The 53455-nt window shown below is 69.1% G+C and carries 48 protein-coding genes; 20 read left to right on the top strand and 28 right to left on the bottom strand.

Annotated features, from left to right (window positions below; genetic code table 11):
* Positions 1-84 precede the first annotated feature (84 nt).
* On the top strand, positions 85-1077 hold the full coding sequence (locus tag ON23_RS12100; RefSeq protein ID WP_039778204.1) for an RNA polymerase subunit sigma-70: 993 nt from the start codon (positions 85-87) through the stop codon (positions 1075-1077).
* Positions 1078-1084: 7 nt separating this feature from the next.
* Here the strand turns inward: ON23_RS12100 and ON23_RS12105 are convergent, their stop codons facing one another.
* From ON23_RS12105 to ON23_RS12125, 4 genes are all read right to left on the bottom strand, one after another.
* Complete coding sequence (locus ON23_RS12105) at positions 1085-1942, bottom strand: heme ABC transporter ATP-binding protein (RefSeq protein ID WP_039778205.1); 858 nt, start codon at positions 1940-1942, stop codon at positions 1085-1087.
* Complete coding sequence (locus ON23_RS12110; RefSeq protein ID WP_051042550.1) at positions 1939-2961, bottom strand: FecCD family ABC transporter permease; 1023 nt, start codon at positions 2959-2961, stop codon at positions 1939-1941. Before ON23_RS12110 ends, ON23_RS12105 begins: the two co-directional genes overlap by 4 nt.
* Before the next feature lie 398 nt (positions 2962-3359).
* Positions 3360-4346, bottom strand: coding sequence for a heme/hemin ABC transporter substrate-binding protein (locus tag ON23_RS12120; RefSeq protein WP_051042552.1), 987 nt, complete (start codon positions 4344-4346; stop codon positions 3360-3362).
* 217 nt (positions 4347-4563) lie between these two features.
* A complete protein-coding gene (locus tag ON23_RS12125) occupies positions 4564-5526 on the bottom strand; it encodes an aldo/keto reductase (protein WP_039778207.1) in 963 nt (320 codons plus the stop codon).
* Between the two features lie 269 nt (positions 5527-5795).
* Here ON23_RS12125 and ON23_RS12130 point away from each other — a divergent pair, with 269 nt between their 5' ends.
* The 4 genes from ON23_RS12130 to mshC all read left to right on the top strand — a co-directional run bounded on the left by ON23_RS12130 (position 5796) and on the right by mshC (position 9431).
* Positions 5796-6545 carry a histidine phosphatase family protein gene (locus ON23_RS12130; RefSeq protein WP_039778208.1) on the top strand — a complete coding sequence of 250 codons (750 nt, stop codon included), beginning with the start codon at positions 5796-5798 and terminating at the stop codon, positions 6543-6545.
* Between the two features lie 24 nt (positions 6546-6569).
* Complete coding sequence (locus ON23_RS12135) at positions 6570-7154, top strand: DUF3090 domain-containing protein (RefSeq protein ID WP_036505610.1); 585 nt, start codon at positions 6570-6572, stop codon at positions 7152-7154.
* Between the two features lie 6 nt (positions 7155-7160).
* The gene (locus ON23_RS12140; RefSeq protein WP_039778209.1) at positions 7161-8003 is read left to right on the top strand and encodes an SCO1664 family protein; all 843 of its coding nucleotides are present in this window, start codon (positions 7161-7163) and stop codon (positions 8001-8003) included.
* 189 nt (positions 8004-8192) lie between these two features.
* Complete coding sequence (mshC, locus tag ON23_RS12145; protein WP_039778210.1) at positions 8193-9431, top strand: cysteine--1-D-myo-inosityl 2-amino-2-deoxy-alpha-D-glucopyranoside ligase; 1239 nt, start codon at positions 8193-8195, stop codon at positions 9429-9431.
* 208 nt (positions 9432-9639) lie between these two features.
* Here mshC and ON23_RS12150 read toward each other — a convergent pair whose 3' ends face one another.
* Positions 9640-9951: a hypothetical protein gene (locus tag ON23_RS12150; protein WP_210743209.1), complete on the bottom strand. Its 312-nt coding sequence runs from the start codon at positions 9949-9951 to the stop codon at positions 9640-9642.
* A gap of 143 nt (positions 9952-10094) precedes the next feature.
* Positions 10095-10514, bottom strand: coding sequence for a DUF2000 domain-containing protein (locus tag ON23_RS12155; RefSeq protein ID WP_039778211.1), 420 nt, complete (start codon positions 10512-10514; stop codon positions 10095-10097).
* 137 nt (positions 10515-10651) lie between these two features.
* Between ON23_RS12155 and ON23_RS12160 the strand changes: the two genes are divergently transcribed.
* Positions 10652-11137, top strand: a complete 486-nt coding sequence (locus tag ON23_RS12160; protein WP_210743210.1) for an Lrp/AsnC family transcriptional regulator — start codon at positions 10652-10654, stop codon at positions 11135-11137.
* Between the two features lie 19 nt (positions 11138-11156).
* On the opposite strand, the gene ON23_RS12165 is transcribed toward ON23_RS12160, so the two are convergent.
* Positions 11157-11639: an SRPBCC family protein gene (locus ON23_RS12165; RefSeq protein WP_039778213.1), complete on the bottom strand. Its 483-nt coding sequence runs from the start codon at positions 11637-11639 to the stop codon at positions 11157-11159.
* Complete coding sequence (locus ON23_RS12170; RefSeq protein WP_083903868.1) at positions 11636-12007, bottom strand: ArsR/SmtB family transcription factor; 372 nt, start codon at positions 12005-12007, stop codon at positions 11636-11638. Before ON23_RS12170 ends, ON23_RS12165 begins: the two co-directional genes overlap by 4 nt.
* 99 nt (positions 12008-12106) lie before the next feature.
* Here ON23_RS12170 and ON23_RS12175 point away from each other — a divergent pair, with 99 nt between their 5' ends.
* The gene (locus tag ON23_RS12175) at positions 12107-15082 is read left to right on the top strand and encodes a type II toxin-antitoxin system Rv0910 family toxin (protein WP_039778214.1); all 2976 of its coding nucleotides are present in this window, start codon (positions 12107-12109) and stop codon (positions 15080-15082) included.
* Between the two features lie 51 nt (positions 15083-15133).
* Here the strand turns inward: ON23_RS12175 and ON23_RS12180 are convergent, their stop codons facing one another.
* Both ON23_RS12180 and ON23_RS12185 read right to left on the bottom strand, forming a co-directional pair.
* Positions 15134-15787, bottom strand: a complete 654-nt coding sequence (locus tag ON23_RS12180; RefSeq protein WP_039778241.1) for an enoyl-CoA hydratase-related protein — start codon at positions 15785-15787, stop codon at positions 15134-15136.
* Between the two features lie 44 nt (positions 15788-15831).
* A complete protein-coding gene (locus ON23_RS12185; protein ID WP_039778216.1) occupies positions 15832-16452 on the bottom strand; it encodes a TetR/AcrR family transcriptional regulator in 621 nt (206 codons plus the stop codon).
* 155 nt (positions 16453-16607) lie between these two features.
* On the opposite strand from ON23_RS12185, the gene ON23_RS12190 reads away from it, so the two are divergent.
* Complete coding sequence (locus ON23_RS12190; RefSeq protein WP_039778242.1) at positions 16608-17447, top strand: patatin-like phospholipase family protein; 840 nt, start codon at positions 16608-16610, stop codon at positions 17445-17447.
* A gap of 72 nt (positions 17448-17519) precedes the next feature.
* Here the strand turns inward: ON23_RS12190 and ON23_RS12195 are convergent, their stop codons facing one another.
* The 3 genes from ON23_RS12195 to ON23_RS12205 form a co-directional block, all read right to left on the bottom strand.
* On the bottom strand, positions 17520-18878 hold the full coding sequence (locus tag ON23_RS12195; protein ID WP_039778217.1) for a M1 family metallopeptidase: 1359 nt from the start codon (positions 18876-18878) through the stop codon (positions 17520-17522).
* A 13-nt stretch (positions 18879-18891) separates the two neighbouring features.
* A complete protein-coding gene (locus ON23_RS12200) occupies positions 18892-22872 on the bottom strand; it encodes a Pls/PosA family non-ribosomal peptide synthetase (protein WP_083903873.1) in 3981 nt (1326 codons plus the stop codon).
* A gap of 534 nt (positions 22873-23406) precedes the next feature.
* Positions 23407-25278: an APC family permease gene (locus tag ON23_RS12205; protein WP_223273688.1), complete on the bottom strand. Its 1872-nt coding sequence runs from the start codon at positions 25276-25278 to the stop codon at positions 23407-23409.
* Positions 25279-25797: 519 nt separating this feature from the next.
* Here ON23_RS12205 and ON23_RS12210 point away from each other — a divergent pair.
* Together ON23_RS12210 and ON23_RS12215 are read left to right on the top strand one after the other, a co-directional pair.
* Positions 25798-27060 (top strand): MFS transporter, encoded by a 1263-nt coding sequence (locus ON23_RS12210; protein WP_039778245.1) that lies wholly within the window; start codon positions 25798-25800, stop codon positions 27058-27060.
* 96 nt (positions 27061-27156) lie between these two features.
* Entirely contained in the window at positions 27157-28917 is a 1761-nt protein-coding gene (locus ON23_RS12215; RefSeq protein ID WP_039778219.1) for a serine/threonine-protein kinase, read from the top strand.
* 37 nt (positions 28918-28954) lie between these two features.
* Here ON23_RS12215 and ON23_RS12220 read toward each other — a convergent pair whose 3' ends face one another.
* From ON23_RS12220 to ON23_RS12235, 4 genes are all read right to left on the bottom strand, one after another.
* Positions 28955-29950, bottom strand: a complete 996-nt coding sequence (locus ON23_RS12220) for an SMP-30/gluconolactonase/LRE family protein (protein ID WP_244969573.1) — start codon at positions 29948-29950, stop codon at positions 28955-28957.
* A gap of 43 nt (positions 29951-29993) precedes the next feature.
* Entirely contained in the window at positions 29994-31736 is a 1743-nt protein-coding gene (locus ON23_RS12225; protein ID WP_039778220.1) for a DUF3556 domain-containing protein, read from the bottom strand.
* 30 nt (positions 31737-31766) lie between these two features.
* Positions 31767-33290 (bottom strand): acetyl-CoA acetyltransferase, encoded by a 1524-nt coding sequence (locus ON23_RS12230; protein WP_039778221.1) that lies wholly within the window; start codon positions 33288-33290, stop codon positions 31767-31769.
* 91 nt (positions 33291-33381) lie between these two features.
* On the bottom strand, positions 33382-34251 hold the full coding sequence (locus tag ON23_RS12235; protein ID WP_039778223.1) for a class II glutamine amidotransferase: 870 nt from the start codon (positions 34249-34251) through the stop codon (positions 33382-33384).
* Positions 34252-34488: 237 nt separating this feature from the next.
* On the opposite strand from ON23_RS12235, the gene ON23_RS12240 reads away from it, so the two are divergent.
* Entirely contained in the window at positions 34489-34728 is a 240-nt protein-coding gene (locus ON23_RS12240) for a hypothetical protein (protein ID WP_039778224.1), read from the top strand.
* Positions 34729-34734: 6 nt separating this feature from the next.
* On the opposite strand, the gene ON23_RS12245 is transcribed toward ON23_RS12240, so the two are convergent.
* Positions 34735-34983: a hypothetical protein gene (locus ON23_RS12245; protein ID WP_039778225.1), complete on the bottom strand. Its 249-nt coding sequence runs from the start codon at positions 34981-34983 to the stop codon at positions 34735-34737.
* A 45-nt stretch (positions 34984-35028) separates the two neighbouring features.
* The gene (locus ON23_RS12250) at positions 35029-35475 is read right to left on the bottom strand and encodes a GreA/GreB family elongation factor (protein WP_036505644.1); all 447 of its coding nucleotides are present in this window, start codon (positions 35473-35475) and stop codon (positions 35029-35031) included.
* Between the two features lie 199 nt (positions 35476-35674).
* Between ON23_RS12250 and ON23_RS12255 the strand changes: the two genes are divergently transcribed.
* Together ON23_RS12255 and ON23_RS12260 are read left to right on the top strand one after the other, a co-directional pair.
* Positions 35675-37204, top strand: a complete 1530-nt coding sequence (locus ON23_RS12255; protein WP_039778226.1) for a PucR family transcriptional regulator — start codon at positions 35675-35677, stop codon at positions 37202-37204.
* Between the two features lie 58 nt (positions 37205-37262).
* Positions 37263-38090, top strand: coding sequence for a class I SAM-dependent methyltransferase (locus ON23_RS12260; protein WP_083903870.1), 828 nt, complete (start codon positions 37263-37265; stop codon positions 38088-38090).
* A gap of 49 nt (positions 38091-38139) precedes the next feature.
* On the opposite strand, the gene ON23_RS12265 is transcribed toward ON23_RS12260, so the two are convergent.
* The 3 genes from ON23_RS12265 to ON23_RS12275 all read right to left on the bottom strand — a co-directional run bounded on the left by ON23_RS12265 (position 38140) and on the right by ON23_RS12275 (position 40502).
* Complete coding sequence (locus ON23_RS12265; protein WP_039778227.1) at positions 38140-38439, bottom strand: hypothetical protein; 300 nt, start codon at positions 38437-38439, stop codon at positions 38140-38142.
* Positions 38440-38638: 199 nt separating this feature from the next.
* On the bottom strand, positions 38639-39739 hold the full coding sequence (locus ON23_RS12270) for a GGDEF domain-containing protein (protein ID WP_051042544.1): 1101 nt from the start codon (positions 39737-39739) through the stop codon (positions 38639-38641).
* A 175-nt stretch (positions 39740-39914) separates the two neighbouring features.
* Positions 39915-40502 carry a TetR/AcrR family transcriptional regulator gene (locus tag ON23_RS12275; protein WP_039778228.1) on the bottom strand — a complete coding sequence of 196 codons (588 nt, stop codon included), beginning with the start codon at positions 40500-40502 and terminating at the stop codon, positions 39915-39917.
* Positions 40503-40583: 81 nt separating this feature from the next.
* Between ON23_RS12275 and ON23_RS12280 the strand changes: the two genes are divergently transcribed.
* Positions 40584-41486: an alpha/beta fold hydrolase gene (locus ON23_RS12280; RefSeq protein ID WP_051042547.1), complete on the top strand. Its 903-nt coding sequence runs from the start codon at positions 40584-40586 to the stop codon at positions 41484-41486.
* Here the strand turns inward: ON23_RS12280 and ON23_RS12285 are convergent.
* The 3 genes from ON23_RS12285 to ON23_RS12295 form a co-directional block, all read right to left on the bottom strand.
* The gene (locus ON23_RS12285; RefSeq protein ID WP_039778229.1) at positions 41465-42628 is read right to left on the bottom strand and encodes a phosphotransferase family protein; all 1164 of its coding nucleotides are present in this window, start codon (positions 42626-42628) and stop codon (positions 41465-41467) included. The genes ON23_RS12280 and ON23_RS12285 overlap by 22 nt on opposite strands.
* A 48-nt stretch (positions 42629-42676) precedes the next feature.
* Positions 42677-43903, bottom strand: a complete 1227-nt coding sequence (locus tag ON23_RS12290) for a cytochrome P450 (protein ID WP_039778251.1) — start codon at positions 43901-43903, stop codon at positions 42677-42679.
* A gap of 138 nt (positions 43904-44041) precedes the next feature.
* On the bottom strand, positions 44042-44641 hold the full coding sequence (locus ON23_RS12295) for a TetR/AcrR family transcriptional regulator (protein WP_051042557.1): 600 nt from the start codon (positions 44639-44641) through the stop codon (positions 44042-44044).
* Positions 44642-44693: 52 nt separating this feature from the next.
* Between ON23_RS12295 and ON23_RS12300 the strand changes: the two genes are divergently transcribed.
* Entirely contained in the window at positions 44694-45173 is a 480-nt protein-coding gene (locus tag ON23_RS12300) for a cupin domain-containing protein (protein ID WP_039778231.1), read from the top strand.
* Here the strand turns inward: ON23_RS12300 and ON23_RS12305 are convergent.
* Together ON23_RS12305 and ON23_RS12310 are read right to left on the bottom strand one after the other, a co-directional pair.
* Positions 45167-45517 carry a UBP-type zinc finger domain-containing protein gene (locus tag ON23_RS12305; RefSeq protein ID WP_036505631.1) on the bottom strand — a complete coding sequence of 117 codons (351 nt, stop codon included), beginning with the start codon at positions 45515-45517 and terminating at the stop codon, positions 45167-45169. The genes ON23_RS12300 and ON23_RS12305 overlap by 7 nt on opposite strands.
* The gene (locus ON23_RS12310; RefSeq protein WP_218001094.1) at positions 45514-46215 is read right to left on the bottom strand and encodes a type 1 glutamine amidotransferase domain-containing protein; all 702 of its coding nucleotides are present in this window, start codon (positions 46213-46215) and stop codon (positions 45514-45516) included. Before ON23_RS12310 ends, ON23_RS12305 begins: the two co-directional genes overlap by 4 nt.
* A 186-nt stretch (positions 46216-46401) precedes the next feature.
* Between ON23_RS12310 and ON23_RS12315 the strand changes: the two genes are divergently transcribed.
* Genes ON23_RS12315 through ON23_RS12325 form a run of 3 tightly spaced genes read left to right on the top strand, consistent with a single transcriptional unit; the run spans position 46402 to position 48519 of the window.
* Entirely contained in the window at positions 46402-46875 is a 474-nt protein-coding gene (locus ON23_RS12315) for a MarR family winged helix-turn-helix transcriptional regulator (RefSeq protein ID WP_245555936.1), read from the top strand.
* Entirely contained in the window at positions 46872-47717 is an 846-nt protein-coding gene (locus ON23_RS12320) for an ABC transporter ATP-binding protein (protein WP_039778232.1), read from the top strand. Before ON23_RS12315 ends, ON23_RS12320 begins: the two co-directional genes overlap by 4 nt.
* A complete protein-coding gene (locus ON23_RS12325; protein ID WP_039778233.1) occupies positions 47677-48519 on the top strand; it encodes an ABC transporter permease in 843 nt (280 codons plus the stop codon). The genes ON23_RS12320 and ON23_RS12325 overlap by 41 nt, the downstream gene beginning before the upstream one ends.
* A gap of 25 nt (positions 48520-48544) precedes the next feature.
* Here the strand turns inward: ON23_RS12325 and ON23_RS12330 are convergent, their stop codons facing one another.
* Positions 48545-50278 (bottom strand): FAD-dependent oxidoreductase, encoded by a 1734-nt coding sequence (locus ON23_RS12330; RefSeq protein WP_039778235.1) that lies wholly within the window; start codon positions 50276-50278, stop codon positions 48545-48547.
* Positions 50279-51131: 853 nt separating this feature from the next.
* Here ON23_RS12330 and ON23_RS37855 point away from each other — a divergent pair.
* A complete protein-coding gene (locus ON23_RS37855; protein ID WP_143860177.1) occupies positions 51132-51968 on the top strand; it encodes a hypothetical protein in 837 nt (278 codons plus the stop codon).
* Positions 51965-53455 (top strand): hypothetical protein (locus ON23_RS12335; protein ID WP_143860179.1); only part of this gene is annotated, 1491 nt, incomplete at its 3' end. The genes ON23_RS37855 and ON23_RS12335, both read left to right, overlap by 4 nt.

Below are 53455 nucleotides of genomic sequence, written 5' to 3' on the forward strand. Positions count from 1 at the left end.
GAAGGTGCTGGCCGAACTGCAGAACCGCACGACCGTCGGCAAACTGGCACTGCGGCCGTGACCACGACTCCTACACTCGGCGATATGACGGCGCAGCCACGGGCAGCGGACCGGGACCGATTCGCCGCCGACTCCGAGCGCTACCGCCGGGAGCTGCTGGCGCACTGCTACCGCATGGCCGGTTCGGCGCAGGATGCCGAGGATCTGGTGCAGGAAACCTACCTTCGGGCCTGGCGCTCCTACGCCGGATTCGAGGGCCGGGCGTCGATGCGGTCGTGGCTGTACACGATCGCCACCAACGTCTGCCTCACCGCGCGGACGGCGCGCCACACCCGCGTCCTGCCCTCGGGCCTCAACGGCCCGGACGGTGAGCCCGATCGGGGACCGAGAGACACTGCGGCAGGGGAGGTTTCGTGGCTGGAACCAATGCCGGACGGCTGGATCGCGGCGGACACCGACGATCCGGCGGCGGTGGTGGTCGCGCGCGAATCGCTGCGCCTGGCCCTGGTCGCGAGCCTGCAGCACCTGCCCGCCCGCCAGCGCGCCGTCCTTCTGCTGCGCGAGGTGCTGGCCTTCTCCGCGGCCGAGACCGCGGAGATTCTCGGCACCACCACCGCGGCGGTGAAGAGCGGCCTGCAGCGTGCCCGCGCCCGCCTCGACGAACTGGAACCCGCCCCCGAGGCACTGCTGGAGCCGACGGACCGGCGCGCACGCGCGCTGCTCGACGGCTACATCGCGGCCTTCGAGCGATCCGATGCCGCCCTGCTGGAACAGGTGTTGCGCACCGATGCCACGCTGGAGGCGACCCCGTTCCGCGAGTGGCAGGCCGGGCGGGAACGCTGCATCCGGATGCTCGCCACCTCTGTGCTGGGTACACCCGGCGAGTGGCGGATGGTCGCCACCACCGCCAACGGCCAGCCCGCCGCCGTCGTCTACCACCGCGGCCCGGACGCAGTGCTGCGGGCGGACGGGATAGTGGTGCTGGCTGCGACCGGCGCGGGGGTGTCGCGCGTGGTGAAGTTCCACGATCCGGCCCTGGTCGCACTGTTCGGCCATCCGGATTCGATCGCGGGCTGAGCCGAGGTCAGCGGCGCACGGGCAGGATCAGCTGGGCGCCGGTGACGGGGTGGTCGATGACCTCGACGGGATGGCGGTAGACGGTGGTCAGCAGGTCGGTGGTGAGAATGTCGCGGGGGCGGCCGACCGCGGCCAGGCGGCCTCCGTCGAGCACGGCGACGCGGTCGGCGTAGGCGGCGGCCAGACCGAGATCGTGCAGCACGACCACCACGGCCGCACCCTCGGCGGCACGGGCCGCGGCCAGGCGCAGCACCTGTTCCTGATGGCCGAGATCCAGTGCGGCCGTGGGCTCGTCGAGCAGCAACGTCTCGGTGTCCTGGGCCAGCACCCGGGCCAGCGCCGCGCGGGCACGCTCGCCGCCGGACAGCGCCGGGAACGGCCGCGCGGCGAGATGTTCGATATCGGTGGCCGCCAGCGCGGCGGCGATCGCCTGATCGTCGACGTCCTGGCGCGGGGTGCGAGCCCAGGGGGAGCGGCCCATGGCGACGACCTCGCGGACCGTGAACGGGAATCCGACGGTATGGTTCTGCGGCAGCACCGCGCGGCGGCGCGCCATATCGGTGGGGGTCCAGTCGGCGACCGGCCGGCCGTCGAGTTCGACTGTGCCGCTTGCCGGTTCGAGCTCGCCCGACAGCGCGGCCAGCAAGGTGGACTTGCCCGCCCCGTTGGGGCCCACCAGGGCCAGGATCTGCCCGGCGACGACGTCGATGTCGACCGCTTCGAGCACCGCTCGCCCGCCGCGCGCGATATCGATGCCGCGTGCCCGCAGGGTCACAGCGCCGCGCGGTGCCGGCTGCGGGATGCCCTGTGCGGGACGGAGTCTGCGGATCAGCGCGCGCACCCGTGCCGTGCCCGTGCCGCTCATGCCCAGCCTCCCGATCGGGCGCGGGTGCGCCGCAGCAGCCAGAAGAAGAACGGCCCGCCGACCAGCGAGGTCAGCATGCCCAAGGGCAGATCGGCGTTGTGGACCAGGGTCCGGGCGCCGATGTCGGCGGCCAGCAGCACCACCGCGCCGAGAATCGCCGACAGCGGGATCAGCACCCGGTGCGCGGGACCGACGAGCATGCGCACCACGTGCGGGACGATCAACCCGACGAACAGGATGATGCCGGTGAAGGCCACCCCGGCGGTGGCCAGGATCGCGACGACGACGATCACATTGCGCCGCAGTCGTTCCACGTCGACACCGAGGTGCCGCGCCGCCGATTCCCCGAGCGCGAGCAGATCCAGGCGCGGAGCCATCACGATCGCCGCCGCCACGCCCACCGCGGCCAGCGGCGCCACCACGGCCACCGCCTGCCAGGTGGCGCCGTTCAGGCTGCCCATCTGCCAGAACACGATCTGATCGCGAGCGGCGGGGGAGGCGGTGAACAGCAGAAACGACATCAGACCACCGGCGAAGGCGTTGACCGCGACACCGGTCAGCACCAGCGTCACCGTTTCGGTGCGCCCGCCCGAGCGCGACAGCAGATACACCGCCAGCGTGGTCCCGAGTCCGGCGACGAAGGCGCCACCGGCGACCGACCAGGCCGCCGCGAACGCGCCACCGACCACGATCACCACGCCCGCACCGACGGCCGCGCCCGCGGACACACCGATCACGCCGGGTTCGGCGAGGGGATTGGCGAACACCCCCTGCAGCAGCGCACCGGCGGTCGCCAACGCCGCACCGACCAGCATCGCCAGCACCACGCGCGGGAACCGGACCTCCCACAGCGTGACCTCACCGGCGGGGTGGTGCGGCATCGGACCCCAGTCGAGCCCGATCCGGTGCAGCACGCTGCCGGCCACCTCGAGCGGGGTCGTGGGAACCTGTCCGACAGCGGCCGAGATCAGCGCCAGCATCACCAGCAAGGCGATCGATACCGCGAAGACGACGGTGATGCGGGACCAGCGACGCGGTGTGCGCGGGCCGACGACAGCTTCCCCGGTATCGGGACCGTCCGGACCCGGGAGCGCCGAAATCAGCGGCTCCGCAGCGGTATTCGAGCCGGTCGCAGTTCGTGGACCCGCCGAGTGCGCGGCAGTCCGTTCCGCGCTCGACGCCACATCGGCACCGATCCCCGAGCCCCGCGCAGGATCTGGGCCCGATCGTTCGGCATCTCCGCCGCTGTTCGTATCGTGCTCGGCTGCGCCCGCGCGCTCCGGGTCGTGCGCGCCACTCTCACCCGATCCGGTCGAAACCTCTTGCGCCCCGACCGATTCTGTGGGCCGTTCCGGATTCGGCGCCGTGGGACGAAGACCGGAATCGGCGGACTCCTCACCGGGTGAATCGCCGGGGGTCATGCGGGCTGGGCGCCGTAGACGGCCTTGGACAGCGCTTCGAGCACGTGCCCGGTCTCGGGTCCGAAGCTGAGCAGCACCGCATCGGACATGTCGACGATGCGGTGATTGCGCCCGGCCGGCGTCTGTGCCACACCGGGCACCTTCTCCAGACCGTCGACGCCGCCGACCGATTTCAGCCCGTCCGACATCACCAGCAGCACATCCGGCGCGGCGCTGATCATCGCCTCACTGGTGATGGTGGTGAACGGCTCGGTCAGTCCCGCCGCGGTTCCGGCGTCGACGCCGCCCAGCGCGGTCACCAGCGAATCGGCGCCCGAGCCGGGCCCGGCGAGCATGGTGATCGCGGTGCTGCGCAGATACACGAATCCGATTTTCAACGGCGGCTGGTGTTTCGGCACCGCGGCCGTCGCGGCGGTGATTTCGGCGTGGGTGCGGTCGGCCAGTTTCACCCCTTGGTCGTGGACGCCCAGCGCATCGGCGACCGATCGGATCTGCGGGCCGACGCCGTCGATGGTGCGCTGCGGATCGAAGTAGACGACCGTGATGCCCAGCGCACGCAGCTGATCACGCATGGTGGGGGTGGCGCTGGTGGTGTCGGTGAGGAAGACCGTGGGCCGTTGCGCGGCAACGGCTTCGATGTTGATGCTGCCGTTGCCGCCCGCGACGTTGGGCACATCACGCACCGCGGGAAAGGCCGCCGACGTCGACCGGCCCACCAGTTTCGAACCCAGACCCAGCGCCCACACGGTCTGGGCGAGAGTGCCGTAGCGGTCGACGGCCACGATCCGCTCCGCGGAGGTGACGGTAACCTCGGCGCCGTCGAACGAGTGGACCGTGACCGGCAGCGCCGGTGCCGGTGCCGGGCCGATCGGCGTCGGATCCAGATTCGCCAGCGTCGCGGTCGCGGCCCCCTGCCGCCCGCCCGAGGTGGCGCTGCCGCCGCACGCGGTGGCGACTCCGACGACGAGCACGGCCCCGAGCATCGCGAGCAGCCACCGGGTGCCGGGCGTCCGCCGCCACGTACCCGGCTCGGTCGACGCCGAACGGTTCTGCGCGGTCGTCGCAGCCTTCGGCCCCGCCGGTGCGGCGGAGGCGGCGCGGGCCGAACGGACGTCGAGACACCTCATGTAGGCAAGCCTAAGTGGTCGCGCGAACGGGTTGTCATCGCCCTGTGCCCGCACGCTCGCCCGGCTCGGCCGGTCAGATGCCGCTGACGTCGTCGAGAGCGGCCGCGATCGCGCGCGGAAGCTCGAGCGTTTCGGCGGCGAGCACGCCGGTGAGCTGGCCGATATCGCGTGCGCCGACGATCATCGACGCGACACCGGGCCGGTCGCGCAGCCAGGCCGCCGCCACCGCGAGCGGTGAGGTGCCCAGGCCGTCGGCGGCGGTGACCACCGCGTCCACGACCCGGGTGGCGTGTTCGTCGAGACGTTCGCGAATCTCGGCGGCGGTCGCCTCGTCGGCGCCGCGCGAGTCGGCGGGCACGCCGTCGCGATATTTGCCGGTGAGGATGCCACCGGCCAGCGGCGAGGCCGCGATCAATCCGACCCCGTGATGCCCGGCCGCCGGCAGCAGTTCGCTTTCGGCGCCACGTGCCAGCAGCGAATAGGGCGACTGCGCGGCCACGATCGGGGCGGTCGAGGCCAGGGTGGCCAGCTGCCACGCGCTCAGCCCGCGTGCTCCCGCGTAGCGCACCTTGCCCGAACGCACGGCATGGTCGAGGGTGGCCGCGATCTCGTCGAGCGGGGTGTGCCGATCCCAGGCCGCGACACTCCAGATGTCGAGGTAGTCGGTGCCCAGTTCGGCGAGGGTCCGGTCGAGTTGACGCATCAGGGTGCGGCGCGAGGCGTCCACACTCCAGTGGATGCCCGCCGCGGGCCCGCCGTCGGGGTCGGTGACACCGGGCACCGGCACCAGGCCCGCGCATCCGCTGATCACCAGGTCGTCGCGCGGCACCAGCTCACCCACGAGCTCGCCGAGCATGCGTTGGGCGGCCCCGCCCTGATACACGGGCGAGGTGTCGACCAGCGTTCCGCCGGCCTCCACGAAGGCCACCAGCTGCGCCGCCGCGTCCTCGGCATCGGTTTCCCGGCCCCAGGTGTGGGTGGCCAGTCCCATGCGCGATACCCGCAGGCCACTACGACCCACCGCCCGCTGTTCCATCACCACACCGCCCCAGCTCTCGTCACAGTGTCCGAGCCTAGGGCCACAACCGGTCCCGGAAACGGATACCACTCGCGAACCGCCGGAAGATGCGAGGTGCACCACAGCAGCCGCCGGTGCGGGGAGCCCGGCCCGGAACCCGTACGCCGATTCCTCCGACAGCGAAACAGGTTGCACACCAGCGGGTTCCGTATCGCCGGGTGCTGCGTGCGAGGTCGCGGGCCGGTGACGGCGCGAGCACGGCGGCGGTGATCGCCTAGTCTGGTCCCATGACGGTGATCCTGCTGCGGCACGGGGTGTCGACCTCCAACACCGCGCGCACGCTGGCCGGCCGCAGCCCCGGCGTCGAGCTCACCGAGCGCGGCACCGAGCAGGCCCTGGCGGTGGCAGAACGCCTGGCACCGTTACCGATCGAGCACATCGTGCACTCCCCGCTGCTGCGCTGCACGCGCACGGTCTCGCCGCTGGCCGACAAACTCGGCCTCGACCCCGAGCCCGACGAGCGCCTGCTCGAGGTCGATTACGGCGAGTGGACCGGCCGGCTGCTGTCGGAGCTGGTCAAGGAACCGCTGTGGAAGGTCGTGCAGCAGCACGCCTCGGGTGCGGTGTTCCCCGGTGGTGAGGGCCTGGCCCAGGTGCAGTACCGGGCGGTGGCCGCTGTGCGCGCGATCGACGCCGAACTGGCCGAACGTCACGGCCGCGACGCGCTGTGGGTGGCGTGCACGCACGGCGACGTGATCAAGTCGCTGCTGGCCGACGCGTTCGGCATCCATCTCGACGGGTTCCAGCGCATCGTGGTGGAACCGGCCTCGATCAGCGTCGTGCGCTACACCCCGGCCGCCCCCTACGTGTGGCGGGTCAACGACACCGGTTCGGACCTGTCGGCGCTGGCCGCGGTCGCACAACCGTCCGAGCAGCGCGCCGGGCCCGTCCCCGGCGGTGAGGTGGGCGCCGCGTCGCGGGCGGATAATGGGAATATTGCGGATCCCCCCGATTCGGGGAACGAGCGTAATCAGTGATGCAGTCGGTTTCAGGAGGTGCAGATGGCCCGAGCAATCCATGTGTTTCGCACCCCCGACCGTTTCGTCGCCGGAACCGTCGGTGAGCCAGGGGATCGCGCCTTCTATCTACAGGCCGTGCAGGAGCCCCGCGTGGTGAGCGTGCTGCTCGAGAAGCAGCAGGTGAAGGTCCTCGCCGACCGGATGGGCCTGCTCCTGGACGAGGTGGCCCGTCGGTTCGGCGCGACGGTGCCGCCACAGGCCGAGGACGTCAACGACACCGCTCCGCTCCAGATGCCGATCGACACCGAATTCCGGGTCGGGACAATGGGTTTGGGCTGGGACGCCGACGCCGGCGCGGTGGTGGTGGAACTGCTGGCGATCACCGAGACCGAGGTCGACGAATCGGTGGTCCTCGACGACACCGAGGAGGGACCCGACGCGGTGCGGGTGTTCCTGACCCCGGAGCAGGCGCGCGAGTTCGCGTTGCGGTCGGCGAAGGTGATCGCGGCCGGGCGTCCGCCGTGCCCGCTGTGCGGGGAACCGCTCTCCCCCAAGGGCCACATGTGTGTGCGCACCAACGGTTACAAGCGCGGCGACATCTTCGGCGCGACCGATCTGGAGGACTGAGGACCGGTGACCACGCGCGCGGCGGCCGCAGACGAGGGCGCGGCCCGCGACGGCCTCTACAGCGGTGAATTGTCGATCATCGGGCGGGTGACCACTGCCAGCAACCTGACCCTGGTCTGCGAGATCGACGCCCCGGCGGTCGACGGAGGCGGGGAACCGCTGCGGGTGGTGTACAAGCCGGTGCGCGGTGAGCGGCCGCTGTGGGATTTTCCCGACGGCACGCTGGCCGGACGTGAGGTGGCCTCGTATCTGGTGTCGGCGGCGCTGGGCTGGTCGGTGATTCCGGAGACGATCCTGCGGGACGGGCCGCTGGGCCCCGGCATGGTGCAACGCTGGATCGAGACCGTCGACCCGGGTGAGTCGGCTCCGCAGCGCCTGGATCTGGTGGATCTGGTGCCCGCCGGTGCGGTGCCCGCCGGATTCCGTGAGGTGCTGCGGGCGGTGGACGGCACGGGTGCGCGGGTGTCGCTGGTGCATGCCGACGATCCGCGGCTGCGCCGGATGGCGGTGCTGGACGTGTTGCTCAACAACGCCGACCGCAAGGGCGGGCACGCCCTCGAAGGCGTCGACGGCGGCGTCTACGGTGTCGACCACGGCATCTGCCTGCACAGCGAACCGAAATTGCGTACGGTGCTGTGGGGCTGGGCGGGGGAGCCGGTGGGGGAGGAACTGCTCGGCGATATCGCCGGATTCGCCGACCGGCTCTCGGGTCCGATCGGTGCGGCGCTGGCCGAGCACATCACCGACGACGAGATCGAGGCCCTCGAGGCGCGGGCGCGTGAGCTGCTGAACGATCCGGTGCTGCCGCAACCGATCAGCTCCCGTCCCATTCCCTGGCCGGCGTTCTGATCTGCGGCGGCTCCGCTCGCCTCGATCCGCCGACGTGCGGGCCGCATTCGGTGCGCGCGGCGCGCAACGGTTGACTTCGCCGGATCGGCCGCCTCGGCCGAGGTCGGATGTGGTGGCGAACACCCCGCGACGGGCCCGGTAGCCGGGGTCGGCGGGCGAGCTGCCCGCCCGGACCCTTACCCTCGAATCATGCAGTCCTGGTCCGAAATCTCCGTTCCCGCCGTCCCCGGATCCGGACCGCCGTTGCGGTTGTTCGATACCGCCGACCGGCAGGTGCGCCCGGTGTCGCCCGGCGCGACCGCCACCATGTACGTCTGCGGCATCACACCCTACGACGCCACGCATCTCGGGCATGCGGCGACCTACCTGGCCTTCGATCTGATCAACCGGATCCTGCGTGACGGCGGCCACGAGGTGCACTACGTGCAGAACATCACCGACGTCGACGATCCGCTGTTCGAGCGGGCCGAACGCGACGGGGTGGACTGGCGCGAACTCGGCACCGGCGAGATCGAGTTGTTCCGCGAGGATATGGCGCAACTGCGGGTGCTGCCGCCGCGCGATTACATCGGTGCGATCGAATCGGTCGGCGAGGTGGTGGAGCTAGTGGACAAGCTGCTGGCCGCCGGGGCCGCGTATGTGGTCGACGACGCCGAATACCGCGACATCTACTTCCGCCACGACGCCACCGAACAGTTCGGCTACGAATCCGGTTACGACCGCGCCACGATGGAGCGGCTGTTCGCCGAACGCGGCGGCGACCCGGAGCGCCCGGGTAAGCGCGACCCGATCGACGCGCTGCTGTGGCGGGCGGCGCGGCCGGGTGAGCCGTCGTGGCCGGCGCCGTTCGGCGAGGGCCGTCCGGGCTGGCATATCGAGTGTGCGGCGATCGCGTTGAACCGGCTCGGCCCCGAATTCGACATTCAGGGCGGCGGCAGCGATCTGATCTATCCGCATCACGAGTATTCGGCCGCGCACGCCGAGGCGCTGGTGTCGCATCGGCGCTTCGCCCGCCACTACGTGCATGCCGGGCTGATCGGCCTGGACGGCGAGAAGATGTCCAAGTCACGCGGCAATCTGGTGTTCGTGTCGAAGTTGCGGCGCGCCGGCGTGGATCCGTCCGCGATCCGGCTGGGTCTGTTCGCCGACCACTACCGCACCGATCGGCAGTGGTCGGATGCGGTGCTCGAGCAGGCGCAGCAGCGGCTCGCGCGCTGGCGGCAGGCGGCGGCACTGGAATCGGGTCCGGCGGCCGAGGAAACGGTCGCACGGTTGCGTCAGCATCTGGCCGACGATCTGGACACCCCGAAAGCCCTTGCCGCCGTGGACAGCTGGGTGCAGCAGGCCCTGGAGTACGGCGGCCCGGACACCGCCGCGCCGGGGCTGGTCCGCACCGCGGTCGACGCGCTGCTCGGCGTCACTCTCTGAGCCCATGTGACCGTCTGGGCACAGCCTGCGCGATGCACCGGCTGCCTATTCGCAGCGAATGCAGGGTCAGGTGATCGTCGCCGGCCGCCGACGAGCTGATCCGCAGGTGTCGCACCTGCGGATCAGCTGAAAGCACCGGCTGCAGACCGAAGGCAACGGCATCACCTGTGCCCGTCACCGGGCCTGGGGCGGCAGCCGGTTCGGCCGTTCAGGCGCGGCGGTCGGCGAGCACCCACGAGGTGAGCGCCACCGCGCCGGAGACCACCGCGACCGACGGCCAGGCGCCGATCTTCTCGGCCAGCGGATGCGAGGCGCCCATGGCGCCCACCGAGAGCCCGGTCAGCGCGGCCGCTCCGGGAGTGCCGAGCGCCGCGCGCCAGCGCGGGACCGCGGCCGCGGTCGCCGCGGCGAAGACCACCCCACCGAGTTGCCGCTGCCCGGTCGCCTGCGCGAGCGCGAAACCGCCGAGCAGCCCACCGGCGGCCAGCGCCGACGTCGGCACCGAAGAAATTCCGGCCATACTCACAAACCTCCACACACATCAACCCGAATCGGGACAGCGGCCGGACAGGCTGCGCTCCGACGAAGCGCTGACCGGCCGCGCTCCATTGTTCACCCCATGCTCCGAGCGCCGGATGGCAGCCGATGCAACCTGGTGGCGAGTCAACCGAACAGCGGCAGCGACCCGACGAGCTTGTCGACGTGTTTGCGCCGGCCGTGCAGACCCACGCCGACAGGAGACAGGTGCGCGGTCGGTGTGGCCGCCATCTTGTCGATGTACTCGTCGTAGGTTCTGCATCCCTGGGCCAGGGAACTGAAGCCGACGACGAACATCTCGTCTCGTTCGGCCGCGGCCCGCGCGATGACGCCCACCCGGTCGCGCGGCGCTGTCAGGATCGGCAGCGGGAGGGAGATGACGCCCGGGTGGATCACGCCGTCGGCGTCCTTCACGTCCACGCCGACGAGTCCCTCGACGCGCCTGCCCATGGTCGACGAGAGCACGCTCGCCGCGTTGACCGCGAGTCCGGTGGTCAGCTCGTCGCTGACCACGATCGCGCATTTGTATTCCGGCCGGTCTGTCACTGGTTGCCCTTCCGTGTCTGTCGACGCGCCGCAGCGGCGGCACCGCGTCAAGCTAACAACGGATGCGGAATTTCCGATCGGTTTCCGTGATATGTTCGGCCCTCCAGCGAATATTGCGAATATTGCACGGAAGGTCGGTGCTGACGAGGGTGCTCGACGAATTGGATACGGCGTTGCTGACCCTGGTGCAGCAGGACGCCCGGCTGACGAACAAGGAACTCGCCGCGCGGCTGCACGTGGCGCAGTCCACGTGCCTGGAACGCATCCGCAGGCTGACCAAACGCGGCATCCTGCGCGGCGAGCACGCCGATGTGGACCTGAAACAGATCGGCCGCGGCACCCAGGCGATGGTGGCGGTGCAGCTACGGCCACCGGACCGGGCGGTGATCGAATCGTTTCAGGGGTTCGTCGCGAATCTGCCGGAGGTCCTGTCCTACTTCGTGATGGCCGGCGGTGACGATTTCCTGCTGCACGTCGCGGTGGCCGACAACGATCAGCTCAGCGCCTTCATCCTCGACCGGCTGACCCAGCGGCGCGAGATCGTGCACGTGCGGACCTCGGTGATCTTCAGCCACGTCCGGCGCACGGTCGTCCTGCCACTGGAGGGCGCCGCCTCGTCCTGACTCACTCCGGGGCCTGTGGTCAGGCGGCCGCGGCGGCGCGGGCGTAGGTGTCGGCCAGTCCGGGCCAGCCGCCGGGTGAGCCGACCGCATCGCGCATGGATTCCCAGCCCTCGCCGTGGTTGCCGAAGTCGCCGTGGACGAGGGTGACGGCCGTGTGGGTGGCGTCGACGGGGGTGAACGTGACGTCGACGCGGCTGGTCAGCGCCGGATCGGGCTGATATTTCCAATCCAGGGAGATGTCCCAGGAGAAGGCGAAGTGGCCGGGGCGGTCCCAGACGAGGACCCGGCCCCACGGGCATTCGGTGCCGTCGGCCTCGCGGCCGAACAGCCGTCCGCCGACGCGAGGTTCGACCACCACTTCCGCCAGCGGCCCCGCGCCGATGTGGTGTTCACGAGGCCACCAGCTGTCCATGCCGGTGGTGAAGACGTCGAAGGCGGTGTCGATCGGCGCCTCGACGGTGAGCTCGACGCGGACCTGGGTGTCGCTGGTTTGCTGTGTCATGACTTCTCCTCGGATGTGGTTGTGCCGCTGTATGTTTCGGCCGAAATCGGCTGCCCGGCGCGTGCGGCCGCCTCGGCCCGGTCGCGGAACGACGACATCGCCGTGGTCCAGAACCGGGTGAAGTAGCCGCGCAGGGCGTCGATGCCGTTCGGGTCGAGCCGGTAGATCCGGCGGGTGCCGATCGCCTCGTCGACCACCAGCCCCGCCTGCTTGAGCACCTTGAGGTGCTGGGAGACCGCCGGACGGCTGACCGGGAGTTCGGCGGCGAGCTCGCCGACCGCGCAGGGTCCGCGCCCGAGTCGTTCGAAGATCGCTCGCCGGGTCGGATCCCCGAGAGCGTCGAGCGCACCATCTTGGTAAGTCCCCACGAACCGTAAGTCTAAACTTACGTAATGCAGATCACAAGCCTTTGACGCCTCGAAAGAGCGGGTGATTAATTGTCTCGAGACGCAACAAGGAGGTTGTCGGTGTCGCCATTGCCGGGATCGGATCGGATCCGCGCCGCACGCACCAAGCTCGAGGCGGGAAACGCCCTGTTCGCGGCGGTGCGTAAGGATCCGCGCATCGCCCGTGACCTGATCACCGGCCTGGTCGGCGCCGCCCGATCACAATCCGCCCCCGAGGCCGCCCACGCCGAAGAGGCGGACGGTTATCTCACGCCCGCCGGGGTGAGCGACTATGCCAAATCCGCGCACGCCCGCCGCAGCATCGCCGTGGCACCCGATACGGTGGCGGCCTATCTGTCGGATCTGAGCCGGCTGGCCGATTGGTTCACCCTGCACGCCGGCTGGCGCGGCCAGGCGCCCGGCGCCGTCCGGGAGGGGCTGACCTTCACGCAGCAGGCACTGGTGATGGGCATCCCCGCCGAGTTGCGCTGGACGGTCGTCGAGGCCGGTGAGCGCGGTTTCGCGCTGGCCGGGGAGGGGCCGCAGGGCGTGCGGCTGGGATATTGGCTGACCGTGGCCGGTTCCGGCGACCAGGCGACGGTGTATTTCGATGCGGGGCTGGGCGGCCCGCCGGTCGAGGGCCCGCTGGGCGCGTCGGTGGCCCGCAGCCTCGGCGAGGCGATGGAGCAGTCGCTGGCCCGGCTGCCGGAAGCGATCGCCGCGGCCGGGCCGGTGAGAAAGCGTGCGGCGCAGCCCATCCGGCACCGCGCGTCGGGCACCGAGATCGATCCGCGCACCCCGGTGCTGGTGGGCGTCGGGCAGATCACCCAGCGCACACCGGATTCCGGTTACGGGGATCCGGCCGCGCTCGCGGTGACCGCGTTGCGCCGCGCCGCGGCCGACACCGGCGCCGGGGAGGACCTGTTGCGCCGCGCGGACGCGGTGTTCGCGGTGGCGTGCACGTCGTGGCAGTACCGCGATATGGGCGCGGTCATCGCGCAGCGATTGGGCGTGGCCGGCGTCGACACCGCGCAGTCGAGTCCGTTCGGTGGCGACGGTGGGCAGCTGGTGATCAACGAGGCCGCGGCGGCGATCGCGGCCGGTGATTACGACATGGTGCTGGTCACCGGCGCGGAGGCCGGAGCGACGCAGGCCGCCGCGCAGCGCGCCGGTGTCGAGTTGTCCTGGCCGCAGCAGGGTTCCGAGGTCGCGCCGACCCGTTCGATCGGTATCGACAAGCCGGCCAACAATCCGGCCGAGACGGCGGCGGGCCTGATCGCGCCGATCAATATGTATGCCCTGCTGGAGTCGGCGAACCGGCATCGGCTCGGCCGCAGTCCCGGCGATCACGCCGCGGCGGTGGCCGAACTCTGGTCGCGACTGTCGGCGGTGGCGGCGCGCAACGAATATGCCTGGCAGCCCGAGGAATTCGATGCCGATCGGATCGCCACCCCCGGCCCGGACAATCGCATGGTCTCCACGCCCTACACCAAGCTGGAATGCGCGAATCTGACCGTCGACATGGCCAGCGGCATCGTGATGTGCAGTGCCGCGGCCGCCCAGGAGGCCGGAATCGCGCAGGACAAGTGGATTTTCATCCACGCCGGCGCCTCCGGGCACGACGAGTGGTTCACCAGTGAGCGCGCCGAGCTGGCCGCCTCACCGGCGATCGCGACGCTGGGCCGGGCGGTGCTCGAACACAGCGGTATCGGTGTCGACGCGCTGACCCATGTGGATCTCTACGCGTGTTTCCCGGTGGCCGTGCAGATCGCCGCGCGCGAATTGGGACTGGCGATCGACGATCCGGCACGTCCGCTGTCGGTGACCGGCGGGCTGACCTTCGGCGGTGGTCCGGGCAACAACTACGGCGGCCACGCGGTGGCGACGATGGTGTCGCGGTTGCGCGCGGAACCGGGCACCTTCGGCCTTGCGAGTTCGCTGGGCTGGTATGTCACCAAACACGCACTGGGGGTGTATTCTTCGCTGCCGCCCGCCCAGCCCTACCGGCATCTGCGCCCGATCATCGAGAATCCGCCGGCGCGTCCGGCCCGCAGCACCCACGACGGTCCCGCGGTGGTGGAGGCCTACACCGTCGCCTATGCCCGCGACGGACAGCCGGAAGCGGCGATCCTGAGCCTGATCGAACCCGCGGGCGGCCGAATCCTGCTGCGCAACACCGATTCCGAGCTGATCGCCGAACTGGTCGACGGCGATCTGCTGGGCCTGCCGGTGACGGTGTCCGGACACGACATCAGCGTCGAGCGCCGCGAACGGGTGGAATTGCCGGCCCCGCCCGCACCACCGGTGCTGGTGGAGCGGCGCGGCGCGATCACGATCATCACCCTGAACCGCCCGCAGGTGCGCAATGCCGTGAATCTGGCCACCGCCCTCGGACTGGAACGGGCCCTGGACGCCTACGAGGCCGATCCGTCGGCGCAGGTCGCGATCATCACCGGCGCGGGTGGATATTTCTGCGCCGGAATGGATCTCAAGGCCGCCGCGCGCGGTGAGACACCGATGACCGAGAAACGCGGCCCGCTCGGTATCACCGCGCAGCCGCCGGTGAAGCCGTTGATCGCGGCGGTCGAGGGGCCCGCCCTGGCCGGTGGCTGCGAGCTGGCGCTGGCCGCCGATCTCGTTGTGGCAGCCCAGGATTCGACGTTCGGGATCCCGGAGGTCAAACGCGGACTGGTGGCCGTCGGCGGTGGCGTGTTGCGGCTGGCGCAGCGGTTGCCGCGGGCGGTGGCGATGGAGCTGGCGCTGACCGGTGATCCGATCTCCGCCGACCGCGCGGCAGCGCTGGGGCTGGTCAATCAGGTGACCGAATCGGGGAAGGCCCTCGACGCCGCGCTGGAGCTGGCGCAGCGGATCGCGGTGAACGCGCCGTTGAGTCTGGCGGCGAGCAAACGCATCATCGACGAATCACCGGACTGGTCCACCGATGTCGCGTTCACCCGCCAGCTCGAGGTGTCGGGCAGTGCGCTGTCGTCGGAGGATGCGGCCGAGGGCGTGCTGGCGTTCGCGCAGAAGCGCACGCCGGAATGGAAGGGACGCTGAGCAGCGCCGCGCGCACACGCCGCGACCCGACACCGGTTGCGGCCGTGACCTTCACGCGATGAGAGCGGTGTAGGCGTCGGCGTAGAACACCGACTTGATCGAGCCCAGCGTGCCTTGGTCCTTGGCGCCCAGCGGGGCCAGCAGCGCGGTGGCGGTCTCGACCTCCGTGCCCGCGGCGGCGGTGGCGTCGACCAGGCCGTATTCGTGTGCTTCGAGCCCGCCGAATCGGCGGCCGGTGAGTACGGCGGCGGTGACGGCCTCGGCCGACAGCTTGGCCCGCACGAGCGCGGCCAGCGCGGGGGTGAACGGCACGCGGATGTCGACCTCGGGGAAGCAGAAGTAGCCGCGATCGGCGCGCATGACGCGCTGGTCGTGCGCGAGGGCGAGCATGGCGCCGGCGCCGAAGGCGTGGCCGGGCAGAGCCGCCACACTCGGCACCGGCAGCGTGAGCACGCGCGCGAGCAGCCCCTGCACCTGCTCGACGTACCACGGCGTGCGGTCGCCGTTGGCGCTCAACCAGTCCAAATCGAGTCCGTTGGAGTAGAACTTGCCGCTCGCGGTGGTGATCAATCCGGTGGCGCCGTCGGCGAGGACGGTGTCGAGGTGAGCGTCCACGGCGGCGAGGAACTCGGGTGAGAAACGGTTCTCGTCCGCGCCGAGGTCGAGGACGGCGACGCTGTCACGGTAGGTGAGGGTCGGGGACATCGGGACTCCTTCGGTTTTTCGGTGATGGCCGGTGTTGCTGATGGTCAACGTTTCGGTGGGGGCCCGGCGGTGACGGCGGCACGGACGGCCGCCCGCAACCGCATGCGGGTGTCGGGGTCGGCGAGGCGGTCACGCGACAGCAGCAGCGCCGTGGGCAGATCGACGATGCAGGCGGTGATCACCTCGACCGCGCGCCGGTCCTCGCGGTGCCACAGGTGCGCCGACAGCCTCCGCATCACCGCGACGAGCCCGCGCTGTTGTGCCCGCACCTCGGCGGCCACACTGTCGGGCAGCTCCGCGGCCAGCACCTCGTCGTGGCGCAGCACCGACACCAGACGCGAGGAGGCCGGATACCGTTCGGCGAACTCCGCGGGCGCCTCGGCCGCGCGCACGACCGCCTCCACAGCGGCGGCGCTGCCGGAACCGTCGGCCAGCGCCGCGTCGACGAGTTCGTTCTGCACGTCCAGGAACCGGCGCGCGGCGCGAATCCACATGCGCGCCACCAGTTCCGCGCGCGAGCCGAAGCTGTGGTAGATCGCCCCGTTCGACATCCCACTGGCAGCCGCGACCGCGCGGATGGTCACCGCCGGCACACCGGCGGCCACGGCGAGCGCTTCGGCATGGTCGAGAACGACATCGAGATCGTGAATGCGAGGGCGGGGCACGACCTCACCATAACAGAGCGACTGCTCTATTATTCGGTGGTGTGTGCCACACGACCGCCGCCGCGGACCGGCCCCGCGCATCCGGCCGCCGACATCGCGGTCCGGGATGGTCCGAGGCGCTGCGCGACGGTGAGCGCGCCGGTAGTGTCGCGCTCATGTGTGCTGCACTCTCGCCCGATCGATTCCGCACCGCATTGGTACTGGGCGGTGGCGGCCCCGTCGGGATCGCGTGGATGGCCGGAGTGATGGTCGGATTGCGCGGCGCCGGGATCGATCCCGCGCGCGCCGACCGGATCGTGGGCACGTCGGCGGGGTCGGTGGTCGGTGCGGTGCTCGCGGCGGGTGGCGATCTGGAACACCTGGGCGCCGCCCGGTCACCCGGCGGTGAATCGTTCGCGCCGGATCCGCGGCGGCTCGCCGAGATCTTCTCGCTGCGGACCACCAGCGGCGACGCGCGCGAAATCCGCCGCCGCATGGGCGAATTGGCGCTGGCCGCCGATGCCGGCGATCCCGGCGCGCATGTCGAGCGGATCGCCCGGCTGGCCGGTGTCACCGAGTGGCCGGATGCCGACCTGCGCGTCACCACCATCGATATCGGCACCGGTGAACTGCAGGTGTGGACTCGCGATACCGCGGCGACGTTGCCGCAGGCCTTGGCCGCGAGCACCGCGGTGCCCGGTGTCTTCCCGCCGATACCGATCGGCGAATCCCGCTATTTCGACGGCGGCGTGCGCTCGGCCCTCAATGCCGACCTGGCCGCCGGCGCGGAGATCGTGGTGATCATGGAACCGCTCGCGCACATGTTCCCCCGCACCCGCGCCGACAGCACACACGGCGCGGCGACAGAGATCTCGCTCGCCCCCGATGCCGACGCGGTGGCGGTATTCGGCTTCGACGTGTTCAACCCGGCCGCGTTGGCTCCCGCCTACGAAGCCGGATTGCGCCAATCAGCGGATGCGGCAAAGCAATTGGCCGACGTCGGATTCGATGCCTGACAGCGGCACCTGAGACCGATGCCCCGCACCGGGACCGAGAGCGACACCTCGTTCCGGGGCTCGGATATCGGCTCAGCTGCCGACCGCACCCAACCCGTGCTGCGGCAGCTCGGGCAGCGCCGTGCGGTAGAGCCAGCTGTCCCACAGCTCACGCAGGGGTGCGGGACTGTAGTGGCCGGCGAGGTCGGTGAAGTCCTCGGCGGCGACGGTGCCGTAGCGGTGCCGGGCGGTCCAGTCGCGCAGCAGGGTGAAGAAGGCGTCGTCGCCGAGGCGCAGGCGCAGCGCGTGCAGGGTGAGGGCGCCGCGTTTGTAGACCCGGTCGTCGAACATCGATGCCGGTCCGGGGTCGCCGATCACGAGGTCCTGCGCGGCCCGCGCGAGGTTCTGGCGGGCGGCGCGGGCCAGCTGGTCGGCGCTGGGTCCGCCGCCGGCCTGGGACCAGATCCATTCGGCGTAGCAGGCGAATCCCTCGTGCAGCCAGATGTCGCGCCACTGCCGCACGGTGAGGCTGTTGCCGAACCACTGGTGGGCCAGTTCGTGCGCGATGAGCCGTTCCGCACCGCGCTGCCCGTCGCAGTGGTTGGCGCCGAAGATCGACAATCCCTGTGCCTCGATGGGGATTTCGAGGTCGTCGTCGGTGACGACCACGGTGTAGCCGTGGAACGGGTAGGGCCCGAACCGGCGCTCGAATTCGGCCATCATCTGTGGTTGCCGGGCGAAGTCGTGGTCGAAGACGGTGCGCAGCCGCGGCGGCAGCACCGCGGTCATCGGCACCTTCGTGGCGCGTCCGGGGTCGATGCGGTGGGAGCGGTAGGGACCGATCTGAATGGTGGCCAGGTAGGAGGCCATCGGCTCGGACTGCTCGTATACCCAGGTGGTCTGGCTGGATTTGGTGGTACGGGCGGTGAGCACGCCGTTGGCGAGCGCGTGGTACGGGGAGTCGGTGGTGATCGAAATCCGGTAGCTCGCCTTGGAACTGGGGTGATCGTCGCACGGAAACCAGGACGCCGCGCCGTTGGGCTGGCTCGCCACGAGCACACCGTCGGTGAGTTCCTCCCAGCCGACCTCACCCCACGGTCCGCGCACCGGTTTCGGGGTGCCGCCGTAGTGCACCACGATCGACAGTGCCGCTCCCGCGGGCACCTGCCGGGCGGGTGTGATCGTCAGCTTCCCGCGGGTGTGAGTGTATTTGGCGGGTTTGGCGCCGCCGACGAAAACCTTCGCCACACTCAATGTCTGCGACAGATCCAGGGCGAATCGCGGCTGCACCGCGGTGGTCACCGCCGTGATGGTGGCCCGTCCGGTCAGCCGGTTGGCGGCGACCTTGTACACCAGATCCAGTTCGTAGCGCGAGACCCGGTAACCGCGGTTGCCGTTCTGCGGCAGATAGTCGTCGATCGGCGCCTCGGCGCCACCTCTACCCAACTTCATCGACGACCTGCCTTCACTTGCCGCGCCGGGTATCCGGCCACGGCGCAATCGGATTGCCCTGCCACCGGGTCGACGGCGGGACGGTGTCCCCGCGCATCACCAGCGACGCGGGGCCCACCGTCGCACCGGCGCCGATGCGGGCCGCCGGCAGTGCCACACAGTGCGGGCCGAGGGTGGCACCGGCGTCGAGGGTCACGCTGTCCATGGACATGATCCGATCATGGAACAGATGTGTTTGCACGACACAGCCGCGTTCCACGGTCGCCCCGTCGCCGAGGCTGACCAGATCGGCCTCGGGCAGCCAGTACGATTCGCACCACACTCCGCGTCCGATGCGCGCGCCGAGCCCGCGCAGCCAGATGTTCATCACCGCGGTGCCGGTGGCCGCGCGCGCGAACCACGGCGCGGCAACGGTTTCCACGAACGCGTCGCACACCTCGTTACGCCACACGAACGAACTCCACAGCGGATGTTCCACCCGCTGAATGCGGCCGACGATCAGCCATTTCGCCGCCACCGCGCACGCCCCGGCGACCGCACCGGCGATCAGCAGCACCACACCGGAACACAGGGCCGCCAGCCAGTATCCGGGCCCGGATGCCAGCCAGGCCAGCGCGAACAGCACACCCAGGCCGATGCCGAAGCTCAGGATCACCGGGACGAGCCGGCAGGTCTCCACCAGCGCGCGAGCCAGTTTGAGTTTCAGCGGCGGGTCGAAGGTGCGAGCGGTGTCGGAATCACCGGCGGTGCGGCGCAACCGCACCGGCGGGCTGCCCAGCCACGACGAACCCGCTTTCGCCTTCTCCGGAGCCGCCGACAACACCGCCACCAAACCGTTCTTGGGCACCCGCCGTCCGGGCGCGGTCATCCCGGAGTTACCCAGAAAGGCCCGCTTTCCCACCTTGGCGCCGCCGATGTGCATCCAGCCGCCGCCGAGTTCGTAGCCGGCGATCATGGTGTCGTCGGCGAGGAAGGCCCCGTCGGCGACCTTGGTGAATTTCGGCAGCAGCAGCACCGTCGACGCCTCGACGCCCTTGCCGACGTCGGCGCCGAGCAGCCGCAGCCACAGCGGGGTGAGCAGACTGGCATACAGCGGGAACAGGAAGGTGCGCGCGGAGTCGGTGAGCCGTTCGGTGGCCCAGGCCTGCCAGCCGACGCGGCTGCGCACCGGATGGTAACCCTCGGTCAATCCGATCGACAGCACCCGAATCGCGACGACGGTCACGGCGGCGAACACGGCGAGCACGATCAGCGCGGCCACCGGCAGCATCAGCATCGCGTGCGCCAGCGCCCCGGTCAGGGTGGTTTCGTCGCGGATCCACCAGGCCAGCAGCAGTCCGCCCGCGGCGAGGGCGATCACCGGCAGCGCCGACAGCAGCATCGAGGTCACCCCGAAGGCGAGCACCCAGTGCAGCGCGCGCGGCGGTGTGGTGGCGGGCCAGCGGTGTTCGGCGGGACCGACTTTCACCGCGGGCGACCCGGCCCAGCTCTGGCCGGCCTTCACCTTCCCGAATACCGCTGAGCCGGGTTCGATGACGGCGTTCTTGCCGATCACCGCGCCCGGCATCACCGTGGAGCGGGAACCGACCACCGCGCCGGGGCCGATGCGGATCTCACCGATGTGCACGAGGTCGCCGTCGATCCAATATCCGGCCAGATCCACTTCCGGTTCGACACTGCATCCGTCGCCGAGTTCGAGCATCCCGGTGACCGGCGGCAGCGTATGCAGATCGACACCGCGCCCGATGCGGGCCCCGAGCGCGCGGGCGAACGGCACCATCCACGGTGCGCCGGACAGATTTTCCGCGCCCGCCGCCTCGGCCATGCGCACCGCCGTCCACAGGCGCAGGTGGACCGAGCCGCCGCGCGGATAGCTGCCGGGGCGGACGCCGCGCAGCAGCAGCCGGGCGCCGGCCACACAGATCGCCATCCGGCCGGGCGGTGAGATGAACAGGACGAATCCGGCCAGCGCCCACCACCACGACAGTCCCGGCATCCACGGCAACGCGCCGAAGCGGGAGGCGATGTTGGTGACCACGCCCAGCCAGGTCAGCCATTGCAGGCCGGTGAGGGTGGTCAGCGGCACCGACGCCAGCACCTGGATCCATTGCGCGCGCCGCGGTGTCGGGGTGACATGGCGGGTGGGCGCCTGTTCGGAGGGTGCGGCGGCGTCGATGAATTCGGCCAGCGCGCCCAGGCGCGGATGGTCGTAGAGGTCGGCGACGGTGATCTGCGGCAGTCGTTCGCGCAGCGCGGTGACCAGTTGCGCCGCCGACAGCGAACCGCCACCGAGGTCGAAGAAGTCCGAATCCAGGCCGTCGATGTCGGCGCCGAGCACCGAATGCCACAGTCCCGCAAGCCAATACGCGGTGCCGTCCAGGCCCGCGCCGGGTTCGCCGTCGGCGCCGGGCAGTGGCCACGGCAGCGCGTCACGGTCGACCTTTCCCGATGTGCGCGTGGGCAATTCGTCGAGTACGGCCAGTCTGGGCACGAGGGCGGCGGGCAGTCGTTCGGCGAGCAGTTCCCGCGCGCGCGGCAGGTCGATGCCGTCGTCGCCGGTGGACAGGTAGCCGACGAGGATCGGGGTGCCGGTGGCGGTGGTGCGCACGGCGGCCGCGGCGGCGGTGACGCCGGGCAGATGTTGCAGCGCGGCGTCGAGTTCACCGAGTTCGATCCGCCGGCCGCCGACTTTGACCTGGTCGTCGGCGCGGCCGAGGAAGATCAGTCCGGCGGGGTCGTTACGCACCATATCGCCGGAGCGGTAGGCGCGCTGCCATCCGAGGGTCGGCATCGGCGCGTATTTTTCGGCGTCCTTGGCCGGGTCGAGGTAGCGGGCCAGCCCGACGCCGCCGATCACCAGCTCACCGGATTCCCCCTCGGCGACCGGCCTTCCGTCGGGGTCGACGACGGCCAGATCCCAGCCGTCCAACGGTAATCCGATGCGCACCGGCGGGGTGCCGGTCAGCTGCGCCGCGCACGCCACCACGGTAGCCTCGGTGGGCCCATAGGTGTTCCACACCTCGCGGTCGTCGGTGCCGGCGAGCCGTTCGGCCAGTTCCGGGGGGACCGCTTCGCCGCCGAAGATCAGCAGCCGCACCGCGTCGAGCGCCTCGGCCGGCCACATGGCGGCCAGGGTGGGCACGGTGGACACGATGCTGATCTCACGGCGCACCAGCCACGGCCCCAGATCCATCCCGCTGCGCACCAGCGCGCGCGGCGCCGGGACCAGGCATGCGCCGTACCGCCACGCCAGCCACATCTCCTCGCAGGAGGCGTCGAAGGCCACCGACAGTCCGGCCAGCACCCGGTCGCCGGGCCCGATCGGCTCCTGCTGCAGGAACATTCGCGCTTCGGCATCGACGAAGGCGGCGGCGTTGCGATGGGTGACCGCGACACCCTTGGGGGTTCCGGTCGAGCCGGAGGTGAAGATGATCCACGCGTCGTCGTCGACGGTGGGGCCGCTCGCGTCGGGATCGGCTGCCACCCGGTCGTCGTCGCGGCGCGTGGAGTTGCCTTCCGGCCGGGCGCCGGCGTCGTCCGGCCGGGTGGCGGTGATGCCCTCGGCGGTGACGACCGCGGCGACCGCGGCCTCACCGAAGACCAGTTCGGCGCGTTCCTCCGGGTCGTCGGCATCGACGGGCACGTAGGCGGCGCCGGCGTGCAGGACGGCGAGGATGGTCACGTACAGCCGCGCGGTGCCCGACGGGATCCGCACGCCGACCCGGTCGCCGCGCCGGATGCCCGCCGCCCGCAGCTCGGCCACCGACGCGTCGATCGCCGCGAGCAGCTCCTGGTACGTCAGCACCTCGGTCCCGTCGTCGACGGCATCGGCGTCGGGGTACGCGTGTGCTGTATCGGCGAGGATGTCGACCAATGTCCGGGGCTGTGCGGCCGCAGCCCCGCGCAGCAGCGGCGAGACAGGAGCGTGCCCCGTGCGCTGCCCGGAGTCCGGGTCGCGGGCCTCGGGGGCCGATTGCCCGTCGGTGCCGGTCACCGTCGGGCCGGAGGGGCCGGCATCTGTGCCGGTTCGGGAGTCGGTCGTCGTCTGGGAGTCGGCTGCGGTCTCGGAGTCGGTGCGGGGTTCGGAGTCTGTCGCGGCTTCGGAGTGCGTCGCGGCTTCAGGGTCCGTCGCGGCTTCGGAGCCGATCGCGGCTTCGGCGTCCGTCAGAGCTTCGGAGTCTGTCAGGGCTTCGGGGGGCTCACCATTCGTGTCGCTGCCCGAGGGCGCGGTGGGCGGCGCATCGGTAGCGCCCGCACCCGACTGCGAACCGACGATCACGTTTCTGCCTGCCTCTCCCGTTCCGGCTCTCGGACGTCCGGTTGTCTCACATTGGGGTTACCGTTGCGCAAACACCAGCTGTCCGGTTCACGCGCGTGCGGGCCGCCGCAGCCCCCGACAGTCGCACCGTCGGCCCGCCCTATTGTCCCAACACAACCGTGCGTTCGCCTCCGCGGGGGCGACGGGCGTGTTCGCCGGCGATATGCCGGGAACCCCGGTGACCACGAACCGCCCCGGCGGGCCGGATGGTCAGCTGTCGACGTGGACGTGCGGGCGTTGATTGGGGTCGGCGACGGCGCGGCGCAGGATCTCCCGGGTCACCGGCGCCACCTCGCCCTCACCGACGAACAGGAATTTCAGCAGGTTGAGCAGCGGATTGCCTTCGGTCCATTCGAAATACACGTGCGGATTCATGCCGGTGCGGTCGCGTATCGCGAGCAGGATCGCGGCGATCGAGTTGGGCACGGCGGCGGCCTCGACGGAAAGGATCTTGTAGCAGTCGATTTCGACGGCACCGACGTGCAGGTCGGTGGAGAATTCCGAGGCGTCCTTGACGATCACCTCGAGGAACAGGATCGGCGCCTTGGCCGGGATGTGGCTCTCGATCCGCTGTTCGGCTTCCTTCTCCCGGTAGTCGTCGGGCCGGCGGGCGTCGACGTCGTCGAGATCGTGGGTGACGATGCGGATGGTGCCCGAGGCGGCGATCTTGTCGATCAGCCAGGCGGCCTTGTCGTCGAAGTCGACTTCGATGGCCCGGAGTTCGAAGGCGCGCCGCGCCCGTGAGACGAACGACACCACGATGATGGCGATGATGAACAGCGAGGCCAACTGCACGCCCTCGGGTCGTTCCACGATATTGGCGATGGTCGTGTAGACGAACACGGCCGCCACGGCGCCGAATCCGAAAGCCTTGCCGCGCTGATGTTTTCGCGCCGCGGACAGGGTGACCGCGACAGCGGCGGAGGTGATCAGCACCAGCACGCCGGTGGCGTAGGCGCCGCCCTGGGCGTCGACATCGGCGTCGAAGTACCAGGTGATGCCGAAGGCGATCACCGCGAACACCAGCACCAGCGGCCGGGTGGCGCGCGCCCATTCCGGGGCCATGCCGTAGCGCGGCAGATAGCGCGGCACGAGGTTGAGCAGTCCGGCCATGGCCGAGGCGCCGGCGAACCACAGGATGGCGATGGTGGAGATGTCGTAGACGGTGCCGAAGCCGTTGCCCAGATACTGGTGGGCCAGATAGGCGAGCGCGCGGCCGTTGGCGGATCCGCCGGATTCGAATTCGCGTTCCGGGATCAGCACCACAGTGATGAAGCTGGTGACGAGGAGGAATGCGCTCATGATCAGCGCGGCGGTGGTCAGCAGTTTGCGCGCGCCGTGGATGCGGCGTTCCGGGTGCTCCTCGGTGTCGTCGGGGCCGCCCTTGATCTGCGGCATCACCGCCACTCCGGTTTCGAATCCCGACAGTCCGAGCGCGAGTTTGGGGAATACGAGCAGCGAGATGCCCACCATCGCGAAGACGCTGCCGTGCTGGGCGGTCATGGCGTGGCCCCAGTCCACGACCAGATGCGAGGCGGTGGCGACCTTCCACACTCCGACGACCGCGACGACCAGGTTCAAGGCCAGATAGACCCCGACCAGCCCGATCGCGATCCGGATCGCCTCGGCGAACCCCTTCAGGAAGATCGCCGCCAGCAGTGCCAGCAGGGCGAGGGTGATCGCGAGGCCGTGCCCGCGCAGCGCATGCGGCACGAACGGGTTCTCGACGATGTGGGCGGCGCCGTCGGCCGCCGACAGCGTCATCGTGATCACGAAGTCGGTGGCGGCGAATCCGAGCAGGACCAGGATGAACAGTTTGCCGGTCCAGCGGGGCAGGATGTCGGCGAACATGGCCAGCGATCCGCCGCCGTGCGGGGATTCGCGGGCCACCCGCCGATACACCGGCAGCGCGCCCAGCAATGTCAGCGCGACCAGGACCAGCGTCGCCAGCGGGGACAGCACACCGGCGGCCAGGGCCGCGATGCCGGGCTGATAGCCGAGGGTGGAGAAGTAGTCGACGCCGGTCAGGCACATCACCTGCCACCACGACCGTTGGTGCTGTTCTTCGGCCTGCTTCACCATCGGTCCGGGATGGTGGGAGTAGCGGTCCTCGTCGGCGCCCTGCAGCAACCATTCCGTCAAAGCCGAACGCGGTCGTCCGGTGGCGGTGGCGGTCACGTGGTCCCCCTCGGGAGCATCTGTCCGGGCATCCCGGAGTCCAGCGATATCCGGGTCAATGTACGTGGGCCGCCACCGGAGTCACGCGAAGCGGATGCGCTGCCCCGCAGCGCAAAACGGCAAATCAGACACCATATCCGGCAAATCCGGCGCGGTACCGGCCGATGACTCCCGTTCACCGGCCGCGTTGCGCTGTGAGCGGAGTCACCCACCCCGATATCATCGCAGGTGGATCCCACCGCTCGAGCCGGCCGCGCCACCGGCGCCCGGTTTGCCGGACCGCCCACCGGGTACCCGTGTACTTCGTGTCCCCCGTCGCAGTTTCGCGGCCGGGCGCGCAGCAACCGAAACAGGTGAGGAGGAGCGCGCGTGAGCACCAGCCTGCCGCACGCCCAGCAACGACGTTCGGTGGCCGCCGCGGCCATGGGTAACGCCACCGAGTGGTACGACTACGGCGTCTACGCCGCCACGGCCTCCTATCTGACCGACGCGTTCTTCCCCGGTTCGCTGGGCACCTTGGGCACACTGCTCGGTTTCGCCATCTCCTTCGTGCTGCGCCCGATCGGCGGCATGGTGTGGGGTCCGCTCGGCGACCGGGTGGGCCGCAAAGTCGTGCTGGCCACGACGATCCTGCTGATGGCCGCGGCCACGGGCTGCATCGGCATCCTGCCCACCCATTCGGCGGTGGGTATCGCCGCGCCGATCCTGCTGATCCTGTTGCGCGTCGTGCAGGGTTTCTCGACCGGCGGTGAATACGGTGGCGCGGCCACCTACATCGCGGAATCGACCGATGAGCGCCGCCGCGGATTCCTCGGCAGCTTCCTCGAATTCGGCACGCTGTGCGGATTCGTCGGTGGCTCCACGGTGGTCCTGATCCTGCAGGTGCTGCTCTCCGACGACGCGATGCAAACGTGGGGCTGGCGCATCCCGTTCCTGCTGGCGGTGCCGCTGGGCCTGATCGGATGGTATCTGCGCAGCAAGCTCGACGAATCGCCGGTGTTCACCGAGGTCGCCGAGCATCAGAAGGCCCAGGGCGGGCTGCGGATTCTGCTGCGCGACTACCGCCGCGAACTGCTGACCATCGCCGGGCTGGTGGTCGCGCTCAACGTCGTCAACTACACGCTGCTGGCGTATCAGCCGACTTATCTGCACAACACTTTGGGCATGGGCGATTCCGAGACCACGGCGATGGTGCTGATCGGTCAGATCGTGATGGCGCTGGTGCTGCCGATCTCGGGTGCGGTCTCCGACCGGGTGGGGCGGCGGCCGATGTGGCTGGTGTCGCTGGTGGGGCTGGCGGTGCTGGCGATCCCGATGTACTGGCTGATGGGTCAGGGTGCGGCGTGGGCGATCGTCGGCTTCGTCGTGCTCGGCCTGCTCTATGTTCCGCAGCTGTCGACGATTTCGGCGACGTTCCCGGCGATCTTCCCGACGCAGGTTCGGTACGCGGGATTCGCGTTGGGCTACAACATTTCCACCGCCGCGTTCGGTGGTACCGCACCGCTGATCAACGAGTCGGTCATCGACGCCACCGGCTGGCATCTGTTCCCCGCCTATTACATGGTCGGGGCGTGCCTGGTGGGTCTGGTGGCGTGGTTCTTCCTGCGGGAGACCGCAGGGGTTTCGCTGGCCGGTACGGAGGTTCCCGACGCGGCCGACGAGGAACCGGTTCCGCAGCCGACCTGAGTCGTCCGGTCCACGGCTTGCGGCGGATGCCGCGCTCGTGTGTGATCGAGCGAGCCCGCACGCGGCAGGCACGGCCGGAAGGAACGACGAGTCCAGATGCTCCCACTGGAGTCCGGTGATCCGGCGACCATCGGCCCGTATCGTCTGCTCGGGGTGCTCGGCGCCGGTGGGATGGGCCGGGTCTATCTGGGCCGCAACGCCGGTGGCCGCACGGTCGCGGTGAAGGTGGTGCGCCCGGATCTGTCCGATGATCCCGAGTTCCGCACCCGATTCCGGCGGGAGGTGGCCGCGGCGAGACGGGTGACGGGTGCGCACGCGGTCCCGGTGCTGGATGCCGATGTGGAGGCGCAGCGGCCGTGGCTGGCGACCGGGTATGTGGCGGGGTTGTCGTTGCGCGAGGCGGTGGATTCGTTCGGGCCGCTGCCGGAATCGGCGCTGGTGGCGCTGGCGGCGGGTTTGGCGCGGGCGCTGGGCGATGTGCACGCGGCGGGGGTGGTGCACCGCGACCTGAAACCGTCCAACGTGCTGCTGACCCTCGACGGGCCGCGGCTGATCGATTTCGGCATCGCCCGCGCCGTCGACGACGACGCGCTCACCACGACCGGCAAGGTGATCGGTTCGCCGGGATATATGGCGCCGGAACATATTTCGGGCGATGCGCCGGTGGGTCCGGCGGTCGATGTGTTCGCACTCGGCGGGGTGCTGGTGTATGCCGCCAGCGGCAGCGGGCCGTTCGGTTCGGGTGATTCGATTCCGATGCTGTGGCGGGTGATGCAGGAACCGGCTCGGCTCGACGGCCTGCCTGCGGCGTTGCGTCCGCTCGCTGGGGCGTATCTGGACAAACAGCCCGGTAATCGCCCGACGCCCGCCGATATCGAACGACGGTGTGCGGCTTTGGGTGACGCCCGCTCGGGGTGGTTGCCGGGACCGATCCTGGAGGCGATCAGCCGCCAGGCGGTGATGCTGCTGGATCTGGATTCCGGTGCGGCGCCGCACGTTCCGTCACCGCTGGCCGGAACGCCCGAACTTCCCTCGACGCTGATCGGATCGGCGGGCCGGACCGGTGCCACCGGGCCTCCGCCCACGCCCGTTGCGCCGAGCGAGGGTTTCGCGACGACCGTTCGGCGATCACGTCCGGGCGAGACGGGCCGGCCCTTACCCGATAGGTCGGGTCGACCCATGAACACCGGCATGCCCGGGCAGGCGGGTTCATGGCCCGGTCCGCCGTCGCAACCCCCCGCGTCCTGGGCTCCCCACGGTGTCACTCCGGGCGCCGGGCACAGTGAAAACCCTCTTGCACAGCGGGTTTCGTCGCGGCGCCGGGTGGTCGTGCTCGGATGCGTGGCGGTGCTGTTGGTGGCCGCGGCGGTGATCAGTGCCGTACTCGCCTTCCGCGGTGCGTCCTCGGACGGTCCGGGATCGGCAACCGGCACCGACACCGCGGTCGAGACCGGCGCTGCGGAGGAGACGTCGACACCGGAGACGACGGCCGAGACGACGGCCGCGGCGAGCGAGTTGTCGGCGCTGCCCGCCGATTACGCGGGCACGTGGAAGGGCACCGCGACCGACGGGCTGGCTACCTACGACATCGTCGTCACCCTGCGCGCGGGCGCGGTGGGGACGGAACTGGGCAGTGCGAGCAATACCGGCCGGACCAGTGGTGTCACCTGCCGGCGCGCCGAAACCCTCACCTCGGCGAGCGAGTCCGTGATCACGCTGCGCGCCCGCTTGGTGTCGGGGCCGACATGTATGGACGACGGTCAGTCCTCCACCCTCACGCTGAACCCGGATCACACCGTCGCCTATTCGATGACCGGTCCGATCGGCGCCATCTCCGGGACACTACGACGCCAGTAAACACTGTTGCAGGACAATGGCTTTCGCCACACTCGCCTCACGAAGGCAGGCGCACCATCGCGATGGCCGGTTCGCTGAGGCTGCCCAGGTACAGGGTGCCGCCGGATTCGGCGACGCCGGTGACCATCGCGTACCGGTCGGCTTCGCGTTGCAGGTCGTGGACGAGGGTGCTGTGGAAGTCGTAGGCCTGCACCCAGACGGTGCGGGCAGGTTTCGGCTGCAGCGCGGGCGGTATCGCGCGCACGATCCGGCGCAGCACGCCGGGTAACGGAAGCAGCCTGTCCAGGATCGGGTTTCGCGGTGTGACGAGCGCGGCCCAGATGTGGCCGTCGCTGCCGAGTCCGAGGTTGTCGGGGCAGCCGGGCAGGTTCTCCACGAGGGAGTCGGTGTGCCCGGCGCGGGGTCCGGTGAGGTGGTGGCGGGCGATGCGGTACCCGCCCGTTTCGGCGACCAGTACGCAGGAGCGGTCGGGGGCCAGGACGATGCCGTTGGCGAATTGCAGTCCGTCGACGAGGGTGTCGACGCGGCCGTCGGGAGTGCGGCGCAGCAGCCGGCCGGTGCCGGAGTGTTCGAGGATATCGCCCATGTAGTCGTCGAGCGGGTAGCGGCGGGTGGATTCGGAGAAGTACACGGTGCCGTCGGTGTCGGCGACGACGTTGCTGGCGAAATTCAGCGGCACGCCGTCGACCCGGTCGCAGAGGGTTTCCAGGGTGCCGTGCGGGCGGTCCAGGCGCAGCAGTCCGCGGTCGGCGTCGCAGATCAGCAGCGAGCCGTCGGCCTCGGCGTGCAGGCCCAGGGGGCGGCCGCCGGTGTGGGCGATCTGCTCGACCGCACCGGTGGCCGGGTCGACGGCGAGGACGGCGCCGTCGGCGATGCCGGTGAGGATCCGCCCGTCGGGGGCGAGTACCACGTCCTCGGGGCCGGCGCCGGGGAGTTCGAGCAGCCGCGGCTCGGGCATGGGCGGTTCGCTGTGCGGGGCGCGGGCCCGGGCGGGCGCCGGCGGGGGAGTCCAACGGGTCGGCTGGAAAGACATGACTCACCATACCCACGCCCGGCGACCGCGCCGCGCGCTCGTGTCAGGCGGGCACGGTCGGGCCGGCGGTGCTGGTGATGTGGACGGGCAGGTTGTCGGCCCACGGCTGGCTTTCCACCATGTCGGCGACTCGCACTGTGCCCCTTTCGAATTCGCCGGTGGCGGCGTCGACGAGGCGGTAGGCCTGCACCTGGGTGTGGATGGGCTGGGCGTCGAGCAGGACGATCCGGACTTCGCCGGGTTCGAAGTGGCAGCGCTGTTGCAGGGCGGCGATGAGTTGTTCGTTGTGCATGTGCCCGTCGCCGAAGTTCCAGCCGATGGCGGTGCTGCAGATGCGTTCGCCGTCGGTGATGGTGTATTCGTCCTCGCGGCCGGTGGGCATGGCGCGGTGCACGAGGGTGAACAGCGCGCGGCCGTGGGTGTTCATGGCGCGGAAGGCGTAACCGAGATACAGGGGGATCTGGGCTCGGTCCTTGCCGTAGTAGCGCTCCATCTGCGCCTGCGGCATGCTCGCGATCGCGACGATGTTGCGGTCGATCTTCTGCGCCGCCGAGGGTTTGACGCACCACACCGTGGTGTCCCAGTTGCCGGCGTAGTAGCGCATCCCGGGCAGGAACGAGATCCGCGAGGGCAGCAGGTTGCCGGTGATCACGATCGCGACGAGCACCGCGAACAGCAGAACGGGCAGCCACGGGTGTTCGGCGGCGGCGAAGCCGATATCGGCGTGGGCGACGAACAGCACCCCGAGCCCGAAGATCATGAACACATTCCACTCGAGCGGCACGCCCATCGGGATGGCGGTGAGGATCACCAGGTGGAAGCACAGCAGGATCACCGCGGCCACCGCGGTGGGCCGGCCGCCGTGGGAGAAGAACAGCACGATCGGCGCGCACATCTCCACCGCGGTGCCGCTGTGGGCGACCCACCGCGACAGCCGGCCCGGGCGCAGGTCGTCGGGGAAGTCGGCGAAGAAGCGGCGCTTCAACCATCGCGGGCGCACGATCGGGCTGTTGGACATCATGGTCGAGACCACGAACGGGAAGTGCCGGTTCAGTTTCGAGGTCGCCGCACCCATCCAGATGACGACGAAGACGAGTTTGGCGGCGAGGATGGCATCGGCGCCGCCGAACAGGAACGCCACCGCGAGCGAGCCGTACACCTCGCCGCGCGCGGCCAGGAAGATCACCTTGTCGCGCAGTCCCAGTACCGCGAGCACGGCGACGACGAGGCCGACGTGCCAGGCAGGCAGCAGTCCGACGGTGGTGTCGAGGGCGGGAATCGGGCCGGTGCCGTCGGACAGCAGCGCCCACAGCAGCAGCGCCAGCAGCAGCGCGTAGAGCGCGGCATCGACCGGGGTGCGGGCGGTTCCGCGGGTGAGCGGGACGACGCGCGGCCACGGTGGGAGCCGGATCGTGCCGGGCCGCAGCCAGTACAGAATCGATCCCATCGGCGGGAAGTAGCGGTTGTTGAGCGGGCCGAATCCGCAACCGAGCCCGATCACTTCGAACAGCATCGTGTAGAGCACGACCTTTTCGAACACGATCGGTTCCGACCACCAGCTACCGACGTCGGTGAATCCGTCGATGCCGCTGGTGCTCAGCGCGAACAGCCAGCCACCGAGGATGTAGAGGCAGATCTTGACCACATAGAACAGGTGCAGCACCACCGGTGTGCCGAAGCCGACCTCGGCCCAGTGCCGCGCCATGAGCCGGATGCGCTCACTGCGGTCGCTGTTGTCCCACTGCTGCTGATCGACGACCGGCAGTTCCGGTTGAACGAACCCCATCAATCTCTCCGTTCCCGCATCCGCGGCCGGTCACGGCACCATGACCGCGGTGTTGCCCTTCTCGCTCGACGTGACGAGGATGTCGCGGCCGATCGGATCATCCACCGCGGCAAGGCTTTCCGGCGCCATCAACGCCAGGAACCGGCTGTCGTCGGCGTGCAGGCGCCCGACGACCAGTCCGGTGCGCGGCTCGAATGCGTGGCGCACGGTGTAGGTTTCGATCCGCGCGGGCCCGTCGGCGCGCGCCCGGCTGGGCACCCGCGGGGCTGCCACCACCGCGCGCTGCAACTCTGCGCTGCGGTCGGGCGCCCAGGGCGCCGGCGTGGTCGAATACACCCCGACCGAATATTTGCTCATGATGCCGCCGTTGGCGCCCACCAGCCCGAAAGCGCCGGGCTGCTCGCGCATCCGGGCCACCGTTTCGGCGATCGCGTGCATCGAGTAGTTGTTGCCGGGGCCGCCGAAGAACGGCAACCCGCCGGTCACGGTGAGCCCGTGCGGGTCGTCGGTGGCCAGCCCGGTGCCGTCGCAGAAGTTGAACACCGCGACGGGGAAGCAGCTGTAGAGGTCGAGGGTGGTGAGGTCGTCGATCCCGATTCCGGCCACCCGCAACGCTTCTCGCGCCGCCGCACACGCGGTGGGTGCGGCGCCGAGGTCGGGGCGCGCGAGCAGGGTCTGCTCCTCGAGGTCGGCGTGGCCGCGCAGATACACCAGTTTGTCGTCGGGAACGCCGAGTTCGCGGGCTCTGCCCAGCGACATCACCACGGCCGCGGCGCCGAGGTTGACCAGATCGCGGGCCACCATCAGGCGCGGATACGGGTCGCAGATCATCCGGTTCGCGTCGGTGACGGATGCCAGTTCCTCGGCGCTGCGCTCGACCGGCGCGGCGGCGAGGGGGTTCTTCGCGGCCACGGAGGTGAACGGCGCCAGCAGTTTTCCCATGTCCAGGCGATACTGCTGCGGTGTCGCGCCCACGCGCGCGCGGCGGGCGTTCTCGAGCAGGCCGTATTGGGTGGGTGCGCCCATGACGGCGTGGGCGATGAGGTTGTCGTCGACGAACGATTCGTATCCGAAACCGCGGTCCTCGAGTTGGCCGCCGACGGTTTCGGTGAAGTCGGGTTTGTCGTCTCGTCCGGCGTAGTAGCGCTCGGTGGAGATCGCGTCGGATCCGGTGATCAGCACCGATTCCAGTCGCCCGGCGGCGATCTCGGCGGCGAATTCGGTGAGCAGATGTTGCGGGCCCTGCCCGCCGACCACCTCGAGCACGGCGCGGGCCGGGGCGATGCCCAGTCGCCGTGCCACCGAGCGCGGATAGTTGTCCGAGCGGCCGAGCGGGGCGCGCACCGGCGCCGAGATCTCGAATTGGCGTACCCCGGCGATGAGTTGAACGCTCGCGGCGGCCGCGGTGTAGCGGATGCCGGTGTCCTCGAGGGCGGCGCGGGCGGCCGCGGCGGCGAGGTCGACCGACGACATCTGCCGGTAGTCGGAGGTGTCGATGCGGTCGATCGCCTGCCCGACGCCCACGACGACCGGTGTCCGCGAATCCACCATCAGCGGATCCCACCACTGCGTGCGGCCGTGCCGGCTCCCCGTCTCATGGGAGTGAATGTAACACGGGAAATAGAACCTGTTACAGACGTTTGTCTCAGGTGGTGGCTCGTTGTGAGGCCGCGGCGTGCTCGCCGAGATCGGCGAGGGTGAGCCGATGCCGTGGCGCGTGGTCGACGACGGTGTGGCTGGTGGTCACCAGATCGGGGCCGACGTGCAGCAACCGGCCCACCGGCAGCTCACGCCAGCCGGGATCGGCGTCCATGCGTTCGGTGGCGATCACCACGGCCGGATGGTCGGCGAGCGCGGGTGAGTGGGCGCGCAGGGGCCCGGTGCCTGCGTGGTCGAGATGTTTGCCGCCGCCGGGCCCGCCCGCGGCGCGTTCGAGGACGAACAGGTCGTGGGTGTCGGGGTAGCGCAGCGCCCAGAGATCCTGCGCGGTGGTGAGCACGAAGTTGAGCGCGAACACCGGCAGGTTGTCCGCGATCCACCCGACCGCCGCACCGATCCCGGCGACGACATCGCCGTCGTGTTCGTCGACGCAGCGGGTGATGAGCGCGAAGACCCGCTCGGAATCGGTTTGCCCGGTGACCAGTTCGCGGTAGTCACCCAGGGCGCGTTCCAGTTCCGGCAGTCCGCCGACGACGCCGTTGTGGGCGAACAGCCGCCCGTGTTGTTCGAACGGGTGGGTGTTGGCTGCGACCGTCGCCCCGGTGGACGCGTAGCGCACGTGGGCGAGGAAGGTCGCCGACTCGCACTCCATCGCCTCGCGGACGAACTGTTGGTCCTCGTAGGCGGCGATGGGCTGCTTGCGCACCAGCGGTTCGCCGTCGGCTTCGAAGGTGCCCAGCCCGGTGCCGTCGGGTTCGCGGCGGCTCTGGCGGGCCAGGCTGTCGGAGGCCTCCAGCAACCAGAACGTCGCGTGCACCCGCTGCGGTGCCGCGCTGAGCCCGAACAATCGGCACATCGATTCACCTTTCGCCGCACCGGCGCGGACCCGATGACCCGTGCCGAACGAAACCGCTTGTCGCGGTTGGATATTCAGTGAACGAGCCAGGGGGAGCCGAGCCGAGAACGCGGCCCGGGCCGCCGAATCGACCCTACCCGGCCGCCGCGAAACGCGGGGCCCTTCGACCCTGGATCGGCGGTTGCCCGCAGTGCACTATGAGGGGATCGATACGCGGCGGATCGGAGCGGGGTGCTCATGGCGAGGAAACGGTGGAGCGAGCTGAGCGAGCGGACGCGGCGGCTGATCGTGGCCGCGACCGTGGTGGAAGGGATTCTGAAACTGGCGGCGCTCGTGGATATCGCGCGCCGGCCGGCCGGCGAGATCCGAGGGTCGAAACTGCGGTGGGCGACCGCGGTGACGCTGCTCAACTCGGGGGGTGCGGTGCCGATCGCCTACTTCCTCGCCGGGCGCCGGCAACCGGGCACCCACTCCTGAGCCCGGTCACCGTTCACCGCGGTAGTCCTGGCATCGGCAGCGCTGCATCGGCAGCCCGCCGGCCTCGCGCGAGACCAGGACTCCGGCGTCCACGGCGCTGCGGCAGCGGCCCGATACCGGGTCGTGCACGATATTGGAGTGCCCGCAGTGCGCGCACAATCGGCGGGTCACCTTCCGCGGCACCAGGATCAGCAGCACCAGCGCCGAGAACGCGACGGTGACACCGACGAACCTGAGCAGATGTGGCCAATCCATCTCACGACCTCACTTTCCGGCCGAGTCCGCCGCGGCCGACCGCGATCAACGCCGTCGCAGGTGCATGCCGTAGGGGACCGCCTCGAGCAATGTCACGTTCACCGACGCCCCGCTGGGAATCCGGTACGAGCACACCTGCCCGGGCCGGGCACCGGTGAGCGCGCTGCCCAGCGGCGACTCGGGCGAGTAGACCTCGAGTTCCTCGGTGTCGGCGCCGTCGCGCCGGCCCAGCAGGAACGTTTCGGTCTGCTCGTCGTCGAACCGGACGGTCAGCACCATCCCGGGTTCGGCGATGCCGTCGTCGGCGGGCGCCTGCCCGACCACGGCACGATCCAGCAACTCCTCCAGCTCCAGCCGGCGCAACCGCCGCCCAGCCGCGGACTGCCCGTCCTCGTCGCCGGGGCCGTGTTGCGCCGCCCGCAACTCCAGCAATTCCCGCCGCAGCCGCTCGTACGCGTCCTGCGTCAACCAGACGCTTTCGGTTCCCGTCATCACATTCTCTTCGTCCACTGCCGACAACACCCGGCCCCCGGACGACACCACATCCGCCGCACCGAGGGTCCACCTCCAGAGTGACCCGCCGGCATACCGGCTACATTGTCGACCGGGAACAATCTCGTCGCGCGTTGTTGTCCATCCCGGACAGTGTGACGATCGCCCGATGTCCCGGAAGGAGCCGTGAGCTGCACCGATGGTCAAATTGGACCGTTTGATCAATATCGTGAGCCGCTACGGCGCCCGCCTCCACGGCGCCGTCGTGGATCGCACCGTCGAGATCCACAGCGTCGCGGTCCATGACCCGATCCGCCCGCACGCGGCCACCGGCGACGTATTTCTCGCGGTCGGTGCGGCCGACCTCGCCGAAGCCCTCACCCTGGGTATGGACGCCCGCGCCCGGGTGATCGTGGCCCGCACCTCCGAGACACCGGATGCCCGGATCCGGCAGCTGCTCGACGATCGCGGGCCGGCGCTGATGACCGTCGACCCGAGCGTGTCCTGGAGCCAGATCGCCTCGGTCGTCTACGGGCTCGTCCTCGAGGGCCGCGAAACCGAATCCGGGCGCGGTCCCAGCGATCTGTTCGCCCTCGCCGACACCATCTCCGCGTCCCTGGACGGGCCGGTGACCATCGAGGATCAGCTCTCCCGCGTGATGGCCTACTCCACCGCGCATCACGACACCGACCCGGTCCGCTCGGACACCATCCTGGGACGGCGGATGCCCGATCGGGTGCGCCGATTCTTCGAGGAGCAGGACATTTTCGCGCATCTGGCCCGCTCCGATGCCCCGCGCTACATCCCGCCGGCACCCGAGCACGGACTGCACGGGCGCACGGTGGCCGCGGTGCGCGCGGGCCGGGAGCTGCTGGGTTCGGTGTGGGTGTCGGGTCGTGAGCCGCTGTCGGCGGATCGGGCCCGGATCCTGCAGGAGGGCGCGCACACGGTGGCGCTGCATCTGCTGCGGTCGCGGGTCAGTGCCGATCTGGAACGGCAGGTGGAGTCCGAACTGGTCATCGAGTTGATCGAGGGCAGCCCCGACGCGGAGGCGGCGATCGGCAAACTCGGCATCCCGGCCCGCGATCTTCGCGTCATCGCCCTTCAGGCGCATGCCGAGCAGGAACGCAACGCCGGCATCCTGCTCGCGTTCGAACGCGCCACGACCGGTTTCGGCTGGTCGCGCCTGGGCCGCAGCACCCTGTTCGGCAATACCGTCTACACGCTGCTGCCCGCCGGTGACGATCCGGCGCCGGCGTATCGGTGGATCGCCGATATCGCCGCGAGCCTGCCCGCGCACATGAGCGTCGTCGCCGGCATCGGCGGCAGCGCCGACGCGCGGGAGTTGCCCGCGAGCCGGCAGGAGGCCGACGAATGCATGGCACTGCCGGCGACCACCACCCCGGCACCGGCCTGCTACGACACCGCCTGGGATCGGGTCCTGATCCAGCGCCTGCGGTCGATGGCCTCCACGGGCCGGCTGCCGTCCCGCGATCCCGTCGCCCAGCTGGCGGACCTCGACGAGCGCGCCGGCACCCACTACCTGCCCACGTTGAAGGCCTGGCTGGAAGCCCACGGCGATCCGAGCATCGCGGCCCGCACACTCGACGTTCATCCCAACACCGTGCGTCACCGGATGCGGCGGATGCGCGAACTGGAGTTCCTCGATCCGGACGATCCGGCCAGACGCACCGCGATGCTCATCGCCCTGTCGATCCACACCGGGTGATCACCGGCCGGTGAAATTCGATGGAGACGGGGGCCGGGCCGGGCTAACGTCGGGCGGCGTGAGCATCGACGCGCGTGCCGGGCAGTGGGTGGAACTCAACCGCGCCAACTGGGATGAACGGGTGCCGATTCACCTCACGAGCGAGTTCTACGATGTGGACCGGTTCGTGGCCGGCGCGGAGGCGCTGCGCGCATTCGAACTCGACGAGGTCGGCGACGTACGCGGAAAACGCTTGCTGCACTTGCAATGTCACATCGGGACCGACACGTTGGCGTGGGCGCGCCACGGCGCGGCCGTCACGGGCCTGGACTTCTCGGCACCGGCTGTGCGCACCGCGACCGGTCTCGCCGCCCGCATCGGTGTACCCGGCGCGCGGTTCGTGACCGCGAACGTCTACGACGCGGCGACCGCGCTGGCCGGGAACCGCTACGACATCGTCTACACCGGTGTCGGCGCCCTGGTCTGGTTGCCGGATCTGGTGCGCTGGGCGTCGGTAGTGGCGCAGTTGCTCGCACCGGGCGGATTCCTGTACCTGACCGAATTCCACCCGTTCGGCGACATTCTCGCCGAGGACGACGGCCGCACCGTCGCCTACGACTATTTCGATCCGGCGCCGCAGGTGTGGGAGGAGCCCGGCACCTACGCCGATCCGGACGCGCCGACCACCGCGAATGTCACCGTGCAGTGGCAGCACGGCATCGGCGAGATCGTCACCGCGCTGGCCGCTGCCGGGCTGCGGCTGGATTTCCTCCACGAACACGACTTCACCCTGTACCCGCGCTTCCGCAATCTCAGCGAGGAGGGCGGGCAGTATCGCCTGCCGCCCGGACAACCGCGAGTGCCGTTGCTGTTCTCCCTGCGGGCGTCGAAACCGGACTGCTGCTGAATCACCAAGGTGCCGGGCGGTTTTCGGCGCACAGCCGGTGACGTCGCTGTCAGTGTTCGTCGTAGTGGCCGTCGTGGGCCGCGTGGCGATGACCGTCGTGGAGATAGTCGACGTGATCGTCGTGCGGGATGGCGACGTGCCCGCACCCTTCGCCGTGCACGTGCTCGTGTCCGGCGTGTTCGGTGTGCCCGGCCGGTTCGCACTCGTCGACGTGGTCACCGTGGACCCGATGGATGTGCCCGTCGTGCAGGTAGTCGACGTGGTCGCCGTGCGGCACCGCGACGTGCCCGCAGCCCTCGCCGTGGGTGTGCTCGTGTCCGGGATGGGTGGTGTGCCCACTGCTCGTCATCAGCGTTGCTCCCTTCGCTACGGCTCATCGATACATTCGTATCCTCGCATGCATCAACGTATTTGCGAAGAGGTTGCTACAGGCCGGGTGCCGGGCACTTCACGTCGGTGATCACGCGCTGCCGCGCCCGACCCGGAACACGTCGCCGGCGAGGATTTCGCGGCGGTGCCCTCGTCGCCGGGTGCGGGGCGCCGGCGGGTTATCGGGTGGCCCGGTGGTGGTCCGGCGGCGGGGTGAGGTCTTCGACCACGACCAGATTTCCCCCGGCCTGCTTCGCCCGGTACATGGCGGCGTCGGCGGATTGCAGCAGCCGGTCCGGGGTCGGGCGCGGGCATCGCGGGCAGGTCGCCGCGTCGTAGACCGCGACCCCGACACTGGCGGTGACCTCGACCGTGGTGCCGGACGGTTCGGCGACGATGCGGCGCAGGCGTTCGGCCTCGGCGTGGGCGGCGCCGGCGGCGATCGGCGTGGCGACCACGAATTCCTCACCGCCCGCGCGTGCCACCACCGCGGTTCGCCCGGCGGCCTCGTGCAGGCGCCGGGCGGTCCGCACGAGCACGGTGTCACCGACGCGGTGTCCCCAGGTGTCGTTGACGCTTTTGAATTTGTCGAGGTCGAAGGTCATGACGCTGATCGCGGGGTGCTGGTCGACCAGCAGCGGGAGCCGGATCTCGAGGCCGCGCCGGTTCAGCAGTTCGGTCAGGGGATCCGACATCGATTCGGTGCGCAGCAGCCAGTAGAGGATCTGCAGTGCGGGGACGGCACTGACCACCGACACGAACAGCAGCAATCCGACCGCGACCGCCAGCCGCAGTTGTCCGCCGCCGGTGGCGATGCGCACCGACATCACGATCACCGCCAGCAGCGACCACGCCGAATGCGCCGCCAGCACCCGCGCATTGTGGAAGAAGCCGAGATAGCTGCCGGTGACCACGAGCAGTACCGTGCCCATCGCCGCGAACAGCCGGTCGGGCACCTGCAGGAACTCGAGGATGAACAGCACGTCGGCGCCGCCGATCAGCAGCAGCGATTCGGTTCTGCCGGGCCAGCGCAGCAGCCACCAGCGCAGTGCCCACAGCGTCCCGCACGACACCCCGACGGTGGACGCGATGCCGGGATGGCCGGGCGGTCCGACCGGTGATCCCGTGATGACCGCGCCCATCGCCGCGATCATCGCCCCGGCGACACCGACCAGTACCTTCAGCGGCCCCAGTGCGGATCGGGCCGTCAGGCTGCGTATCAGCCAGCAGTAGTCGACCGGATCGTTCCACCAGGCCCGCAGTGTCTTGCCGCCATTCATCGACTCACCCTCGCACCCGGCCGGTTGCCCGGCCGTCGCTCGTATCCGGTGCGAGAAACCCGGGGCGAGGATCTCGGGAATCTCATCGGCTGATCGGCAGCAGTCTAGACCGGCAACTCGGACCCTCCGGGCGAAAATGTGGTACTTGCTTCCACCGGCGCCGCAGGTGATCGGCTCAGTGGTCGCCGGCCGCCAGGAGCAGGCGGGACACCGAGGTGAGCCGGACCGCCATCTCCCGGTAGCTGTAGTAGCCCATCCCGGCCTGGATCATCGCGCCGCTGACCGCGATGTTGAGGGCATCGAGAAGCTCGTCGGTGCAGATGTCGCCCAGGGCGGTGCGGACGCGGTCGCTCAGGGCGGCACCGATGCGGGTGCGCAGGGCCGACACGTCGGGATCGTGGCTGAGGATCGCGGCCGAGGCGGCCAGGCTCAGTTCCGGCTCTTGCGACATCAGCTCGCCCATCTCGGTGAACACGGTCGCCAGCCGCTGCGACGGTGTCGAGCCGGTGACCGGCCGAGCGCACCAGGTGCGGATCCGGCGCCAGTACGCTTCGGCCACCAGATGCTGTTTCGCCGAGAAGTAGCCGTAGGCGGTCGCGTGCGTGAGCCCGGCGCGCCGGCACACCTCCCGCATGGACAACTGGTCGTAACCCTGCTCCCGCAACACGTCGAGACCGGCGTCGAGCAGACGGTCCACGGTCTCGGCGGAGCGGCCGGCCAGCGAGCGCCGGGGCGGGCGGGGTTGTATCGCGGCCTCCACCATGAATCAGACACTAGGATATACGCCTGTAAACAGCAAAGCCGACGCCGGACCCAGCGGGTGCGGAACTACCGACGAGGCACGATGGCATCCACCTTCACTCCCGCGCCCGATCGCACTGAATTCGATCTGGGACAGGTCACCTTGCACACCTTGACCTGGGGCGATCCCGCGGCGACGCTCGCGCTGTGCCTGCACGGCTACCCCGACACCGCTTGGACGTGGCGCCGTCTCGGGCCCGCGCTGGCCGATCAGGGGTACTACGCCGTGGCGCCGTTCAGCCGCGGATACGCCCCGTCGACGGTGCCGGCCGACGGTGACGTATCGACCGGTTCGCGGGTCGCCGACGCACTCGGCATCGCCGAGCACCTGGGCGCCGAGCGGGCCGTCGTCATCGGCCACGACTGGGGCGCCTTCACCGCGAATGCCCTTGCCGCCCTACCGGAATCGCCGTTCCGGGCCTTCGTCGCCGCGGCGGTTCCACCGCTGGCGAGTGTCCGGATCACCCGCGACGATCTCGCCGGCCATGTGGCGCGGACGCTGGCGCAGTCGGTGAACAGCTGGTACATCCTCGCCAACCAGCTCCCGGCCCTTCCCGAACGCTTCTTCACCCCGATGACCGCGTTGCTGTGGCGGCGGTGGTCACCCGGATACGACGCCACCGACGACCTCGCCCACCTCGCCGCGGCCGCACCGCCGCAGCACCGCTCCGCGATCATCGGCTACTACCGGCAACTGGTCCGTCCGCGGTCGACGCGGCCCCGCGACCTCGACCGGCTGCTGATGTCGCCACCGATCCACCCGACCCTGCAGCTCTACGGCGCCACCGACGGCTGCCTGCGGCCCGGCTTCTTCCAGGATCTGGACCGGCACCTGCCCGCGGGCAGCCGCGTCGTCCGCATCGACGACGCCGGGCATTTCCTGCACCTGGAGAAGCCGGAGGCGGTGAACGCGATCATCCTCGACTACCTCGCGTCGGGGCGGTAGCGGTTCACGGCGTCGTTTTCCCCGATCAGCGCGCGCAGCAGGGCCGCGTGGTAGAACAGCGACTCGACATCCTCGGGCCGATCCATTTCCCCGAAATGCACCCGGCGTGAGCCGGTGCGCATGAACACACACGCCCACACCACCGCCGAATAGACGTAGAACCAGCGCAGATCTCCGAGCTCGATTCCGGTGAGGCGCCGATACGTGTCACGAACGTCGTTCTCGCGCAGGACGTCCGGCAATCCCGGCAGTCCGGCGAGCCCGCTCAACTCCTGAAACACCAGGTGCGCGAACACACACCACGCCACATCGAGTTCGCGTGGCCCCACCGTCGTCATCTCCCAATCGAGCACGGCGGCAGGACGGAAGTCGCGGTAGAGCACGTTGCCGATGCGCGCGTCGCCCCACAGCAGCACGGTCTCACCGGCCGCGATCCGTTCGGGCCAATAGGTTTCGAGCCAGTCGAAGGCGCGCTCGACCAGCGGTGACCGCCCGATATCGGCCACCGCGAACTCGTACCACGCCCGCAGCCAGGTGAGGTTCTTGCGCAGGGCGGTGTCGCCGGCGCGGTCGGCGACGAGGAAGTCGAATGCGGCGCCCGCGTCGGGGATCGCGTGCAGGGTGGCGAGCACCTCGATGGTGGCGTCCTGCAGCAGGCGCTGCTGTTCGGGGGCGGCGTCGAAGAACCAGTTGCCGCCGAACGTATACGGCATCACATCGGGCGGGACGATCCCCTCGACGTAGTCCATGATGAAGAAGGGGGCGCCCAGCACCGTCGCCGTGTTCTCCAGGTACCGCACCCGCGGGACCGGAATACCGGCCCGACCGGCGGCCTCCATGACAGCGGCTTGATGGTCGAGCCGGTAGACCGGAAAGACGGGGACATCGGAGCCGGTGGGCGCCACCCGCATCACCCACTTCCGAGTCACGCGCGTGCCGTCCTCGTCCCATCGGGCGCCGAGCACGATCGTCTCCGAGGACATCCCGTTGGCGTCGATCCCGCCGACGACGAAGATTTCGGGCCGCTGTCCGTCCGGCATGACCGTGGCCAGCCAGTCGGCGAGCAGCGCGGGCAACTGGGTCACGTCGCGGCTCGAGCTCTGCAGCCGGCTGACGTTCTCCACGGTCGGTTCGGTAGCCACAGACTGGCTCCTTTCACTCGGGCGGGTCACCGATGGGCCGCCCGGCGGTCATCGGGCGCCGATCGTGACCGGCATATGCCGGATACCGGTGTGTTTGTTGCTGCGGACGTACTCGACAGGTCCCCGCGGAGTGAGGGTTTCGACACGATCGAGCAGCGCGTCGAACAGGACCCGCATCTCCATCCGCGCGAGCGAGGCGCCCAGGCAGAAATGCACGCCACGCCCGAAAGCCAGGTGCGGGTTGGGGTTTCGGGTGATGTCGAAGCGGTGGGGGTCGGTGAACACACTGTCGTCGCGGTTGGCCGAGGCCCACCACAGCGTGACCTTGTCCCCGGCGGCGATGCGGTGGCCGCCGATCCACACGCCCTCGGTGGCGGTGCGCCGGTTGTAGGGGGTCGAGGACGCCCACCGCAACATCTCCTCGATCGCGCCCGGAAGGCGAGTCCTGTCCTGCTGCAACTGTTTCCACAGCTGCGGCGATTCACTGAGCGCGGCCGTGCCGAGGGCGATGGAGTTGCGTGTGGTCTCGCTGCCCGCGGCCACGATGAGGGACAGGAACAGGTGTTGTTCGGCATCGGTCAGCGGTTCGTCGTCGACGAGGGCGTGGGTGATCACCGACAGCAGATCCGCACCCGGCGCGACGCGTTTGCGCTGCAGCAGATCCGCGGCGTAGGCGAACATGCGGGCCTGAGCGCGGGCGAGACGGTCGTCGACCTCGCCGACTTCGCGGCCGTCGTAGTCGAGGGTGACGTTCGCCCAGTTCATCAGTTCGTGGCGATCGGCTTGCGGCACACCGGCCAGCTCGGCGACGGCCTGCAATGGCAGTTCCGCGGCCACATCGGTGAGAAAGTCGCACTCGCCCTCGGCCACCGCCGCATCCACGATGCCGGCCGCGCGCCGGCGCAGGTCCTCCTCGATCCGCCGCAGCGCTCGCGGGGTGGTGCTGGGTGCGAGCAGGCGACGGATCTTCGCGTGACGAGGGTCGTCCATCATGTTCAGCAGCGCCCCGACCGGCACACCGAGCGGCATATCCTCGAGCGTCGTGCCGCCGCCGTCGCGTCCGCCGCCGGATTCGGAGGAGAAGACCGTGGTGTCGGTGGCCGCGGCGACGATGTCGCCGTAGCGGCTGAGCACCCAGAAACCGTCGCCGCCGGGGCTGTGCGCGGTGGGCGGATGAAACCAGACCGGCGCCTCGCGCCGCAGCCGATCGAATATCGGATGAGGAAATCCGCTGGTGAACCGGTCCAGGTCGGTCAGGTCGACGTCCTCGTCCACGACGTTCGCGCCTCCTTGCCACAGCTCACCCGCCGGCGGATACCGGGCGCCCCGCCACACCCGACACGCCGTACCTTACAGGTGTCAATCCGACTGTAAGACCGGAAAAGGCGGACTCGCACCGGTTTCGCGCCACCGCTACGACGAGTCGCGCGGGCGCAGACCGTCGAGCATCAAATCCAGCAGGCGCCGCCAGTCTCCGCTGCCGGTGCGGATCGTCGCCGAGATCGCACCGACGAGCATGTAGGCGTCCGCGGCGGTGCAATCCTGCCGCAGCGCGCCAGTCTCTCGATCGCGCGTGATGATCTCGCCGACAACGGTTTCCAGCCGGGCGCGAGCGGATCCGCGCGGCTCGCTGCCGGGCGAGCGGCGGGCGGCTTCGACGGCCGCGGACAGGCCCTGATCGGCGCTGAGCAGCTCGCCCACATGCGTGAGATAGCGTCGCAGCCCCTCGCCGGCGTGAGCGAGACAGTCTGCGCGAGCGTAGTTCTCGATCTCCGCGAAGCGTTGCTCGGCCGCCGCGTCGACGAGCTCGGCCAGGGTGGGGAAGTGGCGATAGACGGTGCCGACCCCGACCCCTGCGGCGCGTGCCACGTCGGGCAACTGCGCCTGAGAGCCCTTCTCGGCGAACACTTCTCGAGCCGCGCGCAGGAGGCGGTCGCGGTTGCGGGCCGCGTCGGCGCGGGTTCTTCGTGGCGTCGCGGGTGTTGACACCTGTCCGTCCTTTCCGGCTACCATCGAGACGGAAGCGGATTCCGATTCCGTTTTGTTCCGCGGGAAGGGTAGCACGATGTCGCACAACAGATTTCTCCGATTGGCTCCGGGTGAGGTGCGCCCGGGCCGGGTTCCGATGCCACCCGCCTTCGCGGTCAAGGCCACCACAACCGACACCGAGGGCCGGTTCTCACTGCTCGAGGTGACCTTGGCCCGCGACATCCCGCGACACACGCACGAGGTGGCAGACGAAAGCATCTATGTGCTCAGCGGTGAGCTCGGCGTCGACTTCGACGACCGGTCGTTCGTCGCACCGGCGGGCACGTTCGTCCTACTGCCACAAGGCATTCCGCACGCACTGCGCGCGGTCTCGGACCCGCCGCCCACAGTGCTGCAGATATCGTCACCGGGCGGATGGGAATGCTATCTGGAAGACCTGTTCGAAGCAGGCACCACCGTACTCACCGACGGCGCCCTCGACCCGCGCAAAATCAACCCGATCGCCGCGGCGCACAACATCCGCTATGACGAACACCGAACGCCGCGCCGTCAGTGAATGTGGTCCTGCCAGTCCGCGGGGACATGACCCGCGGGCCCCGGCACCGGCTGCGTCTCCGGGTGACTGGTCGGCGGCGCCAGTTCCGGTCCCTCGCCCACCGCGCCGTCGCGGTAGTCGTAGAACCAGTCCTCGCCCGGTTCGAAGCTCTGGATGATCGGGTGGCCGGTACTGCGGAAATGAGCGGTGGCGTGCTGGGCGGGGGAGGTGTCGCAGCACCCCACATGCCCGCAGCGCGCGCACCGACGCAGGTGCACCCACCAGCCGCCGGCGGCGACGCACTCCGCGCAACCGGTTCCGCTGGCGGGCACCTCGACGTCGATATCGCTGCCGGAATCGCTCACCGCTGTTCTCCTTTCAGGGTCGCGACCACCGCTTCGGCCACGCCGCGCGCACTGGCGGGGTTCTGACCGGTGATCAGCCGCCCGTCGGTGACGACGTAAGGTCCGAACGGCTCGTCGGCCGTGCTGTAGTCGGCGCCCAATTTCACGAGTTCGTCCTGAAGACTGAACGGTACCGCGTCGGCGCGCTGAGCGGCTTCCTCCTCCGGCCACGAGAACCCGGTCACCCGCCGCCCGGCGATCAGCGCCGCACCGCTCTCCAGCGGGACGTTCAGCAATCCGACCGGACCGTGACACACCGCCGACACCACGCGGCCGCTGTCGTGGAAGGCCGCGGTGAGCGCACCCAGATCGTCGCCACCGAAGTCGAACATCACCCCGTGCCCGCCGGTGAAGTAGATCGCGTCGTAATCCTCGACCTCGACCTCGCCGATACTGCGCGTGCGGTCGAGCAGGTCCATGAATTCCCGGTCGCGGTAGCGGCGGTCGGTGCCGAGATCGGCGAGGACGTCGTGGGCCAGGCTCTCCGGATCGATGGGCACGAATCCGCCTGCGGGACTGGCGATATCGACGGTGAAGCCGTGTTCGGTGACGTAGTCGTAGAAGTGGGTCAGCTCGCCGAGCCACAGCCCGGTGCGATAGCCGACCTTCTCGTATTCCCCGGCATTGGTGACGATGACCAGAATCCGGTCGGTGGCCACGGCGATCTCCTTCCGGTCGATGCGATGGGCGACCGGCCGTCCGAGATCACTGTCGTCCGATCCGGGAAGACCGCCGGCCGCGTGACGTCGATCACAACCTAACACAGGCGCCGATCGCTGGAGCCGTCCCGGGACCCGGGGGAGCCTCACAGGAAAATAGCTCTGAGTCAGAGGTATCGTGGGGAGGTGACCACCCCGCCCACCACCCACGCCGAACTGGTCCCGCGGCTCATGAGCGCCTTCGGCCGCTTCCGCCGCCAAGTCGGCCGCATCGCCGGCCGATCCTTCGACCGGCCCGGCGTCAGCGCCTCCCAAGCCGAATTCCTGCGCCTCGTCGGCCGCAACCCACACATCTCCGTCAAATCCGCCGCCGCCGAGATGGGACTGGCGCCCAACAGCGTCTCCACCTTCGTCACCGCACTCGTCAAAGACGAGCTCCTCGTCCGCGAACCCGACCCCGCCGACCGCCGCGTCATGCGCCTGAGCCTGCCCGCCCCCGTCCAGCGCGACGTCGACGACATCCGCAGACGCCGCCACGACATCGTCGCCACCGCCCTCGGCGCCCTCACCCCGGCCGAACGCGACGACCTGCTGCGCGGCCTCGCCGTCGTCGACAAGATCACCGAACTCCTGCACGACCACGAACAAGGACGACGATGACCCCGCACGACCCACCCGCACACCACCCCGGCCCCGGCCCCGCGATCGACTGCCGCGACCTCACCCACCGCTACGGCGACCACACCGTCGTCGACCACCTCGACCTGCGCATCGAACGCGGCGAGATCTTCGGCCTCCTCGGCCCCAACGGCGCCGGCAAAACCACCACCATCCGCCTGCTCACCACCCTCATGCCCATCCAGCACGGCACCGTCGACATCCTCGGCTTCCGCGCCGGCCGCCACGACACCGACATCCGCTACAACCTCGGCTACGTCCCCCAGCAACTCTCCATCGAAGCCACCCTCACCGGCCGCCAGAACGTCACCTGGTTCGCCCGCCTCTTCGACGTCCCCCGCCGCGAACGCCACCACCGCGTCACCGAAGCCCTCGACGCCATGAACCTGCTCGACGTCGCCGACCGCCTCGCCGCCGGCTACTCCGGCGGCATGATCCGCCGCCTCGAACTCGCCCAGGCCCTCGTCAACCGGCCCGCCCTGCTCATCCTCGACGAACCCACCGTCGGCCTCGACCCCATCGCCCGCGACAGCGTCTGGGAACGCGTGCACGACCTGCGCACCCGCTTCGGCACCACCGTCCTGCTCACCACCCACTACATGGCCGAAGCCGACAGCCTCTGCGACCGAATCGCCCTGCTGCACAAGGGAAAACTCCGCGCCGCCGGCGCGCCCGCCGACTTGAAGGCCGCACTCGGCCCGCACGCCACCCTCGAAGACGTCTTCCGGCACCACGCCGACGCCGGACTCGACGACGACCCCACCACCGAAGGAGGACTGCGCGGTGTCCGAAGCACCCGCCGAACCGCTCAACGCGCCGGCTGAACTCCCGCCCCTGCGCCACGCCCCGCACGGCGCCGCACGCATCGCCACCCTGGGCTCCCGCATCGCCACCTTCGCGATCGTCGAACTGCAGAAGCTGCGCCACGACCGCACCGAATTGGTCACCCGCGCAGTGCAACCCGCACTGTGGATGCTGATCTTCGGCACCACCTTCGCCCGCCTGCACACCATCCCCACCGGCGACATGCCCTACCTGGACTTCCTGGCACCCGGCATCATCGCCCAATCGGCACTGTTCATCGCGATCTTCTACGGCATCCAATTGATCTGGGACCGCGACGCCGGCATCCTCAACAAACTCATGGTCACCCCCACACCCCGCGCGGCGCTGATCACCGGCAAATGCTTCGCCGCCGGAGTGCGCGCCATCGCCCAGGTGCTGATCATCGTCGTGCTCGCCCTGATCATGGGCGTCCACATGACGATGAACCCACTGAAACTGCTCGGCGCCCTCACCGCCGTCGTCCTCGGTGCTGCCTTCTTCGCCTGCCTGTCGATGACCATCGCCGGGCTGGTCACCCAACGCGACCGCCTCATGGGCATCGGCCAGGCCATCACCATGCCGCTGTTCTTCGCCTCCAACGCCCTCTACCCGCTGGCACTGATGCCCGGCTGGCTGCATGCCGTCAGCCACGTGAACCCGCTCAGCTACGAGGTCGACGCCCTGCGCGGACTGCTCGTCGGCGGCACCGCCGACCTGTGGACCGACTTCGGCGTGCTCGTACTGGCCGCCCTCCTCGGAATCGCCTGCGCCTCAGCACTGTTGGGACGGCTCACACGCTGACGACGAGAACCGGACCCACATCGGCTCAGGCCGGGCGGCCCCCCGCGGCCGTGTGCCGGACCTCCACGATCGGCAGCCGCAACGCGGCAGGGGAGGAGGCGGGCACCACCGGCGCTACCGGTGCGATCGGATCGACGCGCCGGTAGGGCAGATCCATCGGCGGCCGCGGATCCCGCTCGCCCTCGTTCGGCCACATCGACGCCGCCCGCTCGGCTTGCGCGGCGATCGTCAACGACGGGTTCACCCCGAGATTCGCCGAGATCGCCGACCCGTCCACGATGCTCAACGTCGGATATCCGTGCACGCGGTGATACGGATCGATCACGCCGTGCTCCCGGTCGCCGCCGATCACACACCCGCCGATGAAATGCGCCGTCATCGGCACACCGAAAATATCGGGCCAGGTGCTGCCCGCGGTGGCGCCGAGTGTGTCCGCGACCCGCCGCGTCACCTCGTGACCGGCCGGAATCCACGACGGATTCGGCTCACCGTAGCCCTGCCTGCTGGTGTAGCGGCGACCGAACAGCCCACGCCGGGTGAATGTGGTGATCGAATTGTCCAGACTCTGCATCACCAGCAGGATCAACGTCCGCTCACTCCAGCGCCGGGTGCGCAACAACCGCACCGTCCGCAGGGGATGGGTGGCCGCGATCGCCAGCACCCGCACCCACCGCGGCACCGCCTCCCCGCCGTCGACCAGATAGGTCTGCAACAGCCCCATCGTGTTCGAGCCCTTGCCGTAGCGCACCGGCTCGATGTGGGTGTCGGCGGTCGGATGGAACGACGACGTGATCGCCACGCCCGCCGTCAGATCCAGGCCGGTGTCCACCCGGGTACGCCCCGCACCCAGAATCGCCTCGGAATTCGTGCGGGTCAGCACACCCAGCTGCGGCGACAGGGCGGGCAGCACCCCGGTGTCGCGCATCCGGAACAGCAACCGCTGCGTTCCCCAGGTCCCCGCCGCCAGCACCACGTACCGCGCCGAGAAGTGGCGCGTCCCACGCCGGATCCGCCGGTCCGTGCGCCGCGTCTCGACCCGCCAACTGCCGTCGTCCTGCGGTCGAAGCGCGGTCACCGTCGTCATCGAATGTATCTGCGCCCCTGCGCGTTCGGCCAAACCCAGATAGTTCTTGATCAGCGTGTTCTTCGCGCCGTGCCGGCAACCGGTCATGCATTCGCCGCATTCGATGCAGCCGGTGCGCTCGGGTCCGGCGCCACCGAAGTAGGGGTCCGGGCTCACCACTCCGGGCTCGCCGAAATACACGCCGACCGGGGTCGGGACGTAGGTGTCGGCGACGCCCATATCCTCGGCCACCGAGCGGATGATCTCGTCGGCCGGGGTGGTGTGCGGATTCGCCACGACGCCGAGCATGCGCCGGGCCTGGTCGTAGTGCGGGGTGAGTTCGGCGTCCCAGTCGGTGATCTCGGCCCACTGGCGGTCCTCGAAGAACGCGCGTCCGGGCTTGTAGAGGGTGTTGGCGTAGTTGAGCGAGCCGCCGCCGACTCCGGCGCCGGCGAGGATGAAGCAGTCGCGCAGCCGGTGGATTCGCTGGATGCCGTAGCAGCCCAGTGCCGGCGCCCACAGATATCGCCGCAGATCCCAGCTGGTGGTGGCGAAGTCGGCGTCTTCGTAGCGTCGCCCGGCCTCGAGTACCGCGACCGAATATCCCTTTTCCACCAATCGCAATGCCGTCACACTGCCGCCGAATCCGGATCCGACGATCACCACATCGACATCGAAAGGCCGCGCTGCCTCCATGACACCTCCTGCCGAGGACGCTAACAAGTCACCAGCGGGCCCGCGAGGTTCTCGTGGCGGGTACCAAACCGTGCGGTGCGCACTGCCGCTGAGTCACAATGCGCCCGGGTGGCGCGCGGTGATGGTCAGTGGATCCGAATCTCGACTCGTTGCGAGCACCCAGCCAGCCACCCCTATTACGTCACTGTGACGTTTTGCGGCAGGATCCGGGAAGCTGGGGAAGGGGCTGATAAGGAGCGCGGCTCGGACCGATGCGAGCAGCAGAAAATTTTCCGGCAAATCGAACTGGAGGCGAAAAAGTTCTTCACGCGGATTTCGGCGGATTTGCGCGAGACATCGCCGTCATCGGGCACCGTCGGCAGCAGACGGAAGAGTCGAACGACGAGCCGGGGCGCCGACGCCCGCGCGCCGAAACACACTGACACACAGGGGCACAAACGCAGCCTCCGGCACCCGTTCCATTGCGCCGATAATCTACATTATGTCAAGTCAACTACTGCATATCGCAGATGAAACCACCGCCTCCCCTGGTGAGACTGAGTGAGTGTAATCTCGTCAAGTCCGATCGCAAAGAAGGGCGGGCCCGATGTCACCTCTTCCGTGACGGCCTTACGACGACGTTTTCGAGAAAGCTCTCGGCTACGTGCGCGAGTACTACTGAACGATGCAGAATCAGCACAACACGAAGGGTTCGCACACCAATGGCGCAGCATTCATCGGCTAATTCCTCGCCCGCCCGGCAAGAGGCAAATCGTTTAAGTCGAATCAACAATTCTCTAAGATCATGCGGTACGCGGGCAAGGTTAAAGCCGAGCAATCTGAGCTCTTTTCATGAAATTCGAAAGTAGACGCCGTGGCTGCAACGAACAATTTCGTCGAGTATCGATCGGTCGCAATTACGGAGCCCCTTCGACAGGGTGACATTTTGGAGCGCGTAGCAGATGATTCGACTGTTTGGAATCGACATTTGCTAGTCATGACAGCGGATTGCGATTTCGCACATAACAAGCATCACGGTAGGGTGACGTGTGTACCGCTGTTAACCAAGGATGAATACCTTGTAAAACTCCAGATACCAAAGCTCCGCAGTAAGGCAGTCATTGACCTTACAAAGAGCCTACAAGATGCGCTAATAAGACTGGGAACGACCAGCATCTCGGAGGCGCGCCTGAGAGAGTGGCCAAGCGAGCAGCCCACCGAAAAAATTCTGGCCTCCTTGCCAATTCCAGATGACGAGCACGATGCTGTACGTGGCATGTTTGATGCCATTCGCGCACTAGATAGCAGCGAGCCCTCACTTGCTGAAGCAACAAGCATTTTGGTCCAAGCACAGCTCCAATTACCAAACCCTCAAAGCGAGAAGAACCTAAGAAGGAAGATAGTTAACACACTCCAGAACGCCTTCAAGAACCCGCCTGGTGACGCACTATTCCTGTCGGCGATCGCCGACGGCCACGACTATGGTTACTTCGTCTATTTGCGACATTTGGAACAGATCTGGGAGCCACGAGTGGCGCTTAGCCCTTCACGCACGGTAATGGAATACCGCAGATTATCCCGGCTGCAAGACAATTTCACCCACGCAATTGCGCAGCGTTTTGGGCTCGTGTTTACGGCAATTGGCCTACCTGACGCATACGAAGAGATGCGCAACCTCCACTCGGACCTACTTGGAGAGGACATTCCATGAAGCCATTGGTGACGACAGCAAGTGCCCTTAAGGAGCTAGCAACCGGCATAGCTCCGTCTGCCATTTCTACCTCGACCTCCCTGTTCTCATGGGAGGGTGTAGAATCCGATTACTTGTTCACGAACAGTGATCATGCCGACGATCAGCGCGTCGTAGTCGTTCGAGATTCATTTATCAACGATCCCTTCGTCCCGGACCATCTCAGAATTGATCGTAGGGCGGTGCTTAGCCGTATGGCCGCATTCGCCGAGCGCGCGCAGACGGCAGATTCGATCACATTACCCCGAGCCTGGCGCCAGTACAAATACAACAACTTGATGGCGTTCTTCGCAGTGCCGGGGCGCGACACAGAAACAACACGCTGGATTGCCGAAGTATTGACAGGTGACAGCTCAGATGTCGTCTTCTGGGACGCGACAACATCTGACGAGAAGACGACGCTAGAGGAGTTCGATGCCAGAAAGCCGCCGAACCCCCTGCGGAACAACGAGTGGATTGAAGCTGCGGGGGCCGCAGCGATACACTTTGCGGCCGCGAAACGTCCTCAACCGTCTGACGTTGAAATCGCCCTACCAGAGCTCGAACGCGCCGCGACACAAAAATGGACCTACAGCCAATGGATGGAAGCCATCAGTGCCGATCAACGTGCGTTTGTGCTCGCCCCCTCCGACAGGTCCATCCGACTCCGCGGTCCCGCGGGCTCTGGCAAGACACTGACCCTCACGTTGAAGGCTGTTTACGAGCTCCTCAAAGCCCGCGAATCCGGCGAGCAACTCAGGATTCTTATGGTCACCCACAGCTGGTCACTGGCGACCGAGATTGCGGATTCCACCGATGCATTCGGACTTGGGGCGTTGCACGAGATCGATGCCTTTCCATTGTTGGAGATCGCAGCAGAGATCTCACCAAGTGGCAATAGCGACGGCTCGTACAAACTCATCGGTGATGACAGTTTCAGCGGAAAGCAGGCACAGCTTGATGAGATCCTGGACTTACTTGGTGATTTCGTCGCAGGCGACTGGATCACCTATAAGGCTGATGTCACGCCATCGCTGCGCGATCGATTTGATTCGGCGGACTCGGACGAGCGACTGGCACTTGCCTGGGATCTGTTGATCGAGTTCGGCTCTGTCATAGGCGCCGCGGCGATTTTCCCAGGCGCCGGCTCAGAGAGCCGATATTTCAACTTGGAGCGTGCATCATGGATGCTCCCACTCTCAGGTCGCGCCGACATGCGGGTGGTTTTCGAGTTGTATAGCCGTTATATGTACAGCCTCGACGCTCGCGGGCTCTGGACAAGCGACCAAGTACTTGCGGATCTCCTGAACGACCTCCAGAAACACTCCTGGAACCGGTCACGGCGCGACAAAGGGTATGACCTGATCTTTGTAGACGAGTTCCACCTCTTTAACCCCTTGGAGCGGCAGGTTCTCCACTACCTTTCACGCGATGTGACGGTGTATCCAAGAATCTTCATGGCCCTTGAT

Source organism: Nocardia cerradoensis NBRC 101014 (assembly GCF_000308535.1).
GTDB classification, from domain to species: Bacteria; Actinomycetota; Actinomycetes; order Mycobacteriales; family Mycobacteriaceae; genus Nocardia; species Nocardia cerradoensis.

What these genes read in the sequence shown, in the direction of transcription:
- ON23_RS12100 (WP_039778204.1), top strand. Translation starts at nt 85, where the DNA reads ATGACGGCGCAGCCACGGGCAGCGGACCGGGACCGATTCGCCGCCGAC.
- ON23_RS12105 (WP_039778205.1), bottom strand. Translation starts at nt 1,942, where the DNA reads ATGAGCGGCACGGGCACGGCACGGGTGCGCGCGCTGATCCGCAGACTC.
- ON23_RS12120 (WP_051042552.1), bottom strand. Translation starts at nt 4,346, where the DNA reads ATGCTCGGGGCCGTGCTCGTCGTCGGAGTCGCCACCGCGTGCGGCGGC.
- ON23_RS12125 (WP_039778207.1), bottom strand. Translation starts at nt 5,526, where the DNA reads ATGGAACAGCGGGCGGTGGGTCGTAGTGGCCTGCGGGTATCGCGCATG.
- ON23_RS12130 (WP_039778208.1), top strand. Translation starts at nt 5,796, where the DNA reads ATGACGGTGATCCTGCTGCGGCACGGGGTGTCGACCTCCAACACCGCG.
- ON23_RS12135 (WP_036505610.1), top strand. Translation starts at nt 6,570, where the DNA reads ATGGCCCGAGCAATCCATGTGTTTCGCACCCCCGACCGTTTCGTCGCC.
- mshC (WP_039778210.1), top strand. Translation starts at nt 8,193, where the DNA reads ATGCAGTCCTGGTCCGAAATCTCCGTTCCCGCCGTCCCCGGATCCGGA.
- ON23_RS12150 (WP_210743209.1), bottom strand. Translation starts at nt 9,951, where the DNA reads ATGGCCGGAATTTCTTCGGTGCCGACGTCGGCGCTGGCCGCCGGTGGG.
- ON23_RS12165 (WP_039778213.1), bottom strand. Translation starts at nt 11,639, where the DNA reads ATGACACAGCAAACCAGCGACACCCAGGTCCGCGTCGAGCTCACCGTC.
- ON23_RS12180 (WP_039778241.1), bottom strand. Translation starts at nt 15,787, where the DNA reads ATGTCCCCGACCCTCACCTACCGTGACAGCGTCGCCGTCCTCGACCTC.
- ON23_RS12190 (WP_039778242.1), top strand. Translation starts at nt 16,608, where the DNA reads ATGTGTGCTGCACTCTCGCCCGATCGATTCCGCACCGCATTGGTACTG.
- ON23_RS12195 (WP_039778217.1), bottom strand. Translation starts at nt 18,878, where the DNA reads ATGAAGTTGGGTAGAGGTGGCGCCGAGGCGCCGATCGACGACTATCTG.
- ON23_RS12205 (WP_223273688.1), bottom strand. Translation starts at nt 25,278, where the DNA reads ATGGTGAAGCAGGCCGAAGAACAGCACCAACGGTCGTGGTGGCAGGTG.
- ON23_RS12210 (WP_039778245.1), top strand. Translation starts at nt 25,798, where the DNA reads ATGGGTAACGCCACCGAGTGGTACGACTACGGCGTCTACGCCGCCACG.
- ON23_RS12215 (WP_039778219.1), top strand. Translation starts at nt 27,157, where the DNA reads ATGCTCCCACTGGAGTCCGGTGATCCGGCGACCATCGGCCCGTATCGT.
- ON23_RS12220 (WP_244969573.1), bottom strand. Translation starts at nt 29,950, where the DNA reads ATGTCTTTCCAGCCGACCCGTTGGACTCCCCCGCCGGCGCCCGCCCGG.
- ON23_RS12225 (WP_039778220.1), bottom strand. Translation starts at nt 31,736, where the DNA reads ATGGGGTTCGTTCAACCGGAACTGCCGGTCGTCGATCAGCAGCAGTGG.
- ON23_RS12235 (WP_039778223.1), bottom strand. Translation starts at nt 34,251, where the DNA reads ATGTGCCGATTGTTCGGGCTCAGCGCGGCACCGCAGCGGGTGCACGCG.
- ON23_RS12240 (WP_039778224.1), top strand. Translation starts at nt 34,489, where the DNA reads ATGGCGAGGAAACGGTGGAGCGAGCTGAGCGAGCGGACGCGGCGGCTG.
- ON23_RS12245 (WP_039778225.1), bottom strand. Translation starts at nt 34,983, where the DNA reads ATGGATTGGCCACATCTGCTCAGGTTCGTCGGTGTCACCGTCGCGTTC.
- ON23_RS12250 (WP_036505644.1), bottom strand. Translation starts at nt 35,475, where the DNA reads ATGACGGGAACCGAAAGCGTCTGGTTGACGCAGGACGCGTACGAGCGG.
- ON23_RS12255 (WP_039778226.1), top strand. Translation starts at nt 35,675, where the DNA reads ATGGTCAAATTGGACCGTTTGATCAATATCGTGAGCCGCTACGGCGCC.
- ON23_RS12265 (WP_039778227.1), bottom strand. Translation starts at nt 38,439, where the DNA reads ATGACGAGCAGTGGGCACACCACCCATCCCGGACACGAGCACACCCAC.
- ON23_RS12270 (WP_051042544.1), bottom strand. Translation starts at nt 39,739, where the DNA reads ATGAATGGCGGCAAGACACTGCGGGCCTGGTGGAACGATCCGGTCGAC.
- ON23_RS12275 (WP_039778228.1), bottom strand. Translation starts at nt 40,502, where the DNA reads ATGGTGGAGGCCGCGATACAACCCCGCCCGCCCCGGCGCTCGCTGGCC.
- ON23_RS12280 (WP_051042547.1), top strand. Translation starts at nt 40,584, where the DNA reads ATGGCATCCACCTTCACTCCCGCGCCCGATCGCACTGAATTCGATCTG.
- ON23_RS12295 (WP_051042557.1), bottom strand. Translation starts at nt 44,641, where the DNA reads ATGGTAGCCGGAAAGGACGGACAGGTGTCAACACCCGCGACGCCACGA.
- ON23_RS12300 (WP_039778231.1), top strand. Translation starts at nt 44,694, where the DNA reads ATGTCGCACAACAGATTTCTCCGATTGGCTCCGGGTGAGGTGCGCCCG.
- ON23_RS12320 (WP_039778232.1), top strand. Translation starts at nt 46,872, where the DNA reads ATGACCCCGCACGACCCACCCGCACACCACCCCGGCCCCGGCCCCGCG.
- ON23_RS12330 (WP_039778235.1), bottom strand. Translation starts at nt 50,278, where the DNA reads ATGGAGGCAGCGCGGCCTTTCGATGTCGATGTGGTGATCGTCGGATCC.